Origin of the sequence: Paenibacillus sp. FSL R10-2771, from assembly GCF_038000205.1 — a bacterium.
Lineage (GTDB): Bacteria > Bacillota > Bacilli > Paenibacillales > Paenibacillaceae > Paenibacillus_AQ > Paenibacillus_AQ phytohabitans.
In genome coordinates, this window is sequence record NZ_JBBOBM010000001.1 from 3,402,617 (window position 1) to 3,460,287 (window position 57,671).

The window sequence follows — 57,671 nt, forward strand, 5'->3', positions numbered from 1 at the left end:
CAGCCTGCCAGCAGCATTACAAACATTACTGTCAGTGTCCCCATTCCAATCGTTTTTCTAAATTTTGCATTTAACTTGGTCACGTGTGATCCACCCTTCCTCTATAAATCATATATGTTTAGTATGGATTGTATTATGGATTACACATCTTCTTCTGTCAAACAAAAGTTCAATGGAGCAGCAGAATTGAATCTAATCCTTCCATTGCAGGAAATGAATTCGTAATCATCTGCTCTCCAACGCCGCCTGGAGGTCATAATCACTAATATCCATATCGGTCTCTCTGCCTAGTGCCAGCTTCGCCAGCTGGCTGCCGATAAACGGGCCCATTGTGAGTCCGGAAGCTCCCAGTCCATTGGCTGCGAGAAGCCCTTTCCATCCAGGGACAGCACCTAAGACCGGAAGGAAGCCTGGTGTAAACGGGCGGAATCCTACCCTCACTTCACCCAAAGTGCTGTTTGCCAGTTCAGGTGCCACCTCCAGCCCCTTATTCAGAATCTCCTGCATGCCGCCTGCGGTCACTCTGGTATTATATCCTTTTATATCATTCTCATGAGTTGCCCCGATTACAATATGCTGCTGGTCAAAAGCGAGCAGATATTGATCACTTGGCGGGATAACTACCGGCCATTCTCCAGTATTCTGATGACCGGAAACCTGCAAGTGCATGATTTGCCCTTTTTGGTAGCTGACTTTGAAATTAATGCCAAGCGGCTGGAGCAGCGGGTTCGCCCAGGCGCCTGCGCACACAATAACTTCATCCGCCGGGTAACACTCCGCACCTACAATAACCCCGGTCACCCGGCCTGGCTCATATTGAAGCGCCGCATCTCCGGCAATTCTGGTGGCACCCTGCTGCTGCGCAGCGTGAAGTAACGCATCCCTCAGGGCGCGTCCATCTACCCGGGCAGCCCCGCTGATATGAACAGAGGCATACCCTTCAGCAAGCAACGGGAACCGTTCACGGGTTTCTTCAGCCGTAAGCCGCGTAATCTCTCCGATTTCCGGTGCATCCGCCCTCCGCAGACGTGCCCGCTCTTCTATTTTGTCCAGCTTGCCCGCATCCGTATGAATACTAAGTGCACCTACCCGGGCATAGCCCGTATGGGTTTCGCCTGCATGCTCAAGTTCCGCGATCAGCTGAGGATAATATCTTGCACCAGCCTTTGCCAGCCGGTACCAGGTCTGATTGCGCCTCTGTGACAGCCAGGGACAGATGATGCCTGCGGCCGCATCCGTGGCTTGTCCTTGATCTTTACGGTCGACAATCAGCACCTCTGCCCCCATTTTTGTCAGCTGGTAGGCTGTAGAAGCCCCGAGAATCCCTGCTCCAATTACGATGACTTTCTTCATAAGATATGTACAGCCCTTTCACTTGAGGTTAGAATTCTTCGCAAGAAATTCAAGGATCGTATCGTTCACCAGCACCGGCTGTTCCCTTCCCATATGCGGCCGGTGGCCGGCACCCGGGACGATCAGGCATTGTGATCCTTTGATCAGCGAGACTAGCTGAATGATCTTATCCGCTGCAGCGTATGTATCGTGCTCTCCTGCAATGATTAGAACCGGACAGCCGATACTGCTTAACTGTGCTTCGCTCAGGTCCGGATATCTACGCCAGTCAGTAGCTGATTGCCGCATGAATTCCTGCCAATTCCCTAGATGTGCTTCTTCATGCCTCTCTTTCATCTGACAGATGATGCCCTGTTGCTCAAGCTCCAGCAGACGCTCCGGCTCAAAGTCTTCAGCACCAGCCGGATTGCAGAATCCGCCGGTTCCAATTGTAGTTAGTGTAGCAACTCTTGCCGGATCATTTACTGCGAGGTACAGTCCGACATTTGCACCCATGCTGTAGCCGGTCAGATGCGCTTTTTCAATACTCATGCTATCCATGAAGGCTGCGATATCATCCGCCAGCTGAGGCGTAGACCATTCGAGACTTTCACACCTGGTTCTGCCATGGCCTCGGAAATCAGGGAAATAACAGGTGTACTTATTTTGGAAATCCAGAATTTGACTAGAAAAGGCCAATAATCCGCGCGAATAACTACTATGCAGAAAAATAACTGGCTCTCCTGTACCCATTTTTTCATAAAACAATTCCAGATCTTTAACTTTCACATGAGGCATGAAACTAACCCTCCATCTGCAGGAATAATTATATTTCGTTAACTCTGACCCTTAACAGCTTAGCACAGGTTGCCTCATCAAGCATCAGGCGGGAGTAAACCCTGGCCCCAACCCATTTCACGCAAAAACAAAAAGAACAGTAATTCCCCGGTTAGAGGGGGATCACTGTTCTAAGTTTCAGATAGATAAAAGTGCTTCTGCGGTTAAATGTTGTCCAGTTCTCTAATCCGCTCCTCCAGCTTAGGGAACACGCGGAGCGCATTATTATAGAAGACATCCTCCCAGTGTGCTTCCGGGATCAGATGCTTCACGAATGTAATGTAGGCATCCAGCGGAACCAGCGGCCAGTCGGTACCGAAGACGAGCCGGTCATATTTCTCGGCGAACACAATCGCCCGGCGGAAATGATCGGTGTAGGTCTGCTCGGTCAGCAGACGGTCCACCTTAGCCTTGTCACCGACGATCCAGCCGGACAGGTCGGTATAGAGATTCGGATTCTTCTCCAAAAGCGCCGCTGTGTCCATAACCCAGGGATCGCCCAGATGGCAGAGCATAAAGGTAATATCCCGGTGCTTCAGGAACGTCTCTTCCATAGACAGCGGATGCGAATATTTCAACAGTCCCCGGTCAGAGTAAGTTAGCCCTCCATGAATAACGACCGGCAGTCCGTAAGCAGAGGCCAGCTTGTAGACCGGATCGTAGATCTCATCCCCCACATTGAAGTGATAATACCCAGCATAGAGCTTGATTCCAACGACATCCTTCTGTTGCAGCGATTGTTCCAGCGCCTCCAGCTGCCCGTCCAGATGGAGGGTCAGCGGATTAATTCCGGCACAGGTAAACAAATTGTCCGGAAGTGTCCCGCTAAGATCAAGCAGCATGGGATTAAGCGCTTCGGAATCCGGAAAAGCACCGGCGGCCGTCTCCGTTACGCCCATACCGACTCCGGCGACAACACCGGAACGGCGGAACTCCTCCAGGAGTCCTTTGCCGGTATAATCGATATGCGCTAAAGTCCGGGCTGTCTCGTGAAAGGTATCAATATTCGAATAATGTACATGTGCGTCAATGATTTTCATGGGTGCTTCCTTTCTTCAGCTCATTTGTTGAACCGGATTGTCAGCAGATCGGCGTAGGCCTGCTCAGGAATCTTCAGATCCGAGATAAGATAGAATTGTGGCTTGCTGAACCGCTCTTCCCCGTCTTGAAGATACAGCGGGTCTATGGCATAAGACAGTGCCGCATGAGTGTTGGCCATCAAGGCTGTAGAAGTAAGATCCGGTGCAGTAACTAGAGTCAGACGCTGTTTACGTTCTGTGGAGCCCACTTGAAGGATTCCGTTAGTACTTCTAACCCCCAGCTGGACTCTTCCTGCCTTATACACAAGCTCTTCACCGCTGCTGTTCTTCAGATACCCTCTGCTGTCCTTAAGATCGGCGGCCGCACGGTAATGGGACGAGGTTTCAAGCTCGAGCGGATATAACGGCGTGCCTGTATTCTGTTCAATGTGTACAGTAGAAGCAAGCACAGGCACACCCGGAAGCATCATGAAATACTGATGCAGGATAAGCCCTCTGTATTTATCATTCTGCTGAATGGTAACGCTCATGCGTATGCCCGACCAGCGGTTACCCTTGTTGTCCGTGAGCTCAGCGAACTCAGCGGTCCGCGGCTCTTCCATGAAGCTGCGTAATGACATGTCAGTGACCGAAGTTAAAATCCCACCCACCCAGGGATTCCACCAGGATTTAGCTATGGGCTGTGGAAAAGAGGAATCCAGCCACTCCTGGCCCTGATACTCCAGCGAGAATAATCCCGGGGCAAAATGGCTGCTGGCCTGTATCCGCAGAATTCCGTTGTCTACGGCAAGCACCTGGGACTGCTCAATCTCCAGAGTCTGACGGCGGAGAACCTGATCCGACACAGGAAGGACAAGGAAAGCTCTGGAGCTCTCATAAATATCCATATTCAGCTGCAGCGTAAGGAGATCGGGCTCAGAGCCTGATGAACGGGTCAGCGGAAGGCTGATTTCCGAGAGCTTGTGTTCACCTTGTACCGTAATCGATGTCTCCTCAATGCTGCCTGCACGAGAAGAAACAGTGATCTCGCCGTCCAAATAACTCTTCTTCTGCTCCAGAATGGAGAGTGTAAGCTGACCGCTGATGAACGGGTTACCCTGATTAAGCTTCACTTCCAGTTGTTGCGCAGAATTGAGATCGCGCGTGTTGCTGCACTGCAGTGCGAACGAACGGAAATCCTGCCAGGTATTCCAGGTCCCCAGCGCAATCCGCAGCGGACCTGTCTCCAGCTTGCCTCCAGCCGGAATCCGGCCCAGCGAATGCTCAACTGCATGCAGCCACGACTCCTGGATAAGCTCTAATTCTGCCGGCCAGCTGATTCCCCGCGAGATTGCCCCATGGGAAGCGAACATCCAGTTCTCTGTAAACTTCTGCACATCCCAGTAGTCCGGGCTGGAAGCTTCTGCGCCTAATTTCAAATCCAGATACTTGCCGTTATAAGGAATAACGCCTCCCCTAAGGCTGAACTCGAAGCTGTCCTTAAGGACCAATTCTTCCTCCTGATCCGTGTCCAGCGGATTATGAATCCTGAAATGCCGGGAGATGAGCCCATTGCTGTTCAGTTTCACCACCATGGTCAGCAGCATGCCCTTTCTTGCAGTCAGTTCATAGACGGCTTCAAGCACAATGGCTCCATCATCTGTATCATACTGCACTTCAACAGGCGATACCTTCTTGAACTCATTGGTATACGGCAGACCGAACTTCGGATAAGGCAGGCTAACGACATTCTTACGGCCATCATATAGCTTCAGCGTATTGCCGGATTTCTCCAGGACTGCCGAATATCTTCCGCTGCTGATGATCCATTCCTTCTCCGTTTTGCCGCCAAAGGCAGCATCTGCCCCAGGGAAGACCAGGCTCATTTCCTGCTGGAGAATTAATGAAGCGGCCTCCTCCGGACTGCTGCCCTCATTAAGGATCTTCACATTATGATGCCAAATGCCGTAGGCTTGCAGCCGCGCTTGTACAGTAACCGTTCTCCGGCCCTTTGCCGGAACTTCGACTTTAAGTGGAGACTGCCCGAAAGCGAGTATAGCATCATCAGGCAGGTCGAAGACGAACACCGTATCTGCGTTGTATTCATTTTCGACAATCACATCAATTTCAAGCTCTTCGCCTATATAAGCTATTTTGTCCGGCAGCTGCAGCTGTACTTTGACCGGGAATTTGGGTTCAACCCCGATTTTGAATACGGCGGGAAGGCCATTAATGAGCAGTTCGGCCTCAACAACCGGATGGGTCTGATAGATACTCTGTTCCTCTTCAGCCGGATGGATGAAGAAGCTGCCTTCGATCCGTGCCTCGGATTCAATCTCCTGCGTTCCGTTCAGCTCAAAGCTGATTTGCGGATTGCTTATACCCTTAATCTCCAGAGCCAAAGGCTTTCCGCTCTTATTCACAGCTTCATAGACAATGGGGTATCGGGCTCCAAAAGGCAGCTCATGCCGTTCAGGAATCGTTGCCTGTATCCGGTAATCCTCCGTCTCAATCAGGCGCAGGCCGCGGCCGCTCCGCTCATACTGCATTTTCAGCTGCAGCCCGTCTTTCAGCCATTCATATGTAAAATAGTCAAATCCGTTATCCCCCTGGCCGTCAGGCTGAACGTTGATTTCGCGGATGCTGTCGTTATACCAGTCGATCTTCCCGAAATAAGACTTCACCGCTCCGGTCTGCAGCACTGAAGGGATAAAATTCATCAGGTGGGTGGTGTCGTCGCGTTTCTCCCAGAAAAAACCGCTTTTCTTATAGGTAGGAACCGCCTTGACGTTCCCTGCCCAGGTGTACAAATCGAGCCGGGGCCAGCCAAGCCGGATGGTCTCCTCTACAGCTTGTCTCACCAGTCCCTTACCAACCTTACGTCCATGGAAATCCGGTCTGACGTTGAGCAGTGGAATATAAAGCGCGCCTGTATCCTCTTTGTAGTGGGAGAAGCTGCAATATCCGATAACCTCTCCGCCCGCAACGGCCAGAAATACCTTGAGCAGCGTGCTGTTCTCGTGTTCACGGAGTACACTTTCCTCTGTCCGGTAAGTATTGTCACCGCCCCAGCTCTCAAAGCTCCGATTCCACATCTCGGCAATGGACGCGGCATGTTTGGCAGGCACGTATTCTTCAATGACTATTTCCTGTGTTTCCGGCATTACGGTATTCCCTCCTCAGATCACTATAGCTTCTCACCTAATGCAATGCACACACGGCAGTAAGTGGATGTTTTTTACAGTATATAATAGAAGGTTTAACCATAGTAATATCTTCTTTGATTATAAAAGATTATTACCTACAGCTATCATCATACCCTGCCCGCTCCGGTCATTGCAAAGCTATGCAAAGCTACGCAAAGGATAACCTTGCCCCCACCAGATAGCCGATAGATACAAACAGGAGCGACCAGATAAATGCACCGGCAACGGTGACAACCAGATATTTTCTGAAAGACATTGCACTGATTCCGGAGATATAGCTGGTAACATGTCTAAGGCCCGGGACGAAATAAGCGATGAAGACCGTCCAGTTTCCGAACCGGAAGAACCATCGTTTCACACTCGCGAACCGCTTCGGCGTAAGCCCTATCCACTTCCCGTATTTGTCCACCACCGGCTGCCCGAGTCTTAGACCGATCGTATAGCTGATCAGCATACCTGTTATTGAGCCGATGAAGCACACCAGCACCGAAACTGAGAAATTCAGCACCATGGTAGAAGACAGATAGCCCACGAACAGCATCAGCAGCTCATCGGGAACGGGGAGTCCAAGAAGTCCCAGCGCGAGCAGTGCAAATATAGCTATATATCCGTATTGCGAGATCATCTCCATGATCCAGGGCATAAGGCATCACTTCCTGTTGACGAATTTTTTGAACGACGGGAATGGAATCCGGCTTACCATGAGCAGTGACAGCAGCCCCATTACGGCGATGACCAGCTCCGGCTTCATCCGTTCATCCACCAATGCAATCATTGATAAAATAACGCCTGCAGCCGTAATCGGCATCCCCGTGAACCCCTTTGAAGGCGCAGACAGATTAAATCTGGCCAGGCGCAGCGCCCCGCAGATCAGGAATGCAATCGCTGCAACAGGTCCAAGCCACTGCATATTCTCCAGCCTGTACAACAATATGAGGAAGGTTGGAGCAAGCCCAAAGGAAATAATATCTGCCAAAGAGTCCAGTTGTTTGCCGAAATCGCTGGTACAATTGAGCATTCTTGCCAGTAATCCGTCCATGACATCACATATTGCCGCAAGCAGTATCATGAGTAAGGCGAGATTGTAACGTTCTTGAATGGTGAAAAGCAAGGAAACTGATCCAAGTCCCAGGTTTCCCAGTGTGCACATTGAAGGCAGCCAGTTCCATTTCATGCTGTTTCACTCCTTTCTCAAATATAAGAATTCTTGACAGGTTGTAATAAGTCCGTTCAGCCTTCAAAGGTCACACTAAAACAGACGCCGTCCGTTGTGTTTATCACTGCATACCGGCAGCCGTGCATATCCAATATCTGCTTCGTAATCGACAGCCCGAGTCCGGTTCCCCCTGTCAGACGGCTGCGTGAAGCCTCCGCCCGGTAGAAGCGCTCCCAGATCTGCTCCAGCTGATCTTCGGGGATATTCTCACCCTTATTGTGTATGTTGAATGAAAGTGATTTCTCTTGACCCTCCACGGCAACGGTTATTGTACTGCCATGCTCCGCATGTCTGATCGCATTGGTCAGCAGGTTGCTGATTACCTGCTCAATCCAGGACGCATCGGCATAAAGCGGCCGCTCGTTCGCCGGAATAATTACCACATTCAGCTGCTTGTCACCGAGCGAATGTATCAGCTTGTCCGTCACTTTCTCGGTCATTTCACTCAGCATAAAGGAGCTTTTGCGGAGTTTGATGGTTCCGGACTCCAGTTTGGCTAAATCCAGCATATCTTTGACGAGAAACTCCATCTTGTCGGCTTCCTCGATAATGACCTTGATATAATGATCCTGTTTGCCGGCGCTTACCCCATCCTCCAGACCTTCAGCGAATCCCTTGATAATACTGAGCGGTGTCTTCAATTCGTGAGAGGCGCTCGCAAAAAAGTCCTGCTGCATCTGCTCCATTTTCTTCTTCTGCTCCATATCCTCAACCAGCTGCTGATTCGCCTCACGAAGCTCACCCAGTGCAGCATCCAGACTTTGCGACAAAGTGAACATGCTTTTGGACAAGCTGCCCAGCTCATCCTTTTGACGGATCGAAGAATGACCTGTGAAATCCAGCGACACCATCCGTTTGGCGATATTATTGAGCTTAATCAGCGGCCGGGTAACCATCTTGGAATAGAACAGCGACAGGACCAGTATCAGAACAAACCCGCCGATCCCCAGATATAAAAAGAACCAGCGCAGCGCCACATTCGAATCCTTAACATCCTGCAGGGAGGTGACCGTGAATAAGAGCTCTACTTCCCCGTTCGCCTGCTTGACCGGAAGAATGATGATAGAATTCCGGATACCGCTCCAGGGAGCGGTCCACTCCTCTTTCACTATGTTCAGATCACGGAGTTCTTCATTCTGATCAAGTGTCAGAGGAAACCAGTCCTCCAAGGCCTCGAAGAGGATGCCCTGCCGCGGATTCCAGACTTTCAGATCCGGTAATACAAGTTCAGTGATTATCCCGGAAATAGTACTCATCCCATCTTCGGGCTCCTCGCCGATCTGCGGACCGCCTTGCTTCGTAATCGTGAGCGGATAGATCAGATTCCCGGGGTCATTGTCTTCCTCAAGACGTTCGCCCAGGACGGTGACTTGATCATTTTCCTTCAGATTGGCTGCCCTAAGCGGATCCCCGTACTCGTTCATGAACAGGGACATCGGAATCACCTGAATCTTGCCCGCTTCATCCGTCAGCTTCATCCGGAACGGATCCTCGGACTTCATTCGGCCATCCAGCTTCAGAATGACCATTTGAGTCTTATTGCGCAGCATGAAGCGGACCAGTTCGCGGGAAGTACGGCTCCGCCCCCAGGATTCTTCCGTATAGCCCGTCCCGAAGCTCTTGAGATGCTTCTCCACCCTATTCTCCTTCTGACTCTGATAGAAGCTGTCAAAAAACAGCAGCTGGCTCAAGATCACCATCCCGTAAAAACATACGAAAAAGATCACGGTCATCACAAACAGCTTAAAGGTAATTCCGCGTCTTCTCATTCCTCCGCCTCGAACCTGTATCCTGTGCCGATGACCGTACGAATATAGCGGGATTCATAACCCAGCTTGCTGCGCAGTTTCTTGATATGGCTATCCACGACACGGGAGTCTCCTTCAAATTCAATTCCCCAGACCCGGCTGAGGATCGTATCCCGGGAAATCACAATCCCCTTGTTCCGGATCAGCAGCCATAAGAGATCATATTCCTTCGGGGTAAGCTCGACTTCTGCATCCTCTACTTCCAGACGGTGTGCCAGCGTGTTGAAGATCGCCGAACCAAACTTCACAATGCCCGAATCCGGCAGATGTATGCCTTGGGCCCGTTTCATCAGCGCATTTGCCCGGGCCACCAGTACTTTGGGACTGAATGGCTTGGTTACATAATCATCTGCACCTAATTCAAAGCCGTATATTTTGTCGTCATCTGCAGACTTGGCGGTCAGCAGGATAATGGGGATCGCTGATTGCTTGCGGATTTCCCGGCATACCTCAAATCCATTCATCTTGGGCATCATGATATCCAGAATCAGCAGATCCGGCAGAAGTGAATCGAACCAGAGGAGCGCATCCTGTCCGTTGTCGGCTTCGCGCACTTCCCAGCCGTTCTGGATGAAATAATCCGATACCAGTTCACGGATACGCAGCTCATCCTCGACGAGCAGCAATTTTTTCTTCAATGTAGTCCCCGCTTTCCGCCCGTTTATACCACTCAGCATAGTCGAGTGTTATGTCCTTTATGTGCCCTGATTCAAATTTCCCCAAAAAAAGAAGCAGCGCATTGCGCTGCCCTCCTGAAAAGCACCTATTCAAATGTACTGTTGTTGCCTTACCCTGCCTGAACCGCATGCTTGAACTGGCTGTTATACAGCTCATGGTATACACCTTTAAGGGCAAGCAGCTGCTCGTGACTGCCCTGCTCGGCGATCTGACCGCCCTGGATGACGAGAATCCGGTCCGCATCCTGGATCGTACTGAGCCTGTGGGCAATCACGAAGCTGGTCCGGCCCTTCATCAGGGTCCGCATCGCCTGCTGGATATGCATTTCAGTCCGGGTATCGACGCTGCTGGTCGCCTCATCGAGAATAAGGATAGCCGGATCGGCAAGGATGGCACGGGCAATCGTCAGCAGCTGGCGCTGGCCGTGGCTGAGTGTCGTTCCTTCCGTACCCAGCATCGTATCATATCCCTGCGGCAATCTTGCGATGAATCCGTTGACGTTAGCCAGGCTCGCAGCTTCTTCAACCTCGCGGTCGGTAGCGTCCAGACGGCCGAACCGGATATTCTCACGAATTGTTCCTGAGAATACATGCGCGTCCTGCAGTACCATACCTAACTGGCTGCGCAGCTCATTTTTGTTCAGCTCGCGGATATCTCTTCCGTCGATCAGCAGCTCCCCGCTGTTAATTTCGTAGAAGCGGGTCAGCAGGTTAACAATAGTGGTCTTCCCTGCCCCGGTCGGGCCGACGAGTGCGATCTTCTCGCCAGGCTTCGCTTTGAAGCTTACACCGCTCAGAATCGGAGCATCCGCGTGATAGCCGAAGACCACGTCACGGAAAATCACTTCCCCGCACACCCGGGGCAGCTCTTGCGGCTGCTCGCCGGTGTACTCCGAAGGCATATCCATCACTTCGAATACACGCTCCGCTCCGGCAATTGCCGACTGGATCAGATTGTACTGGTTCGCAAGCTCGGATATCGGCCGGCTGAACTGCTTGGCGTAGTTCAGCATACTGACAATAACCCCGACCGTAGCCAGGCCTTTAAATGCCATCCATCCGCCCACACTGGCAATCAGCGCGAAATCCAGATTGTTAATCAGGTTCATGACCGGACCGACCAGCCCGGATACAATCTGCGCCTTAATGCTGACCTTATTGAGTTCACTGCTCATTCCGCGGAATCTTGCCGTTTCCGCTTCTTCTCTGCGGTACTGCTTAATCACCTTCTGGCCGCTGATCGCTTCTTCAATGAAGCCGTTGAGTTCCCCCAGATGCTGTTGCTGGTTCTTGAAATAGATCCGGCTCAAGCCTGTAATCTTACGGCTGGCCAGCAGGACCAGCGGGATCGTCACCAATGCGATAACCGTCAGCGGAACGTTCAGCATCAGCATAATGACCAGTGAGCCGCTTAATGTGATGAGACTGTTCAGCAGCTGGGTAACACTTTGATTCAATGAGTTCGATACGTTGTCGATGTCATTGGTTGCCCGGCTCATCAGCTCGCCATTGGCACGCGTATCGAAGAAGCCTATAGGCAGCTCCTGATATTTAGCGAACAGATCACGCCGCAGCTCGAACACCGTTCTCTGTGACACGGAAGTCATTACATAGGCCTGTACCCAGGAGACGGCGCTGCCGAGCAGGTAAACACCGCCCAGCATGATGCAGAACCGGACGAGCAGCCCATAATCATGGGGAATGATTGCCGAGTCTATCGCTTTTCCGAGCAGGTATGGCCCGATTAGTGCTACTACGGCGTTAAGAATTGTAAATATATAGACCATAATGAGTCCCGTACGCTGACGGTTCAGGTAGGACCAGATACGCTTGATCGTAGCCATGCGGTTCTTCGCGCGAACCTTCGGCACCACAGCTCCGCGGCCGCCGGGTGGCCCCCCGCCGAACCCGCCTGGTCGAACAGGTGCCTGTGCCTGATTAGGATGATTGGACATAAGGCTCCTCCTCTCCCTTCAGCTGCGACTCCCGGATATCCCGGTAAATCCCGCTGTCTGCCATCAGTTCTTTATGGGTGCCCTGGGCAGCAATCCGGCCATTCTCCAGGATCAGGATCCGGTCCGCATCGATGATCGATGATACACGCTGGGCAATCATCACTATGGTGCAGTTCCGAAGTTGAGTCTTCAAAAGCAGACGAATCCTCGCATCCGTTACCGCATCCAGCGCACTGGTGCTGTCATCCATAATCAGAACGGCGGGCTGAATCAGCAGCGCACGAGCGATGGACAGCCGCTGCTTCTGTCCGCCGGACAGATTAACGCCGCGCTGCCCGAGCAGGGTATCATAGCCTTGCGGCAGCGTATTGATAAATCCATGTGCTTCGGCGGCTATAGCTGCCTGCTCTACCTCTGCATCTGTTGCTTCCGGACGGCCGTAGCGGATATTGTCCCTGATGCTGCCGCTGAACAGCAGCGACTGCTGCATTACGAAGCCGATCCGGCTCCGCAGATGATCAATGCCAATCTGCCGGATGTCTGTTCCGTCAATGGCAATAGCTCCGGACAACACCTCATAGAACCGTGGAATCAGGCTGACCAGCGTCGATTTGCCGGCACCGGTAGCCCCCAGAATAGCAACTGTCTCACCGGGGTTCGCAACAAAGCTGATATCCTCCAGCACAAGATTCTCATCTGCCCGGTTATAGGCGAACGAGACATGGTTGAATTCGATCCGGCCATGCGTAATTACATCACTATTCGCCGAAGAAGCTTCTGTAATCTCGCTTGTGGTTGCGAATACTTCATTCACCCGGTCTCCTGACACCTTAGCCCGTGATACGAACGCGAGCATATTGCTCAGCATCATCATGGACATCAGCAGCTGGGTTACATAGTTAATGAATGCGATCAGCTCACCCACCGGCAGCTTGCCGCTCCAGTTCTGCAGCCCGCCGAACCAGAGAACGGCAATAATACTTGCGTTCAGGATAAGCATCATCAGCGGCATGTTGAGCGCCATTAGGCGAATGGCTCTAATTCCGGTATTGGTATAGTCTGTGTTAGCGGCATCGAACCGCTTCTGCTCATGTCCCGCGCGGACAAAAGCTTTGATTACGCGGATGCCGGACAGGTTCTCCTGCAGCACATTGCTTACCCCATCCAGCTTCTCCTGCATTCTTGCAAACAAAGGAAAAGATAGACGGATCAGCACGTATAGCAGAATGAACAGCAGCGGCACCGCAGCCAGCAGGATTAGCGCCAGCGACGGGCTGATCCGGATCGCCATCACCAGACTGCCGATCAGCAGCAGTGGAGACCGTACAAACATCCGTAATATCATCTGCATGAAAGTCTGCAGCTGCACCACATCATTCGTTAAACGGGTGATCAGCGATCCGGTCTTCAGCCGGTCCAGATTCCGGTTAGAGAAGGTCTGGATATGCTCAAACAGCCTGATCCGCAGATCATTTCCGAAATTCTGTGAAGCGATACTTGAAAAAACAGTACAGCCTACACCGCCGACCATACCTATGATTGCAACCCCAAGCATGATCCCGCCTGTTGAAATAATATGCGGCAGATCATTCATCATCAGGCCCTTGTCCACGATGCTGGCCATCAGTGCCGGCTGCAGCAGGTCCATAACAACCTCAACTACCATTAACAGCGGGGCGAGCACGCACCAGAGTACGTACGGCTTCATGAACCCCCTGAGTTTCCACATTCAGGTCACCTTCATCTCATCAGTCGTCCGTTTACGGCAAGTAAGTGATTTTATCAGCAATTGGCGTTCTCTGCTTGGCAGCAGGGATTTCCGCCGGATAGCCTACAGCGAGTACAGCAGTCACATCATGCTCCTGCGGCACGCCTAGAATCTCACGGCCCCGGACCGAAGCGCCCAGGGACGACCAGAACACGCCTGCGCCTGCTTCATGGGCAGCCAGCATGAAATTCTGAATATAGCAGGAGACGGCCATAACGTTCTCATCGCGTTCCATCTGGCTGGCGGCTGGCTTGGAGAGAACGCCAATTAACAATGGAGCACCGCCGAAATCTGTCTTATGGTTCAGCGCGGCTCTTGTCTCGGGTCCAATAAACAGCAGCTCCCAAGGCTCGTTCATCCGGTGGTTCGGAGCATAGCTTGCCGCCTCCAGCCATGTGTTCAGATCCTTCTCGCTGATAGCGTCAGGTTTGAAAGCCTTAATTGTTCTGCGGGTCTGGATGGTATCAATGATTGTCATGGTTTATGTCCACTCCTTCAGTTGTATTCTCTTGTTCTGCCAGAATTTCACGCAGTTCGAACGCCTGGATGAATTCCTGGATGATTCCATCCGTTGCTTTCAGCTCACCGCTGATCACCTGCCTGATAGCTTCGAATTCCGGCTGGTCCAGCTGCTGCATTAAGGTAGAGCGTTTGACATGGAGCCGGTCCAGAAAAGCAATCGCCCGGCCGCGGCGAAAGGTTTGGGCGCTTTGGAAGTTCCTCTTGCCGTCGTCATGGGGATGTCCACAATTCTCTCTGTGCTCTTTGTGCCCTCTATGTTCATATTTACCTTCGCGCATGCTGCTCTCCTCCTTCTTATGTATACATTTGTATACGAATATTACTTGTATACAAATGTATACCCTTATTCAGGGAAGTGTCAAGATGCATAACAAAAACAACTCATAAAGGTCCGCAGCAGCGGTCTCTTCATGAGTTGTTTCTGGTTAGTGCAATTATACGGTATCCCTTACAAATTGGTTCGTCATTTCTGCTCCAGGGCATATTTCGTGAACGTTTGCTGCTTGAAATCATCCCAGGCTGGAGTGGACAGACCCGCTTGCTGTTTAAGCGGCTCAAACGCTTGATACAGTGCGGAAATCTCGCTGAAGGAGCCGTCCACCAGCTTCATGAAAGGCATTTTATGAACAAACTTCATTCCTTGGTAGAGCATTGTTGGATGCCGCTTAACCCCTTTGACAAGTGCTGCCGGATTCGTCTTAATGCCAAGCTTGTCAAGCACGCTGAACCCTTCATCGATCAACGCAACAGCTTGTTTCCAGCGGGCGTTATCCTTTGTTGCTTTTGCCAAGTCGCCGTTATGAAGATAACTGACCGAAGTGATAGCTACAATTGGAACAATATGGCTCAATAGCCAAGCGTTAATATCCTCCGGATAATCAAGCTTGTATTTCGTCTGCCGGAAAGCCTGCGCAAGCTCGGGCTTGAAGGGAACCTCCCCTTCCAGGCTGCCCAGTACCATTTGGACGCCCATACGGATGCTAATTACACGGCCGTTCTTCTCCCGGATCCCTCCGCTAAGCTGAAACCCGAATACTATATTCTGTGGAGTCCGGCTATTCTCCTTGAAGAACCGCTGCATCCCGTGAGTATCTCCGTTATTGCCGACCAGAACAATATTGGTGCTCAGGTTGTCCGCGAGAATCGGCAGCACCGCCGGGAAGTCATTGTACTTCATCACTACGAAGATCAGATCATAGATATCATCCGTCCGCAGTTCAGAAATGACCTTCACCTGGTCTACAGTCGTTTTACGCTGAAAATAATGCCGGATCACCAGTCCGTCCTGCCGCAGCTGAGCCGCTCTCTTCGCCCGGGCGAGCACCGTTACGTCATTACCGCCCCGAACTAGCACATGTGCCAAATAACTGCCGAGTACACCTGCTCCAATAACTAATATCCGCATATTAATCCCCTCTCATCTTCAAACATTTGTTCTTTTCTGAACATCTGTTCATTAGATTATCAGCAGAGGTGATGTTGCGCAATTGCCAATGCGGGCATGTCTGTACATTTATGAACAATGGGCAGGTGATTGTCTATTAATAAGCTTGAGCCCAGGCCCGGCGGATCTTCTTCATTCTACAATCGGGGTGTGAACCGCGACGATCAGCATATCCATATGCCGGGCATGCCGGAGCAGGTAATGGACGAAGCTTTCTTTAAACAATGCACGCCATAGAGGCCTGCGAGACTGGCCGATGATCAGCTGGGTCGTCTGCATTTCATTCATCCGCTGCAGGAGATGCTTATGCAGATGCTTGCGGCTGACGGCCTCGGTAATATCCATGACGCCGCCCAGCCGCTCCGTCAGATGCTTCAGCGTATCAAGCCGCTTCTGCTCTTCTATTGTCCGTATGCGGGTACAATGAACATAATGCACATGCCACTCAGCCTTCAGGCGGTGCGCTATGCGGAAGCCGCGGCGGATTAACCGTTCGGCCTGCGGGCCGGTGTCCACACAGACGAAGATCACTTCCCGTCTGCTCCAGGGACCCCGGAGGGAGGGCTCGCGGTCCCACGCTTCCAGGCGTTCATCCACATCATCGGCAATTTCGCGCAGAGCCAGCTCACGCAGCGCGATCAGATTGCCGATCTTGAAGAAAGACTCCAGCGCCTGATTGACCTTCTCGGCAGCGTATATCTTCCCTTCCCGCATCCGCTGCTGCAGCATCTGCGGGGTAACGTCGATGAGCTCCACCTCACTCGCCATACGCAGGATCGCATCCGGCACAGTCTCGCGGACACGCACTCCCGTTAACTGTTCCACGGCATCATTCAAGCTCTCCAGATGCTGCACATTGACTGTGGTAATGACGGAGATCCCATTCTCCAGCAGTCTGATTACATCCTCATAACGTTTCTTGGTCTGGCTTCCGGGAACATTGGTATGGGCAAGCTCATCCACCAGCACCACCTCGGGATGCCGGGCAAGGATCGCCTCCGTATCCATCTCCGTAAGTTCAGCAGACTGGTAGTGGATCTGTGCTCTGGGGATCGTCGTTAATCCGCCCACCTGCCCCTTCGTTTCCAGCCTGCCATGAGTTTCCAGCAGACCGACTACAACATCAATCCCTCTGTTCAGCAGCAGATTGCCTTCCTGCAGCATTTTGTAGGTTTTGCCCACGCCTGGGGCTGCGCCGATATAGACCTTAAAGGTACCACGGCGGATCTTCTCAATCCGCTGCTCCAGCTCCTGGCTGGTTAAGCGGTGGAAGGGCTCCTCTGTTCCCTTAGGGGCCGAGCGGACCGGCAGAATCCGCTCCCCGTCCCGTTCAGCGCGGTCTGCCATCAGGAACACATCGATGTTCCTCGTCCGCCGCAGGACACGGCTGGCGATGGAGCCATGCCACTTCTCCTGCCAGCGGCTTTTCTGCGAATGGCCCATGACTATCCGTGTGACATTATTCTGAATCGCATAACGCACGAGCAGCGAAGGAAGCAGCCTTAAGCGGAGCAACTCTAACTCTTCAAACCTGGCATTGATCCGTTCCGTCAGCTTGAGAATGGAACGCTTGAAGACCTGCTGATCCTTGGTCAGCGGGCGGCCGCGCACGAGAAATGTAACAATAATCAGGTCACCGTTCAGCCGTTTGGCAATTTGCTGCCCCCTCCGGATATAGAGTGACCCATTCCAGTGATACTGCGCAGAGACAAGAATCCGCTCCGTTGCACCGGAAGGTCCGATCAGCCCCTCGGCTTCCCGGTGTTTCTCCAGAGAATCATTGACCCCTTCTGCCATCAGCCGCAGAGACAGCTCGCGGAGCACGCCAAGATTCCCCCGGCGGGAGAGGGCGGGATGTGCCCCTTCTCCAAGCACCCCTTCCTCCATCCGCTTCAGAATCGTTTCCGGAGAGACATCGATCAGCCGTACCTCATCCGCGAATTCCAGTGTGTTCAGCGGTACGGTATCTTCCGCACGGATACCGGTCATCTCATAGATTCTCTCACCCATTCCTGCAAGCTCATAGACATTAATGGTAGTAATCACGCTGATCCCCTGATCCATCAGATAACGGATGTCCTCCAGCCGTGTCGGGAACCGGGCGCCTTCACGGTTGCGGTGCGCCAGGCCATCGACCAGCAGCACCTCGGGATTACGCTCCAGCAATGCTTCCAGCGGAAGATCCTTCTCTTCCTTCCCGTCCTTCCACCAGTGGATGCTGGGAACCCGTTCCAAATCGCCAAGCTGCTGAACGGTTTCCGCCCGGCCCATGGTTGATACCGCACTGATCACCACATCAATGCCCTGATGCTTCAGGAGCTTGCCTTCCTCCAGCATATGGTAGGTTTTGCCCGATCCGCTGACCGAGCCGATAATAATCTTCAGCCGCCCCCGCTGCAGCTGATAGATGGAATAGAGGATTTCCTCCGGTGACTTGCGTTTATATGGTGCCATAAGTTAACCTCCTTTCTTGCGGCACTAACCGGAAATGACCCTGTCCGTATAGCTTACGGGCAGGGTTCAGACCGGTATTACTTCGCTTTGAGTTCCGTTAATGCCAGATTCAGCTTCAGTACATTGACACGCTTTTCACCGAACAGTCCCAGATCCCGGTCTTCGGTATACTCAGACACCAAGGCTGTAAGTGTCTCTGGAGGAATTCCGCTCAGATTGCTGATTCTGGGAATCTGCACAATCGCTGCAACCGGTGAAATATGAGGATCGAGACCTGAACCGGAGTTCGTGACCAGATCAATTGGCAGCTCACTAACGGGTACACCGGGATTATCCAGCTTCCACTGGGTAATTGAATCGCTTGTGCGCTGCAGCATATCAGGATTTGATGGTCCATAGTTGTTCGAACCCGAGGCTTCAGCCTTATACTCAATGCTGGATACACGGCCCTGGAACAACGCCTGATCCGTGAAATTTTGCCCGATCAGTGTGGAACCGACCACCTGCCCCGCTGAATTCTTCAGCAGGCTCCCGTTGGCCTGCGAAGGCATTAACACTTGGGCGAGAGCGGTAGACGCCAGCGGATATATGATTCCGCAGAGTACAATGAATACTGCGCTTAGCCGTATAATTGTGAAGATATAGGCAGCTTTTGAAGGAGACAGCTGCTCTTCGGCAGTCTCTTTATTGAAATTGGCCATGATGGTATTGCCTCCTTAAGAATTCAATCGTGTCCTAGTTCACTAAATCCATATCCTTACGATCATATCAATCAGCTTGATCCCTGCGAACGGAACAACGACGCCGCCAAGACCGTAGATGACAATATTCCGCGCCAGCAGCTTCGTAGAGCTCATCGGCTTATAGGAGACACCGCGCATAGCTAGCGGAATCAGCAGCGGGATAATGATGGCGTTGAAGATCAGCGCCGAGATAATGGCAGAGCTTGGAGAGCCGAGTCCCATCACATTGAGGGCTTCCATCTCCGGAATCGCCAATGTGAACATCGCCGGGATAATCGCGAAATACTTGGCAATGTCGTTAGCGATACTGAAGGTAGTCAACGCCCCGCGGGTCATCAGCAGCTGCTTCCCGATTGCTACAACCTCAATGATCTTGGAGGGATCAGAATCCAGATCGACCATGTTCGCGGCTTCCTTGGCAGCGGTCGTGCCGCTGTTCATCGCAAGCCCCACATCGGCTTGTGCCAGTGCAGGCGCATCGTTGGTTCCGTCACCGGTCATGGCTACCAGCTTGCCTTCATTCTGCTCGCGGCGGATAACCGCAATCTTGTCCTCCGGTGTACTCTCGGCAATGAAGTCATCGACTCCGGCTTCACGGGCAATGGTAGCCGCCGTCAGCGGATTATCGCCTGTGCACATGATGGTCTTGATCCCCATGCTGCGCAGTTCATCGAAGCGTTCCTTCATGCCGGGTTTAACCGTGTCCTTCAGATAGATCAGCCCGTAGATCCGGTTATCTACTGCAACCGCAAGCGGTGTGCCGCCTAACCGGGCAATCGCATCCGAGTTGCTGTCCAGATCGGCCGGTACTGCACCGCCCTGGGACAGCACCCATTTCTTCACGGAATCCACGGCTCCCTTACGCACCAGGCGTCCGTCGCGCAGATCGATACCGCTCATCCGGGTCTCAGCCTTGAACTCGACGAATGCTCCGCCTTCGGCAAGACTGCCGTCATAGCTGAGCTCCAGCTTCTTGGCCAGCTCCAGTACGGAGCGCCCTTCCGGCGTCTCATCCTTCAGCGAGCTGACCGCCGCCCAGGCGGCCAGCTCAGTGCCTGACTCACCGCCTGCCGTGACGAATTCGCTCGCCATCCGGTTGCCGAAGGTGATCGTCCCGGTTTTATCAAGGATCATTGTGTTGATATCCCCGGCGGCTTCCACCGCTTTACCTGACATTGCCAGCACATTGAACTGGGTAACACGGTCCATCCCGGCAATCCCGATGGCTGACAGCAGTCCGCCGATCGTAGTCGGGATCAGGCAGACCAGGAGAGCAATCATCACGGGGATCTCCAGCTGAACGCCGATGTAATCAGCGATTGGACGCAGCGTAACCACAACGATCAGGAATATAATCGTCAAGCTGATCAGCAGCGTGTTCAGGGCAATTTCATTCGGTGTTTTCTGTCGTTTCGCCCCTTCAACCAGCGAGATCATCCGGTCCAGGAAGGATTCGCCCGGATCACTCGTAATCCGCACCTTGATCTGATCGCTGACTACGCGGGTACCGCCTGTAACTGAGCCGAAGTCCCCACCGGCTTCCTTGATGACAGGTGCCGATTCTCCGGTAATAGCTGATTCATCTACAGAGGCCAAACCTTCAATCACCTCACCGTCACCGGGAATCATTTCCCCCTGACTGACGAGAACAACGTCGCCTTTGCGCAGCTCGGAAGCCGGAACCTGCTTGATCGCTGATCCGGCCAGCTTATTGGCTGTAATGTCCTGCTTCGTTTTTTTGAGCGAATCGGCTTGCGCTTTGCCGCGCCCCTCAGCCAGTGCTTCGGCGAAGTTAGCGAACAGCACCGTGAACAGCAGGATGAAGAATACCGAAATATTGAAACCTACCGAATGCTCCGCATTGAAGTAGCCTGGTGCCAGCACCATAAGCAGTACGATTACCGTGCCAACCTCAACTACGAACATGACCGGATTCTTCATTAACGTAACCGGATTAAGCTTCACTACACTGTCCTTAGCCGCACTTAGTAGGATAGGACCTGTCAGCAGTTTTTTTCTTTGTACAGTACTCATTCTCTTCTCTCCCTCTCCCTACCGTAAAGTCAAATATTCTGCAATTGGACCGAGGACAATGACCGGCAAGAAGGTCAGCGCGCCGATAATCAGCACCGTACCAATCAGTATTCCGGTGAACAGTCCGTTATCCGTACGGAAGGTGCCAATCGTCTCCGGCACCGGCTTCTTGCGCAGCAGGGAGCCGGCGACTGCCAGCATGGCGATAATCGAAACATAGCGTCCCAGCAGCATGACGATACCGGTCGTTATATTCCAGAAGGAAGTATTATCCGCCAATCCTTCAAAGCCCGAGCCGTTATTGGCGGCAGAGGAGACATATTCATACAGGACCTGGGTCATTCCGTGGAATCCGGGGTTGCTGATGCTGCCTTGACCAAGGTCGGTCAGAAAAGCAGCGGCGGTCGGCACCAGAATAATCAGCGGATGAATCAGAATGGCTATGGCAATCAGCTTCATTTCCCTCGCTTCAATCTTCCGTCCGAGGAATTCCGGCGTCCGGCCGACCATCAGCCCGCATAGGAAGACTCCGAGTATTGCATACATCAGCATATTGACCAGCCCGACACCTTTACCGCCAAACACGTTATTCAGCATCATCAGCGTTAGAGGCGTAATGCTGCCGAGCGGCGTCAGCGTATCATGCATATTATTCACACTGCCGGTTGTGGCGGCTGTAGTAACTGTTGTGAACAGAGCGGACTGTGCAATCCCGAACCGCACCTCTTTCCCTTCCATACTGCCTTGCGAGGCATCAATGCCCATCGCGTTAACCGCCGGATTACCCGCACTTTCAGCAGCATAATTCAGTCCCAGCAGCACGACGAACAACGTCATCATCGCACCGAAAATCATCCAGCCCTGGCGTTTGTTCCTGGCAAACTTCCCGTACATGTACGGCAGGGAAGCGGGAAGCAGCCACATGGAGAGAATCTCCAGCACATTGCTCAGCGGGCTGGGATTCTCAAAAGGATGCGCCGAGTTCGCTCCGAAAAAGCCCCCGCCGTTCGTTCCGATATGCTTAATGGATTCCAGTGAGGCAACCGGCCCGATCGCAATCTGCTGGCTCTGCCCCTCGAGCGTCGTAACCTCAAGTGCAGGTTTCAGTGTCTGCGGCACATGAAGCGCAACGAGCGCCAGTGTTACAAGCAGCGCGAGAGGAATGAAGATCCGGATATGCGCTTTGACGAAGTCTTCGAAGAAGTTCCCCACCGAGCTGCGTCCTGTAATCCCTCTGACAAAAGCGACAGCTACCGAGAATCCGCTGGCCGCCGAAGTGAACATCAGCATCGTCATTACAGCCATCTGTGAGAAGTAGGACACGCCTGTCTCCCCGCTGTAATGCTGAAGATTCGTATTGGTGATGAAGCTAATCACCGTATTGAAGGTGAGCGTCTCTTCCATGTTGCCAATCCCGCCCGGGTTGAGCGGAAGCCCCTTCTGCAGCCGCAGAAGGATGTAACTGAATGTTACCAGGGCAATATTCGTTACAATAAAGCTGACTGCATATTTCTTCCAGGACATCCCACCCCGTTGTTTCAGCCCTATCAGACGGTAAATGCCTCTCTCCGTCCCGCCGAAGATCCGGTCTGTCCGGTTCGGTTCTCCCGAGAATACATGATATAGATAAGTTCCTGCCGGTTTCACCAGCAGCACCAGAATTAGAATGACTGCTACAATTTGCACAATACCCACGGATGACCCTCCTCAATATACAAACTAACCTTCATTTCTTTCTTGCCTACTCTCTCTCCATACTGTATCAATAGATTAAAAATCAACGTTATAAGGTAAAGTGACGGAGGGGATATTTGGAACTGTAGGAGCGAATGCGTACGCCTTTGTCAGCGGATTTCCACCGCGATCAGCGGTATAAATCAAGAAATCTGATGACAACAGCGGCCGGAAGTCCAAATATTCACGCAGTCACGACTAACCTTTTTGACACTGATTTTTAGATCTTTTTATACAGCCCCCTTTTTAAAATTTCTCCGGATGAATCAAAGCATAAACCAGATACAGAAACAGGAGTAACGTTGCCGCAAGGACTACCGCCATCACTCATTCCCCCCTTGTTCATCCACCACATGACCGCACCATTGCACAAATGCGTAGAACAAAGCGAATACCGCTGCCAAGGCCACCGTCATATACACATCCATCATTGTCTTTGCCACTCCTCATCCGAATTTATAAGAATCTCTCTCTTGTAACTTCCGGTCTAGCGTAACATTTCTCCCGTTAGTTCAGGGTTAGGGTTTCAGCAGGCGTATTAAGATGACATTAAGAGCGGTAAATATCCTCTCCCAACACCTGATTGACCGCCTGGATAAAAGCCTGATGGCCCCCGTCCGGTTCCATTCTGCGGGGCAGCGCCCGGGCAAGAATCTGTTCCGTCCCCTTCGGATCGAACTCGAAGCTGTCTGTGAGAATCGCCCGAACCTCCTCTGGAGACGCTCCATTAGCGAACCGGTCAGCTGCTTTATATACATCACAGTTCTCATAGCAGCCTTCCTGCTGCAGGCCGATCCAGTCGTATCTCTTTTTGATCAGCACCAGTAATGTTGTTATGACCGTGAGCAGACCGATATTTCTAAACATCAGATCCATGAATATTGCCTTCTTTCTTCTGTGTTTCACTTCCGGTTCAGCTTACCACTCCCGCCATTAGTTCAGGATTAGGGTTTGCTTCAGCGAATTAAGATTTCGTTAAAATGCCGGTAGCGCAGCCGCTCCAGTTAGCCGCCTCCATAGCTGGAACGACAAATAACCATGTCCGTTAAGGACATGGTTAAGGATGTTATTTGGAACCGGAGCTATGCGGATTCCGCCAGCCGGTTCAGATCACCTTGCTGTCGTCTCCCGCCTGAAGCATCCGGTAACCGACACCAATATGTGTCTGGATAATCTTCGGCTGGGAGGGTGTACTCTCGATCTTCTTCCGGAGCGTAGCCATAAATACACGCAGTGCCGGAATATCATACGTATGGCTGCCCCAGATTTCATGCAGGATGTAATTATGGGTCAATACCTTACCCACATTCTTGGCCAGCAGGCACAGCAGCTTATATTCAATCGGTGTCAGATGGATTTCGTCATCCTCCAGCCAGACACAGCCTGCCGAGTAATCGATCCGTAAATTCCCGTTGGTAAAAACAGACGAATCCTTCATCAGCTTCTCGCTGTCCCCCCGGATCCGGCGCAGACTGACCCGTAGCCTGGCCAGCAGCTCCTCCACGCTAAACGGCTTGGTCAGATAATCATCTGCCCCCGCATCGAGCGCTTCAATCTTGTCCCGGTCTTCACTGCGCGCACTGACTACAATAATCGGAATATTGGACCAGGCCCGGACCTTCCGGATAATATCGACACCGTCCATATCGGGCAGTCCCAAATCCAGAATCATGATATCCGGCTGACTGGACACGGCCTCCAGAATCGAAGCTTCCCCTGTCTCCGCCGTATGATATTTATAGCCTTGGGTCTCCAGTGTTGTCGTAATCAGCTTGCGGATAGGTTTGTCATCCTCTACCACAAGTATCAAGGGTTTATTCATGGACATTCACCTCTTCTGCCTGCAGGGTGAAGCTGAATACCGTCCCCTGCGGTGCGTGATCTCGTAATTCAATATTGCCGCCATGGGCGTGGATAATCGACTTGCAGAGTGCCAGCCCTAGGCCTAATCCGCGCCTGCCGTCGCCGCGCACGTTGTCTGCCGTGTAGAACATCTCGAACACCTTGGCTTTGGCTTCAGCTGAAATGCCGGGGCCATCATCAGCAACCTCCACCACTACCCAGCCCGCCTCGCGTCTGGCGGATACCGTTATATGTGACCCGGACTGAGTATATTTGATCGCGTTATCCACCAGATTGATGATGACCTGAATAATCAGCCGTGAATCCATTCTGGCCATGAGCAGCTCATCCTCCAGCCGGATCTCAATGTGATGCTCATCCTTATTGCGGTTTACATGCAGCAGCGCTTCGGCCATCACTTCCTCCAGCAGCTCCGCCTGAAAATTCAGGTGAAGAGCACCGTTATCGATCCGGGTAATGGACAGCAGATTCTCCACCAGATTGATCAGCCACATCGAATCATCGTAGATATCGTTATACAGTTCCTTCTTCTGCTCTTCATTCAGGACCATCGAGTTGCCGATCAGTATGCCCGCATTACCGGAAATACTCGTAAGCGGTGTGCGCAGATCATGTGAAATGCCCCGCAGCAGATTGGTACGCAGCTGTTCCTGCTGGATTTGCAGAGAGATTTCCTTCTGCTTTTCATTCAGCTTATCTTTCTCCAGGGCAAGGGCACATTCACCCAGCATGGCAATCATCAGGCTTTTCTCAAAAACCTCCAGCGGTTCCTCCTGCTCCATTACGATGCCCGCCACCGCAAAGACCGTATCCCCTCCGCGCACCGCATGATACAGACAATGAGCTGCCGAGAACGTATCTGTAGAAGCTCCTGCCCGTTTATTATTCTGCAGCACCCATTCCGCAACCTTGCGTTCATCATCGAAGATATAGCTCTGGGGATCAACTGCAGCTTCCTCCTTGGCAAAAATCAGCGGTTCGGCAAGCTCCCCCTCCACTACCTCATAGACAATTATGCTCCGGTCCAGCAGCTTGACCATTTGCAGTGCCGTTTCGTTGATGATCGCCGGGGTATCCTTGGCCTGCTGCAGCTTCCGGCTTGTCTCCAGCAGAACCTCAGTCCGGTAAGCCTTTTGCGCGGATTCCCTGGCTTGTTCCTTCACCCGCAAGGTCAGTGTGCTCGTAATAAACGAAGCTGAGAACATGACCAGAAAAGTCACCGGGTAACCGGAATCATAGGCCTGCAGAGAGAAAAAAGGAGCAGTAAAGAAATAATTAAAGACAAGCACACTCAAAATCGAAGTAACCGCGCTGTACAGCCGCCCCTTTGTGACCATCGCATCCAGCAGAACACCCAGGATATACACGGTGATAATATTGGCTTCACTGAAGCCGAGATACTTGAACCATAACCCGATCAATGTACAGACCAGCAGGATGCCTATAGTTTTGCCGGTATCAGCCAGCGTCAGAAGCGGAGATTTGGCATATTGCGGGAACTTTTTGTACATGGAAGGCCCATTATCCGGAATAATATAAATATCGATATTCGGAGCGGACGCCGTCAGCTTGTCGACAATGTTAGATTTGGCCGGCCAGCGGGTTTTGTGCTGCGAACGTCCCAGAACGATCTTGGAGACCCGGCTTGTTTTGGCGTATTCGGCAATTTGTCCGGGAACATCCTCCCCGTATACTGTCGCAACCTGTGCCCCGAGCTGCTCTGCCAGCCTCAGATTCTCACGCAGCTCTGCCTTGTTCTTGGCGGTTAATTCTTTCGTCCTCGACGTTTCCACATACAGTGCCGTGAACGTTCCATGCAGGGCGTCGGCCATTCTGGCCGCAGTGCGGATCACCTTCTTGCTGGAGATTGCCGAGGACAGGCAGACCAGTATATGATCCTTCGTATAAAAGGTAGCACTGGCCGCCTTCTCCCCGAGCTGTACGGCAATCCTGTTCAGCTGGTCAGCTGTATAACGCAGAGCAATTTCCCGCAGGGCAAGCAGTTTTTCCGGGATGAACAAACCGGCATGCCTCTGCTGCAGCTGTTCATCCGGGTATATCCGGCCTTTCTTTAAACGGTCGATCAGATCGCCGGGTCCGACATCAACAAACTCCACCAGATCCGCACGGTCAAATACGCTGTCCGGAATACGCTCCAGCACAGGAATACCCGTTATGGAGGTCACGACATCGGTCAGACTCTCTATATGTTCAACATTTACCGTGGTGTATACGTTAATTCCAGCCCGCAGCAGCTCCTCCACATCCTGATATCTTCTTTTGTGGCGGCCGCCCGGAGCATTGATGTGGGCTAGATCATCAACCAGGATCAGCTCTGGCCTTCTGCGGATTGCGAGGTCAATGTCAAACTCCCGGACCCTTTCCCCGTGAATAGATATCTCCAGAGGTGGAAGAAGCTCAAGCCCCGACAGCAGCTCCGCCGTATCTGCTCTGTTATGAGATTCGATAAAGCCCGCGGCCACCTGAATACCTTCCTTTTGTTCTTCATGGGCGGCATAGAGCATAGCACAGGTCTTGCCTGCCCCGGGTGCGTATCCGAAGAATATTTTCAGCCTGCCCCGCTGCTTCTCAGCCGTTGTGTATCCTGCCATTCGAATGGTTCCTTCCTATATGGGCATCATGCCGTGCGTTCGTACTCTTAATGATAGCGTCAGTATAGCATGTGCACAATCAGCATAACATTACGGAATTGGCTGTGGCATTAAGATTGCATTAAGATGAGGGGATGGATGGCAGCATTTAGGAGGTGATCCGCAGGCGGTGCCGAATATTGTAGAGTAGCAAATTTCAACATACCGATTCTAAGGAGATCTGAGATGACAAACGAACAGCAATCCGGACAAGGGACGATGGAGATGATTTTGGCTGGTGCAGTGAAGCTTCCCGGGGTACAAGTAGACCGGAGTGAATTCCTTGCACAGCAGTTTGCCAAATATGATACTTATGGAAATATGAGTACTATTCTGGAGCGAGGACCACTTGAGGCCGGAATCAGCCTATCGGTCATTGACAAACTAGCCAAGACGCTAATTGAAAAGCGTACTATCTTAAGTACAGCAGCTTCCACAGCAGCCGGCCTTCCGGGAGGATTAGCCATGGCGGCGACCATTCCGGCAGACACCCTGCAGTTTTTTGGCGTAGCCATGCGCTTGTCCCAGGAATTAGCCTACCTGTATGGGGGCGCGGATCTGTGGCAAGGCAACACCCCGGACTCGGAGCAGGTTAGCCGTGAGCTTACATTATATCTGGGAGTTATGTTCGGAGTGGCTGGCTCTGCTCCGATGCTGCGAATTCTGAACGCACCTAATTCCCGGCAGCTGCTGAATGAGCAGACCCGGCAAGACTTGGCCCAAACGATGTATTACCCGCTGCTGAAGAAAATCTCCTCTTATATCGGGATTAAAATCACCAAGAAAACCTTTGCCCAAGGCGCATCCAAGTTCATACCTGTTCTGGGCGGACTTCTCTCCGGCGGGATGACCTATTTCTCCATGAAGCCTATGGGGCTCCGCCTGCGGGAAGCTTTGTATGATGCTTGCGATCATTATTCGGAAGCTCAACTGGCGCAGGACAGGGATAAGGTGCAGCGTGCGGTTGCAGATTCGGAGATTAATGTAATTGAAGGTGAATTTTTTGACTTAGGGTTTGATTCGAAGCCAGAGCCGGCAACAACTGCTGCTGCAAGACCGGAGAAATTTAGTGCCGCGGATGAACTGCTGAAATTCAAGCAGCTGCTGGATATGGGCGCAATTACCCAAGAGGAATTCGACCGGAAGAAATCCGAGCTGCTGAACAGCTGATTTCTCGCATGAATCTTGAAGAGCTAGGACCTCTGCTGTGGCAGGAGGCTTAGCTCTTTTTTGTGAGTAAAATTCATGATGCTCTGATCTAAGAAGAAACAGAAGTTAGTAAATATAACATGCATGTTCTTGTTTAATAACAGCCTCTGTTTCGAGAATTGGCGACAAGACTGCACTGCCAGCCCAATATAAAAAGCTAAAAAACTAAACGTATCAAGCGGTACTTTATCCTTTTAAAGTAGATTCGCGAACAAGCGGACGCGCAGCAACGCATGTTTTTGCCGGATTTCCGAACTCCCTTTATAATCATAACATTGATTCAATATAGAGATGGAGTGAGTAAACCTGACATGAATACAATTCAACTGGAGTTCACTGAGCAAAGAAATATCAGGGCCAGCCAGAGATTACAACAAGGAATACTGCAAATCCTCAAGGTGCTGCTGGGCACACTTATCGTGAGCATTGGTGTACTTATCCTCAAGCATTCCGAGATCATCACCGGTGGAACCGTCGGTTTGTCGCTCAGTTTATCCTATTGGTTGGGTACTTCTTTCTCCGTTACGTATCTTCTGGTCAACATCCCCTTTTACGTGCTGTCCCTGTTCAAAATGGGCTGGAAATTCACCGTATCCACGCTGTTCGCTGTCTCTTCATTAAGCCTGATGTCGGCTGCAGCTGCCCGCTTGCCTGAATTCGTACTTCCGGGCTGGTTCGGAGCAGCAATCGGCGGCTCTGTCATGGGTCTCGGGATGTCCTACTTGTTCCTGAACGGCTCATCGCTGGGGGGGAGCAATATCCTGGCTCTAATTTTCCATAAAAAGTTCGGCTGGAATCCGGGGAAAGTTATGTTCGTGCTTGACGGTCTGATCATCACCGGGTCGTTCTACTCCATCGGGCTGTTCAAGGGACTCTACTCCGTTCTTTCGATTGTCATCCTGTCCTTCATGATTCATTTGTTCAAAAGCCGCTTCGCTGCTCCGGCCAAAGCCCCGGCCCAAACCCGTATCCTACCGGCGGCGGAAGCTTCTTAATCGTGTTATTGAAGCAGTCTCAGCCAAGTCAGCGATCCCGAGCACTGATTTATGCTTGTTACCGCTGTGCTTGATCAAGTGCATCTTCTATCGCTTTGAGATAAGCTTTGCTCGTAAGCGTAGCGCCGCTGATACTGTCTACCTGCAGCGATTGAGCCTGGATCACTCTGCCGAACAGCTCTTCCGTAGAAGCCGCAGGCTGATTCTCCGCGTGCTCCAGTAGCTTAATCGCTGTTACTTTCTGCGCTGCAATAGTTACCTGAACCTTATTCGCCCTCCATTTATACATCCCGCCTGCGTATTCACCAACATAATTGCCTGCATGCAGCTGTTTGAAATCCACTTCACCGATTTGAACATTCCGGGCTTCACGCCGCTCTTTCTCCGTGAACAGCCAGCCTGCAGCAAGTCCAACCAATACAATTATAATTACAGAAATGCACATTATGAGCAGGTTGCGTTTCCACTTTGGTTTCACTTACATCACCTCTTATGAATGAATATAACAGTATTCATTCATTATTTTGCATTCTTGGCCATTCTTCTTCCGATCCGATCAAATAGGCGTCCGGCCAGTCTTTTGAAGAGTCCCAGAGGAACTTTATAATAATAAGCCGACTCAAACCAGCCGTTAGCCTTGTAATGCCGATAATCTTTGGACTTGTCATCCAGCATGTTATGAATACTGGTCCGGGACAAGCGGAACAGCATCAGTCTGAACAACGTGGGGGCCCGAGGTGACGAACGCATAAGCCCTTTGTAGAATCTGGCGGCGGCCTTGCGGATTTCCTGTGAATTTTTCTCCCGGGCAGCTTGTGTTATCGGCTCCATCGTATGAAGCACACAGCCACGGGTTACCTGGAAGCCCAGATTCTCCCCCATACTGCTAAGATATTTGACGATACCCTTGCCGCCGTGAATGCCCTGGTTGACGACAGCTGTATAAGTCTTGCCGAAGAACTGTGGCCGATGGAATACATAAGCCAGCCGGTCCAGCAGATTCTTCATCGAGGCCGATACATGGAATGCATAATTCGGAGTGGCCATAATAACGCCGTCGGAGTACTCCATCTTCCCGATCAGCACATCCCGGTCATCTTTGAGCGGACAAAATTCTTCGCCTTTACTGAAGCATACCTTGCAGCCCCGGCAGAATTCAAGCCTGTAATCCTTCAGAAAAATGTACTCAAACTCAATCTCCCCGTATGTCCTTAGCCGAGCTTCAAATTCGCAGACTGCCTTGTACGTGGCATGCTTTTGCTGATTACCAATGATTGCGGTGACTTTCTTCATGACTGTCCCTCCAGAGTAGTGATGAGATCATACTTTCATTTCAGAATTGCGCTTATGAATGAATATATTTATATTCATTCATTTTATATAATAACATAGATATGCCCCATTGTCTGGCCGGATACAGCGTGATCTTGAACGATTTGTGAAGACCTGCTACTTTTTTTATGCTTTCCCGTCTGGCATGTTAAAAAGGCCACAAGCGTTATGCTTATGACCTCATCATCCCCGTATAGTACTCAACCGGGATTAGTCCATACTAAATTGTCATCGTATTCGTCAACCGTCCCAGCTTCTCGATCTCTACGGTTACTGTATCCCCGGCTTGCAGATATACCTGCTGCTCCGGCGGATACCCCAGCATAACGCCTTCCGGAGTACCTGTCATAATCATATCTCCCGGCTCCAGTGTGAAATGCTGTGAAATATAGCTGATAATCTCATCACACTTAAAGATCATATCGGCTGTATTGGATGACTGGCGAAGCTCGCCGTTAACAGTACACGAAATCGCAAGCTGGTTCGGGTCCCCCACTTCATCCGCAGTTACGAGATAAGGGCCGACCGGAGCGAATTTATCACAGGTTTTGCCCAGGAGCCACTGCTGGGTCCGCATCTGCAGATCGCGGGCGGAGAGGTCATTGCCGCAGCAATATCCATAAACATACTTATAGGCTTCCTCCCTGGAGACATTCCGGGCCGTCCGGCCCATCACGATTACAAGCTCGGCCTCATAGTCCACTGTCTGCGAGGCAGCAGGCAGCGGTACCGGCTCCAGATGAGCTGCCAGCGCATTATTGAATTTGCTGAAGAGAATTGGCGTCTGCAGTATAGGAGCATTCGTTTCTTCTGCGTGCTTGCGGTAATTGAGTCCGACACAGATAATTTTACCGGGCCTGGGAACACAGGGGGCAAGCTGCAGCGTGGATTCGTCGAGCAGAACTACGGCATCTGATTCTGGCACAGTTCCGCTTACTGCCTGCCCGGCAAGTCCGTTAAGATGAGATAGCATTTCCAGCCCTCCGGCAATCACGTTCTGCAGTGTTACGGAGCTTGTTCCTTTCAGGTAACCTGATGCTGTCAAAGCATGTTCAACATCCAGTATGCCGGCTTCCGTGTGTACTCCAACGCGGGTAACGCCTTCTTGAATATAGGATAGTAGTTTCATATCTAGACCGCCCCGTATAGTCTTGTAATAAAAGCATGAACAATACCGAGCACATCATCAGACCAGAAGTCCGGGCCGCCATGATCGGCTCCCTCTATTTTGAAGAACTCAACATCCTTGCCCTTTTGTTTCAGGTCGTTGTACAGCAGCACACTTTGCTCAAAAGGAACCAGGCGATCCTTATTGCCATGGATAATCAGTATAGGTGGAATGTCCACTTCCTGCGAAATATGATTCATAATAATGGTTGGTTCCGCCTGCACCGGATTCTCCAGGACATTCAGACCTCCGATCAGCAGGCCTTCGGGAGAATCTGCTCCGGCATGGTCCATCGTTGAGTGCGCCTCATTCATCCGGGTAATATCTGCAGGACCGTAGTAGTCGATGATTCCCTTCACTTCGCAGGATAATCCGTCGTACACATCCGTATCGAGCGTCTTGTCATGCGGAGTTATCCCCGTCATCACTGCCGTATGACCGCCGGAGGAGTCTCCCCAAATTACGATTTGCTCTGGATCAATTCTAAACTGCCCGGCATTCTTCCGCAGATACCGTATAGCTGTCTTGGCATCCTGGATCTGCGCGGGGAACGGCGCCAGGTCTGACGGGCGGTATTCCACGATTGCAACAGCATAGCCTTGTCTGGATATCCAGGACAGCGGTGCGAGATTCGCATCCAGATGCTGCTGTCTCCATGCCGAACCTTGCACGAACACCAGCAGCGGCCAGGTAGCATCCGGACGTTCATGCTGGGAGGGTAATATCAGATGCATATGCAGGGGCCGACCGTCCCTCTCGCAATAGGTATGATTGTGCAGCACCGTGCAATAGACCGCGTCAGGATTCATAGACATTACTTTCATCCCCGCCGCTGTCGCTTCCGATGCAGGGAATGCTTTGTAGCTGAGCTCTCTGGGTTCAATCCGCATCATCATTTGCCTCCTGTGAAATCAGTTGAGTAAATTTTACCACTTCTATTCATACCTTGTCTTGCCGATGCGTTCAGGTGCAAAAAAGGAGCTGCGGTAAGATACCGAGCTCCTGTATAGATTCTCCTGTATAAATTCACATCCAAAACCCTCTTGTAAATGCTATAGAGCCGTCATAGTCGACGTATACATTTTGGATATTGGGATTACTCAAAAGATCAGTAACACAATAGAATAGCGGGATAACCGCCATTTGCTCGATAAGCAGCTTTTCTGCTTTGGCGTAAATTTCCATACGTTTGCCAGTGTCTGTTGTCTGCTGGGCTTGATGCATATAACGATCATACACTGTATTGCTCCACCCTGTATCATTAGAGACACTTTGTGAACTGAAAAGCTCCATCATCGAAGCCGGATCATTGAAGTCAGCGGTCCAGCCCGCTCTTGCCATGGTATAATTCTGAGTCTGGCGGTTATTCACCAACTCCGGAAAGCTTTGAATTTCAATATTTACTTCAATCCCTAAATTCTTATGCCAGCCATCAATGACTTTTCTGGCGATAACGCCATGGTTGCTGCCATCATTCACAATAATAGTGAATACTGGAAGTTTGTCGAGCCCCGATTCCCTCAATCCCTCCTTCAACAGTATCTTCGCCGCCGCAGTATCTTCTCTAAAATAGGCCCGGCCGGACATCTCTGAGCGGAAATTCAGCTTCGCTCCGTGAATACTTTGCGGCACAAATCCATACGCCGGATTGCCGTAACGCAGACTTTCACGGTCAATCGCCATCGCCAATGCTTTGCGGATCTTCAAGTTGTTAAAAGGAGCCTTACTCAGATTGAATTGATAAAAATAGGTTGAAGCATAAGGGGCCTCATCTAAAGACCTTTCGGTTGCTCTATCTAATGAAGCATAATCTACAGATTCCTCTCCTCCGCCTCCAACCCAGTCAACCTCTTTATTCATGTAAGCGATTGTCGGATTCTCCGGCAGCAGCAGACGTACCTCTGAAAGTTTAATATCCTTGGCTGCATAATAATCAGGGTTTTTAACTAAGGAAATTTCATTATCCGTCCATGCTTTTAGCTTAAATGGACCATTAGTTATCATTGATTTGATGTCTGTTGCCCATTTGCTGTTGCCCTTTGCGGTCTTAGCGTAAACCGGCAGATAAGTACTTTCCGCAAGCAACTGAATGAAATAGGAAGTTTTCTCCTTCAAGGTCACTTGAAGTGTGTTGCTGCTCAATGCTTTAACACCGAGAGAAGAAGCATCCTTCAGGATTCCCTGATGATATTTCTCAGCATTAATAATGACGTACATATTAAACGCGAAAATATTATCTGTTTCCGGAGCGAGCGCCCGCTTCCAGGCATACTCGAAGTCCGAGGCCAGCACTTGCTGCCCATTGCTCCATTTCGCATCAGCACGTAATGTAAATGTATACGTTCTGCCATCACTGGAGAGTGTCCAGGATTTAGCCGTTCCAGGCACAGCAATACCGGCCTCGTTCAAACGGACCAGACCTTCAAACAACCCTTTGACAGCCGTATTTGTACTTTTATCTGCCGATGACGCCGGGTCAAGTACCTCTGGAAGACTTCCCAGACCAATACGCAATACCTTATTAGCTTGTGCAGCATATGAACTGCCCGTCTCTCCCGTGAGCGTTACACTCATCATTAAACCTACTGCCAAAAAGATATAAAGCAACCTTTTCATCAACGTTTCCCCTTTGTAAAGCCATTATGTATTAGTAATAGGATAGCATGGAGGGCAGATATTACGCTGTCGTAATTTATCGAAGATCATGGATTATATTCAATAAAAAAAAGAGGAGCCCGCTTGAGCCCCTCCCCTTACTATCCCTGTCTACTGTATCAGCAGCCCAAAGCCGGTCTGGATATAATACAGGCTTGGATAAGCAATATTGCTGGTCGTCAGGTTATTGAATGTAGCCGAGCCATTGCCGGTATACGTGTAGATCGCAGCTCCCTTATGGGCGCCGGAGAAGCGTGAGGTCGTTACTCCATCGAGCCCTGTGCCGTTAATGTTGATGTTGTTGAATACGATATTGGAGAATCCGCCTCCGTATCCGAACTGGATCGCATCGCGCTGGGTGTTGATGATATCGATGTTAGTGAACGTTACGTTCTTGATCGGGTCACTCGAAGCTTCGAGGTCAATCGCGCCGCGTTCCCCGTCATACAAGTCACGGCTGGTGCCGCTGTTGATAATCGTGGTATCCGAGAAAAGAATGCCCGTGTTGTTGTTGAAATGCGCACCCGGGAAGGTCGTGTTCAGTCGGATGCCGGAACCGCCTACCGTGTCGATAATGTAGTTATGATCCGCCTTGTGGCCGCTGCCTCCGAAGAAGGCAATACCGCCGGCACGCCAGTTATTCTCGATTGTATTGTACGAGAAGGTATTATTCACCCCATCCGGAGCACCGAAAGTGTTGCTCGGCCACACGGCCAGACCATCGTCTCCGTTATTGCGCACATTGGTGTTGCGGACGGTCGAGTTGCTGGTACCCTGGGAGTAGTTGATGCCGTCAGCCAGATTGTTGCGGATGCGGCTGTTCTCCACAAGCAGATTGTTCGCGAAGATTGCCGGGGTCCGTGCATAATCCCCCACCCACATGCCGCATTCAAAATGCTCTACCCAGACATCATGGATGATAGAGTTATTGCCGAAGTTATCCATGAAGCCTTTGTAGATGGCATTCTGGTTGTAACGTGATCTCAGGTTCGAATTCATATAGACATTGCTGAAATCAAGCTTACCCAGGATGCGGAGCGAGATCCCGCCGCCCGCAGCATTAGGATTGGTGAACTGCAGGTTGGTATGCCAGTAACCAGCACCAGTAACCGTAAAGTTATTGATCATATTGCTGACAGAGCCAATCACCCACATGCTGCTTAGATTGAAGGTTCCGGCTGGAATATAGAGTGATTTGCCGCCTGCGACTGCTGCTGTAACCGCGCTGTTGAAGGCTGCAAGATCATCCTGTCCATCACCCGCAACTGCACCGTATTCGGTTACCGATACCGAGTTGGCCGGTCGGGCAATTGCTGTCGGGACAGGCTCGATTTCCAGGAAGTCTACCCCGTATTCCAGACTGTCCCCGTTATTCTTCTGAATACGGATCGTATCGCCCGGCTGAAGCGGTGTATCCATCTTCCAGTGTACTTCATCGAAGCGGAACAACGGACGTCCGGCACTTGGTGCATCACCGGGCTGGTCGCCGGAGAAATATTGCCAGGAGTAATAGGATGTAAGCGGGATTGTTTTGGCTTTGGTGCCGTTTACGTATACATCCAGCGCTCCGGTAAGACCCATACCGTCAGCCGAATCCGGCATGGTGAATCTCATCGTGACCCCGGCGCCGCCTTGACCTGAACGGACGGTCCACTGGGCATAAGAGCCATTCGAAGGAAGCGCTACGTAACTCTGACCCGATGCTTCTGAAGCAATCAGCGTCTGATCGAAGTTTGGAGCAGATTTCAGTGCAGCAGATCCGCCACGGGTCGCATCCTGCGTATCATAGCGGGCATAGGGCACGCTTGCTCCGCGCAGGGCATATACAACCAGATTAACGGTATTCACATTATTAGCCTGCTTGGTCGTAACTTCATTCGCATCTGCAGCAATTGTTGTGGTGACGGTGTAATTGCCGTTGACAGCGCTCCATGTCCCCGGGATGGAGACATTCACAGAAGCACCGGCAGCAATCGCCCCGCTGTAGGATCCGGTGAAGGTCTGCACGGTGGATCCAGCTGAATTCTTCAATACTACAGTGATTCCATGCGCACCTCCTGCGGAAGCAATCGTCCCCTGATTCTTGAGATTGACTGCAAAGGATACGCTATTACCAGCTACCGGATTGCCCGGTGTCCAGGATGTCGGACCTACAAGGTCAGAGCTTGATACAGGAGCAACAACAAGTGATGAAGGACTGCTGTAGCTGTTGTTGCTGTCATTCTGTTCAATGATCTGATTAGTCTCATCTACCTTGGCACTGAGCGGATAGGTCGCAGCTGTTCGGGTACCGGCATTCAATGACACGGTTGCCGAAGCACCCGCTGCAAGAGCTGCTACCGGGGCCGAGCCTGCCAGCTCATTGTTCAGATAGAAATTGACTGTCGTGGCCGCTGCTGCGGCACTGCCGCTATTCTTCACGATGGCATTCAATGTAATCTCATTCGTCTCAACGGGAGAAGCCGGAGTCCATGACATGCCTGTAATCGTCAGGTCAGGGTTCGGTGCAGGTGTTCCATAGACCTGGAACTCGGCAATCTGTCCCGCAGGGGCACCTGAATTGGAAGCAATATTGATCTGGACACGCTTGACGGTTGCCGTAACGGGAATGGTCACCGTATTTCCGCTGGCTGGGTTGAACGTATACGCCTGAGCGGAGACCAGATTGCTGAAGGTTGTCGTGCTCTGATTATGTCCTAGTACTTGAATATTCTGAGTCCGTGTCCCCCATTCCGTGGCCGGGTTCAGCTTCAGTACAATCGAAGTGATGTTATGATTGGCGCCGAGATCAAGCGTGAGCGAACTTGGATTGCCGCTTCCTTCCCAGTAAGTAGCCGTATTGTTGTCGTTGGCATTACCGGCAACGAAATTCTGTGTGCTGGAGGATGCGCTGATCGCCTTACCAATGGCGATGTTCCCTCCAGGGGACGCCGTTGGCGTTGGAACCGGTGTGGCGGTCGGCGTTGGAGATGCCGTCGGAACTGGAGTTGCGGTAGGCGCAGGTGTAGTTGTGGAAGTAGGCGCCACCGTAGCCGTAGGTACCGGTGTTGGTGATGGAGCCGTTGTTGGAGCTATTGTAGGTGAAGGTGTCGGCGTGGCGGTCACTGCTGCCGCTACTACAATCTGATCCAGATTGACGTTACCCGTATCACCGGCATCATATTTGTAGGCGATGGTATTACTGCCGGAGTTCAGCGTCAGGAGCTCGGCCTTCGTGCTCCAGGTATCCCAGTTCGCCAGATTCGGCAAGGTGGACTGGCGGATTTTGACTCCGTTCACATAGATGCTGAGGGTCTTATCGCTTCCGCTCGCATTGGCGTACTTCAGCGTAACATTCCGCGAACCCGCTGCGGCCACGTTCACCGTGAAGGTAGTTGCCGGTCCTTGGGTCAGATAACCGTCAACAAAACCCGTACCGGAGTAACCCGCATGATCTGTGTTCACTTTCGCCCCGCCGGAGAGTGCAGCGGATTCTGCTTCATAGGTACCGGCTGGAACCGGTGTTGCAGCAGGAGTGACTGCAGGCGTGGCCGTTGGGCTGCTGGAGCCGTAAATTTCAAGCTCAGAGAACTGTGCTGCCGGCCATCCGGTGTTCGCGGTTACGAGCAGGCGCACATAACGCGTACTGGCTGCTGCAAAGTTAACCGTGACACTGTTGCCCCCAGCCGATGGATTAAATACATAGGCTGCCGAAGCCACGATATCTGTAAATGTGGAACCGTTCGTACTCCCTTGTACAGCCAGCGTCTGCGTGCGTGTCTCCCAGCCTGCAGGAATCTTCAGCACAAGCTGGTCAATACTGGTAAGCGCACCCAGGTCAACCTGAATCCACTGGGGAAAAGCATCATTTGTGCTTTCCCAATAGGTGCTCTGGTTGCTGTCCTTAACATTGTCAGGCGTATACGTTTGCGATTGGCCGCTGGAAGTAATGGTTTTGTTAAGTGTCAGATTCTGTCCACCGGCAGCTGATGAATGTGTCAGCGGTCCGGCGGCCATAAACAGAGTTGAGATTAGCAGCGTTACTACAAGCGACCATACGACATACTTGTTGCGCATTATAATCCTCCTTAATCTGATGTTAGAACGGCACATAGAATTTTCTGAAGTACTAGAATGATAGCGATTACAAAAAATTAAATCCTTACCAATCCATCATTTGCTTCCAACGTGCAGGTGCCACTCTACTGATATTGCCTCTACTCAACCGGCTTGCGATAGTTCTGCCCAGCCCCCTCTCACTGCAATACACACTCATTATAGTTTTAACGCAGTGCAATCTATAATAGCTAATTCTACGGAAAAGATAGGCGATTCAATGATCGTGATGATTTGCAGCAGCGGGTCAGCCCGAAACATCCTGAATAGACAAAAAAGCACCTCCGCCAGGGAAGTGCTTCGTACTTCACTTAGTATTTCGCATCGGATTTCTGCTCTCACAGGGCACCTTGGTCTGGCATAATCCGCAGCCAGCTCCTGATGTAGCCTCCCCGCCGCTTTGGGCCGCCCACTCCCGTGAACCCTGGCCATACACAAATTTCATGCAGGCGATTTTGTCATGGCCGTTTGTGCTGATCGCCTGCACCGGGCAGCGGGTAATGCAGACGCCACAGTTCCCTTTGCTGCATAACAAACAATTTCCCGTATGAGTAGCCGCGGATCTTGGATTAGACGGGAACTGCAAATCCGTTACTACCGACAGCAGCCGTATGGCAATTCCCTTCTCCGAAATGAATCCATCATTAAGACTGAAGGTGCCCAGCCCGGCAGCATAAGCAACATGACGTTCTGACCAATTGGAGATTGGGCCTGTTTCTGAACTGGAGATCCCGTACCAATCCGTATCCAGCGGCGCAGCCGCAAGGCGGCCAAGTTTTTTTAAATAATCTGTCAGATAAAGGCGGGCCGCCTTCAAGAAATACTCATCCCCGAACGTACGCAGCAGGGCCCACTCCCGTGAAGCTCTTTCCTTTTGCTGGCGGTTGGCCTTCCTGATGGATTCATGAATGGGCAGCACTATACTGATCACCGAACCTCCATTGTAGGTCCCTGAACCGAATGAACGCTCTATTACCTCTTTTGGCGTTGCATGGCCGGGACCAATAATGCTTTTATACTCCTCAAACAAAGGATCGTCAGCTGAAGCAAATTGAATGATAGGCTCATCATAATAAGGTCCCTGAAGTACATCTGACCAGTTTAATGGGCTCTCCTTAACAAAGGCTTTCATCACTTCAATAATGAGCTGCTTCTGTTCCTCTTCCGCTCTTTCATTAATTGCAGCACTGTCTGGGTGCATGGTCTTCCCTCCTCTTGAGTGTACTCTTTCTGTCCGGAAGTTATCGTGTACATACACGAAATGGCGATAAGCAACTGCTGTTGCCTCATTACTGCGCAAAGATTGATGAACCAAGAGTCGAGGTTATGCTCAGGCCATCAGTTTCTCCACTTTGGATAAAAGGGTAGTAAGTACTTTCATATCTTCATCGCCCAATGCCTCCTGCAAAAAACTCTGTGCCTGCTCCCATTGGTTCCCGGCAGCTATATATTTCACTTTCCCGCTCTCCGACAGGATCAGCAGGCGGTTCCGGCTTCCCTGCGCAGAAATATCCTCCACATAGCCAATCTGTTCCAGTGCCTTGAGATTGCGGACAATAGTGGTCCGGTCCAGTCTCATCTCAAGCGCCAGGTCGCTGACACTTGCCGGTCCTAGGGAGTAAATATGCTTCAGTAAAGAAAACTGGCTGATATTTAAACCGCTTGAAGACAGAAATCCGTCATATATTCCTGTGACTGCTGAGGAAGCCCTCCGCAGATTAATACAGCTGCAGACACTAGAACCGCGGATAATGGGTGAAGAAGGGTCTCCGGTTGTTGTCATAGATTATTCTCCTCCTGTTGTATTTATCGTGTACATACACTATTTCAAAATGGAGAGCTTTTGTCAGAGTCATTTATCACAAGGACGCGTAATTTGAAAAATGAAAATAATCCCCCTGAATCTTCAAGGGGGATTGTGGATGCAATGGTTTGGATTTCTAAGTCAATTCTTTGATATACCAGGCATCACAGGCATAATGCTCTGAGCCGGCAAGCGGAGCATCCAGCAGCCCGAAACCATGTTTGAGATAGAAACGGCCTGCGGCCTGCATGGTCTGCAGCGTCTCCAGATAACATCTGCTGTAATGCTGCCTGGCGAATTCCAGTGCCGTCCCTAATAAATCTGCAGCAGCTCCTTGGCCGCGGATGGCGGATGACAGATACATTTTCTGCAGCTCACAGATCCCGTTCTCCTCATCAAAAGGTGCAATTCCGCAGCCGCCAAGCACCTCCCCATCTTCTTCAACAATCCAGTAAGCCCTGTTCGCAGCACTATTGTAATAGGTGTATAGGTCATGCATGCTGTCATCAGCCCAGGCGAGACCGTCACGGTTGCCCCCGAATTCAATCAGACATTCCCGGATAATCCCTTCAATAGCCGCATTATCTCTGCGCTCTATGTATCTGATATTCATCATTCTGTTAAGCCTCCCGCCATTCTTCCGGGCTATGTCCCGTTATCCTATTCACTTTATCATAACAGCAGACTTCCTACTCCACAAAATCGCAAAAAGCCGCAAACACATCCCTTCATACCTGTAGAATAGGATGTATTTGCAGCTCAATATCTAAAAGATTATACTTTGATTACTTTTTGACATCCTCCATGCTGGCTCCGAAATTAATAGGATAGACCCATCCATCCAGGACAAGTGCCGGAACGGATTTCACTCCTGCCAGCTCAGCTTCTCCAATCCGGGAGGCGTCCGTGCTGAAATTCACGACTTCAATTTCAGTTTTGGCCGGGTCCAGATAGTTCAGAATCATCTGCTCCGCATCTACACATACCGGACAGCCCGCATGATAAAACACCGCTTTTGCCCTTGTAATTTCTCTTTTCTAAGTTTTGTTGTTTCTGACAACTCTTATTTTAGAGAATGGCAGGTGCTTTTTCTATTCAGAATAGGCTATCATTATCATAGTTTCAGCCAATGCAAATTAAACAAAGGAATGAAGTGAATCCTCATGGAAATGAAGCAGCTGGAGTATTTCTTGGCCGTGTGTGAAGAAATGCATTTTACCCGCGCAACGGACAAGGTCCGGATATCGCAGCCTTCGCTTAGCCAGCAGATCCGGAATCTGGAGTATGAGGTCGGCACCCCGCTGTTCGACCGGATCGGAAAGAAGATCGCGTTGACCGAAGCGGGAAAAATACTCAAGCATCACAGCCAAAATATCTTCTACGAATTAAATCAATCCAAAAATGCGATCGACGAGCTGCTTATGAAGCCTGGCAGGACGGCATCCCTATGAAGCAGCTTGCGGAGCTTCCCCTCGTTCTCCTGCCGGACAACTTCTTCATCCGGCAGCTGTTGAATGACTACAGTGAATCATTAGGATTCACAATTAAGCCTTTTCTGGAGATGACCACGATAGAGGCACTTGTCCATATGGCGGAGAGCGGCATGGGCTGCACGGTTCTGCCCCGCAGCTTAATGGAGCATCTGCAGAAAGATTCAGTACGGGTGCTTCCGATTATTAATCCTTCGCCGACACGCCGGATAGGCGTTGTGTTTCGCAAAGAAAAATACATGTGTGCAGCGACCAAGCGCTTCATCCGCGAGCTGCAAGAGAATGCTGCACATTTCAAGGAGAGCGTCTAATGAACAAACTTGTATTTTTCCTCGGTCCGGGCGGGGCCGGCAAAACAACACTCGCCAAAACCATAGCAGCCCGGCGCCCGGCCTCTGTATTCGATATGGATATTCTGCTGCGTCCGGCAGCTACCGCGATCATGACTATGCATGGACTGGACCCCGATGACAGGGATTCGGATGAATATAAAAGCTTATGCCGGGACCTGGGGTACCGGATTACAATGGACGCTGCACTGGACAATATCGGCCTTCAAAGCGATATATTCGTCGTAGGTCCCTTCACCAAGGAGGCGGCCGACCCGGAATGGATCGGGCGTGAACTGTCGCGAATCGGACGTACACTGGCGGAGGTCGAGGTCAAAGTTGTCATGGTCAGTCTTCCAGATGCGGCAGCGTTCCGTGAACGGCTTGAGGGCAGACAGTCCCCTCTGGACGCCTGGAAGTTCGCACACTGGGATGAGTTCAGCGCTTCCCTGGGCAGCCGCACCGTGGCATGGCCGCTTCCGGCTTCGCAGGTGGCACAGATCGATAATTCCCATCCGGACAGGAACGTTGCTGCTGCGGCTGTGGAAGCTTTTATTTACGGGGAGGCATCTTCCTCCGCATTCCTTATCGAAAAGAACCTCCCGCCTATAATAATAGACTGAGACGTTCCTTTGTAATTCGAATATTTATTATTGTTTTATCGCATGAATATAATGAATCGTCTCAAAAGCGGTCAAAGCATCACTCCGGTTGCTGAAGAATCTGTCATTGATCTCCGCCGGGGACAAGTGCTCATAAATCAGCAGGCCTGCTTGCTCCAGCAGCTGCTCCATTTCATGATAAGCGAAACAGGATTTCATCGGCTCACCGCTGACGGCAGCCATCTGTAGCATCTTTTCCACCCGGCCGGACACTCCCTTCTCTTCAAAAAGCCGCTCATCCGCATAATCCAGCACGATAGAGCTACCTGCCGGGAGACCGGCGAATACTTCAGTAATCAGTCTGGCATTCTCCTCTTTCGTGAGGTAATAGGACACACCCAGCAGGCTGAAGAAGGTCTTGGCTTGTGAATCAAATCCTTGCCCAACCAGATTGGAAGAAGAGAATTCCCTGGTGAAGTCCATGGGTACAAAGTGAAGATTGACCGGAACTTCCAACCCGGCGTCACTGAGCCTCTGCTGCTTGAACTCCTGTGTAGCCGGATAGTCCACTTCAAATATCTCCAGCAGGTCTTTCAATTCAGGATGACGGTAGCCAAAGGTATCAAGTCCGGCTCCAAGGATGACATACTGCTTCAGTCCTAAGGTTAGCTCATACAGCAATAGGGCTTCACAGTAAGCAGCACGCGCGAGCGGTGTCGGAGACAGCTGTACATGTGTAATCCATTTCAGAATGGCGTCCGGATCATCCTTATGTTGATTTGCAATGTCTGTGTTGAAAAAAGAGATGCCCTGCACCATATTCTTGCGGATGTCTGAAAACTCCTGCGGTGAAATCAAGTCTTGGGCCAAATAATCATCGAAAATCTTGGGTGTGTCATATTTACTGTGATAGGCTCGGCCAAACGCTGCTACTTTGGAAGTCAAACTGGACTCATTCTGCTTCAAACGTGTATCCTCCCATATAAAAATAAGATTCCCCCGGCCGGGAGAATCTTATTATATACACAAACTATTAATATGTAAATTATAGCATAATTAATATATTTTGTCAATGATAAAATTCTCCAAGAAAAGCACCAGCTTCCCTGAAACTGGAGATCACCCCGCTGCCGACAGCTGCACAGAGCGCTGCTCCTACAGCAGCCTCTTCAGTTTGCGCACCGGCTGTGAGCGGCACTCCGAATGCTGCTTCAGCCTTGGCACACAGCACAGGATTACTCCGCAATGCATTACCGGAACCTATGAGGCGGGTGAACCCCTTCGCCCCCTGCTGCTCCAGATCCTTCAGGAAGCCGTATAATTCATCAATCATCCCCTGGAGAAAAGCATGGGCCAGTCCGGCAGGTGTGAAGTTATCTAGTGTGATTCCCTCGATGCTACCGCGATTGCCCGGCTCAGCTCTTGTACCCAGAAACTGTGTATTCACCTTTAGGCCAGTGTTCTTTCCACCAGATGGCTCTTCCGTAAGCAATTGAGCCAGCAGAGAATAGATATCTGCAGGTGCTTCTCCTGTGTAAGCTGTGATCAGCTGCCGGATGAAGCCTTCCAGCAGAGCATAGGATCTGCCGCCGCTAAGCGCAGCCCCTACCATGAGTACTCCACCGCCCGGATAAGGGCGCACCTCCATTGCTGAAGGAGCAGGGGTGTATTCAGGAAGCCAGGCCGATAGCTGGCTGCCCGTGCCGATGTTCAGCAGCAATGAACCGGCGGGCTGCGGCACGCTGCCCAGGAAGCTGGCCTGATTGTCCCCGAGTGAGGTGTACACAGGTATTCCCTGCGGTGTAGCACCGATTGCAGTCCCTGAAGGGACGACCGGCGGCAATATCGCCACATCGATTCCGGCCTGAATGAGTGCTATTTGATCAAAATCGCCCGTCTGTAAACTGAAGCCACCAATGCCGGCTGCCTGTGTTGCATCAATTAAAGGTACCGCGCTGTTTGCCAGCCTCATCGCGATGTAATCCGCAATCGTGCAGAATCGGACCGCATTCCCAGGCACCAGCTGATGCTGCAAATTATAATAATGAGTGGCCAGTCCGTAGCCTGGAGCTATATGATATCCGGCAAGTACGCTTAGTTTCTGCGCATAAGTGTAACTGCTGTCCTCCACACAAGGCTGGCCGCCTCTCCCATCCTGCCAGGTATAGAGCGGGCCCAGAGGATTGCCGCTCTGGTCTATATATAGAATCCCGTGCATCTGCCCGGTCAGGCCGATTCCTGCTGCTTCCGGCTCCCTTGACAGCAGGAGACCAAGGATACGTTCAGCCTGCTGCAGAATAATCCCCGGCTCCTGCAGACGTTCCCATTCATGATTCCGGCTGGATGGTTTACTTGTTTGTTCCTCAGTAATCGTATGCAGGACGGTTCGTGTCTCCAAATCGTAGAGCAATCCGGAAATTGAGGTGGTTCCGATATCCAGTCCGATCATGATCATGTACTTCATCCTCTTTCCGTTCATATAGCCTATATGGTAAGCCTTCACGAAGTATAGCGTCAACCCGGCGCATAAAACCCCATGGATCAAATGATACTAGACCAGACAAAGTATAAATTCAAGCGGGAGGCGTACATGTGAGACTTCAGAACAAAGTGGCAATAGTAACCGGCGCGGCATCCGGTATGGGCAAAGCGATTGCGGCTCTCTATGCCAAAGAAGGTGCTAAGGTAGTAGTGGCGGATATTCACTTGGAGGCTGCGGAGACGGTGGCCGGGGAGATTAAGTCCGGCGGCGGTGAAGCCCTCGCGGTGAAAGCAAATGTTGCTGATGAATCTGATATCCAGAACCTGATCGACACTACAGTAAAAACCTACGGAACCGTAGATATCCTGGTGAACAACGCGGGGATTATGGATAACTTTGAACCGGCAGGTGACATTGAGGATGACAGCTGGAACCGCATCTTTGCCGTCAATACTACATCCGTAATGCGTGCTACACGTAAAGTACTCCCTATCTTCTTGGCTAAACAGCAAGGGGTGATCATTAACGTAGCATCCGCAGGCGGACTTTTTGGTGCCCGGGCAGGTGCAGCTTACACAGCCTCCAAGCATGCGGTTGTCGGATTCACCAAGAATACCGGATTCATGTATGCTCCTCAGGGCATCCGCTGCAATGCGATTGCTCCGGGCGGGGTGGAGACCAATATCGGATCTACCATGACGCATATTAATGAATTCGGTATGGGACGTACGCAGCCGGGATTGGCTCTTAACCCGCGCACAGGCAAACCGGAGGAAATCGCGCAGCTTGCCCTGTTCCTCGGCTCAGACGAAGCAAGCTTTATTAATGGAGCGGTGGTAACGGCTGATGGCGGATGGACTGCTTATTAAAAGTCTGCGCTGCTTCAAAAGAAAGGCCATCTCCCGTTATTCACGGTTGATGGCCTTTGTTACATACCGTTGTTAGTTGCGTGCATCCTGCACCCTGATATTACTGCCGAACAAGGTAGAATCGCTTGTCAGTTTGTAGGCTGGGTAGCCTTCCTCTGCTTCCAGTCGCATCACATCATCGAATAGGGATTCCTGCTGCCGGTCACACAGAAAGGTGAAGGGTTCGGTTTGAAATACGATATCCGTCGGGGAAGGCCCGTTTACAATCCTGATGACCAGCACGCCATTGCAGCCGCAATCCTCTGTATCATAGAACATTTTGAATTGCCCGGGCTGGCCGGCAAGGCTCTGCGCAAGCCGTTCTTCGGTGAGCGGGTTTAGTTGTATTTGCATCAGATATTTCTCTCCTTTGTAGGGCAAAATGCCTGCGAATTCGATCAGGTGTCCAGTATAGTGTGTATTTTGCCCGGACTCCTGTGACAGCAGTCACTTTGGGTATGACATTAATATAACATATCATCAGGCGTTGACGTGCCTAAGCCTGTGCTTGGGACATATCAACGCCTGATTAGGGATATACTATATCCTAGCCTATCTGTGAGCGCACTGTCTTTTCCAGGCTGAGCAGCTCCTCTCTTACCTTAACCACTTCGCCAATAATGATGATGGCCGGATTGCTGATTCTCATCGCCGCTGCCAGTTTGCCGATACTGCCGAGCGTTCCGGTCACTGTCCGTTCGCGCACTGTTGTCCCGTTCTCAATCAGGGCAATAGGTGTCAGCGGATCTTTGCCATGCTTAAGCAGCTGATCACAAATCTCGCCCAGTTTGCTGACTCCCATATAGATGACAAGGGTGTCCACACTATGGGCAAGTGCATCCCATCGTACCGGAGAGTCCTGATCATGGCAGCGGCTGCCCGTCACGATAGCGAATGAAGCCGCCAATCCGCGATGGGTCAGCGGGATTCCCGCGGAAGCGGCTGCGCCGATCGCCGAGGTGATCCCGGGAATCACTTCGTATGGGATTCCCGCTGCAGCGGCTTCCAGCGCTTCCTCTCCGCCGCGTCCGAAGACAAACGGGTCTCCGCCTTTCAGGCGTACCACGTGACATCCGGCTGCAGCATAGTTGATCATCAGCTGCTGGGTGGATTCCTGCGGCATCGAGTGAAGTCCGGGCGCTTTGCCGCAGTAGATGCGCAGAACATCGCTTTTGGCATAGCCCAGCAGCTCTTCATTCACCAGGCGGTCATACAGAATCACATCTGCACTCTGAATACGCCGCAGTGCCTTGACTGTAATCAGCTCGGGATCACCGGGGCCTGCACCGACAATGGATATGCTGCCCCGCTTCATAGGCTTTTCTCCAGGGCGGCTGTGGCTGAGATCACTGTATCGCGTCCCGGCGTCAATCCGGCTTCAGAAGCGGCTCCGGGTTTGAAGCTTTTTTGCGACAGATAGAGAAGAATGCCTGTGAACAGCAGGCCTCCGGCGAAATTGCCGATCAGAACGGGAATGCCGTTCCAGATCCACCAGTCCGCGAAGCTGACATTCGCGCCAAGCATCATTCCGGCAGGAATAACGAAGAAGTTGACAACCGTATGCTCGAAGCCTTGCCCGAAGAAGGTCAGGATCGGCAGCCACATGGCAAAGATTTTGCCGGATGTGGACTTCGAGGTCATAGCCATTACCGCACCCAGCGTAACCATCCAGTTGCAGAGCATCGCTTTAATGAAGACTAGTGTCATCCCCTCAGCCCCCATGCTCTTGTAAGCTGTAGTCTTAGCCTCACTGGTCGTAATTAATGTCTGGATCAGCGGATTCGACATATCCGTCCCCATCTTCGTAATTGTGAGTCCATACAGAGCTGCGTATACTGCGCATCCGATCAGATGCCCGATAATAACCCAGAAGAAATTACCCAGCATCCGTTTTATTGTTGTCCGCTTCTCCAGCACAGCCAGCGGGACCAGGGCAAAGCTGCCGGTGACCAGCTCTAGCCCAAGCAGAATGATCATCACAAAACCTACAGGAAACAAAAGTGCGCCAACCATCGGGATCTTGGTCTGGGCGGTGGCGGTAAAGGCCAGCGTTGTGGCACAGGCCAGTATGGCACCGCCGAGGCTGCCGCGGACAATCAGCTGCATAATGCCCAGTTCCGCTTTGGTCTTGCCGGCTTCAATCATTGCGGTCAATACTTCACTTGGTTTGACATAGTCCATTAGGAATCCCCCTTATATGCTCGGATGAATTATATCGTTAGGTACAAGCTGCCGCTGGTGTGATCAACCTCCACCTCATAGGTTGTCACATGCCCTGTATCCGGTGCCTGCACGTCACCGCTATGGAGATCGATCCGCCAGTCATGGAGCGGACAATGCACCTTGGAACCGCAGACCATCCCTTCGGATAAGACTCCGCCTTTATGCGGGCATTTATTCTCCACTGCCAGCACCTCACCGCTGCTTAACCGGAACAAGGCAATCTCGGTATTTCCCACCCTTAACTTGCGCGAGCCCTTGATGTCAATATCGTTCAAGTTACCAATGAGCATCTTGGTCATTGTCATTTGTAAGCCCCCTTAGACTGTCTCCGGCAAGGAGATCGGTTCGAAATTTTTGCGCAGCTCCGGTGTATTCACAATTTGCTTCCATGGATCGGTGGTGAGACTAAGTGTCTTCTGAATTCTCTCCTGCAGCGCCAACCGTGCCTCGCGGGACTCTAGCGCCTGCTTGATGCTGTCAAGGCCGACACGTTCCACCCACTGGGCAGTCCGTTCATTCCACCCGGCATTCTCACGGTAATATTGCAGAAACGCACTGGCCCACTCCATCACCTCATCATCGGTCTTCACCACGCAGAGCAGTTCCGTGGCCCGGACATGAACGCCGCCGTTACCGCCGATATGCAGCTCCCAGCCGCCGTCAATGGCTACGACTCCGAAGTCCTTAATTGTCGCTTCCGCACAGTTGCGCGGACATCCGGATACAGCCAGCTTCACTTTGCCCGGTGTGTTCAGCCGTTCAAAAGCCTGTTCCAGCCGGATACCCATTCCAAGGGCATCCTGTGTGCCGAACCGGCAATAGGTGGAGCCGACACAGGTTTTCACTGTCCGCAGTGTCTTGCCGTAGGCATGGCCGGAGGGCATATCCAGCTCTTCCCACATCTTCGGCAGGTCCTCCTTCTTCACCCCAAGCAGATCGAGCCGTTGTCCGCCGGTGAACTTGACCAGCGGCACCTCGAACTTCACCGCAACCTGGGCAATCTTGATCAGTTCAGCTGGAGAGGTAACACCGCCGTAGATTCTCGGTACCACGGAATACGTACCGTCCTTTTGGATATTGGCATGGTAGCGCTCATTGGTGAATCTCGATTCATTCTCATCAATATATTCTTCAGGATAGAGCATCCCCAGATAGTAGTTCAGGGATGGACGGCATTTGGCGCACCCTTCTTCATTGCCCCACTCCAGGACATTCATGACTTCCTTGACGGTCATCAGCTTCATCCGCTTGATTTCGGCGACGATCTCATCCCGCCCGAGCGTGGTGCAGCCGCAGATTCCTTCTTTGACCGTTACGGCAGCCTCGCCGGCATATAGCTGCAGCAGTCCTTCCACCAGCGGCTTACAACCGCCGCAGGAAGCCGAGGCTTTGGTGCGGGCTTTGATCTGCCCTACACTGGTACAGCCGCCGGAGGTAATCGCCTCGGCAATCGCCCCTTTCGAGACTCCATTGCAGCCGCAGATGATCTCATCATCTGCCATTCCTTCAAGCGGGTTCCCTTTGGGTGCCAGCGCATCAGCAGATATTCCAAGCAGCAGCTCTTTCTCTCTCCCCTTAATATTCTCGCCCTTCTTAATCATCGAGAACAGCTGCGCCCCGTCACCTGTATCTCCGAACAGCACGGCTCCAATCAGTTTATCACCGTGAATGACCAGCTTTTTATACACACCATCGGTCTCATCCTGGAACCGCAGCGCCTTGGTGCCGGGCTGTTCGGTGAATTGTCCAGCCGAGAATACATCAACGCCGGATACTTTCAGCTTGGTAGAGGTAACCGAACCAGCGTAGCCTTCTGTTGGTACACCTGCCAGCCTTTTAGCCAGGACAGCGCCTTGTTCATATAGCGGGGCGACAAGCCCGTAGGCAATACCCCGGTGTTCCGCACACTCCCCGACGGCATAGATGCCGGGCAGACTGCTCTCCATATAATCGTTCACAATAATTCCGCGGTTGACTTCAATCCCGCTGCTGCGGGCAAGCTCTACATTCGGCTTGATGCCGACTGCCATCACAATCAGATCCGCGTCTTCAATGCTGCCATCTGCGAACAAAAGGCCTTTGACCCGCTTTTTGCCAAGAACCGCTTCGGACTGCTTCTTCAGCAGGAACTTCATTCCCTGGGCTTCCAGTTCCTTGCGCAGCATTACAGAGGCGGACTCGTCCAGCTGGCGCTCCATAATATATTCATGGATGTGGACTACCGATACCTCCATCCCCAGATGCAGCAGCCCTCTTGCCGCCTCCAGTCCGAGCAGACCGCCGCCGATCACCAGCGCTTTGCCATATTTTTGCGATACCTCCTGCATGATTTGTGTATCCTTGATATCCCGGAAGGCAATGACGCCCTCCTTCTCGGCACCTGGGATCGGCAGCATGAAGGGGTTGGAGCCGGTTGCCAGAATCAGCTCATCATAACTTGTAGTAATTCCTTTATCCGTATGGACTTTGCGCTCTACAGGATCAATGGAGGTTACGGTGTGTCCCGTATACAGCTGAATATTGAAGCTCCGGTACCACTCCAGATCGTTGATTACGATCTCATCAAGGCTTGCACCGCCTGCAAGAACAGAAGACAACATGATCCGGTTATAATTCGGATGCGGCTCCGAACCAAAGATTGTAATGTCATAAGCCTCCGGCGCTAATTTGAGCAGATGCTCAATCGCCCGTACCCCTGCCATTCCGTTACCGACTAATATCAGTTTTTTGCGAATTGCTGACATGTCTCTCTCTCCTCTCCAGGTAAACAACAGAAATAGCCCGCTTCACTCCGCCCGGAAACATACTTCTTCCGTTGCGATTTAAGTGAAAGCAGGCGCCATTGCCGCTTCAACCGAATACATCGTTGTATTCGCAGAATTGATGAATTTGTTAAAACGACTATACTACAGCCATCCTAATTACGTCAATAATTATGACATATAAAATTTTATTATTTTAATTCATCGACAAAATTACCTGAACTGTGTTATATAATATTACATCATCTTTATTCCGACTGTACTTATTCTACACTGGTGTGCAGACTTATCCCCTTATTATATGTAAAAGGAGCGTCGTCAACTATGCATTCCCTGTTAGTTATAGATCCGGGCAGAACAGAGAATTCCGCAGAAGAACGCTCCTCCCCAACTCCTGACAGTATCCTCAGTTCCTGTGGTTATGTGATCGGGACGGCTGCTTCGGAAGATCAGGTCTTTCCGCTGATCGGTGACACGGATGCCTTCATTCTCCATCTCCCCGTTACTGAGATCAGCTATTGGAGAAGTATTCTGGTTCAGCACAAGGTTGCCCCGGTACTCTGGTGGTGTACCCCGCGGACCGCAACGTTATCCGTCTCTGCCTGTGGAGATGATATTATGGTGGACGGAATATTGTCTCCGGCGATGCAGCCCCAGGAGATCCACTGGATTCTTCACTTCAGCTCCAGGCAATGCTTCGAGCGCCAGCAATGGCTCAAGGAACGGGAACAGCTGTTATCCCGGCTTGAGGAGCGTAAATGGATCGACATGGCCAAAGGTATTCTCTCCAAAGCCAGGAACATCAGCGAATCCGAAGCTTACGACCTGCTGCGGAAGCAGGCCATGAACGAACGGAAACGGATGGTCGATGTCGCTACTTCCATCGTCAAGGTGTACCAGATGCTGCAGGATCAAACTTAAGGAGACTTCCATATGATTAATATTCTGAAAGAAGTTGCCCGCGGCAAACGCGGTGCCAAGGATTTAAGCTACGGGGAAGCGGAATATGCGGCGGAAGCCATTCTTGGACAGACTGCTTCTCCGGTGCAGATTGGCGCTTTCCTGATCGCCGAACGCATGAAGCTGGAGAGCCTGGAAGAGCTGGAAGCCTTCGTTGCGGTCTGCCGCAAATATGCCTCAAGGGAACCTGTCCAACAGGGGATCGATTGTGCCGGACCCTATGACGGCAGGGTGCATTCCTTCATCGCCACGTTCCCTACTGCCTTTCTGCTGTCTGCCGCCGGTCTGCCGGTTACCCTGCATGGCTCCGCAGGCTTGCCTCCGAAGTGGGGAATTACGCTGCAGGATATCATTCATGCATCCGGAATTGATATTGCAGGTCTGAGCCGCAGTGCGGCCATTGAGGCGGCGGAGGCCAGCGGTGTGCTGTTTGCGAAATCGGAGCAGTGGTGCCCGCCGCTGGGTGCTCTGCGCGGCCTGCGTGAAGACATTGGGCTGCGCACGATTTTCAACACAGCCGAGAAGCTGATTGATTATTCCTGTTCACCTTATATCGTCTTCGGCATTTTTCATAATACGGTATTCGACCGGATCTCCCGGCTGATTGTGAAGCTCGGATATCAGCGGGGACTGGTTGTTCAAGGCGTGGAAGGCTCGGAGGATCTGTATATCGACCGGCCGAACCGCGTATACCGCATTCAGGATGGAGCGGCGGAGCTGGATATCATTGATCCGGAGTCGCTCGGACTGGAAGTGCCCGTTCCGGAGGTCGATTGGACAGCCGAAAGACAGCTGCGTACCGCCGAGGAAGTGCTGCAGGGCGGCGGACATCTGGCGTTCTACAATCAGACACTGCTGAATGGTGCAGCCAGGCTCCATGCCGCCGGCAGGGTCAACTCTATTGAGGAAGGCGTCTATACCTGCAAGCATCTGCTGGACAACGGCCAGGCGTGGAACACGTATGCGAAATGGAAAAGCGCCATGCAAGGCAGCACAGCAGCCTCTCTCGGGCAGGTGTAGCCTGCTTTGCAGGCGTATATAGGGGCGGCAGACCGTATTGCGGTCTGCTATTTGCGCGCGCTTAAGCGCCGGGCTGCAGCATGGTGTTGCTTTGCTTTGCGGGAGTACCGGCAATCAGGCACTTTTTCTGCGGGAGCATACCGGGGTTCTACACGACTCATTCGCTAATGTCGAGGACTGAGATTCCGTTATTTCAGCAATTATGGCGAAATCGCATGACACGCGGACTCAGATTCCGTTAAGTGTCCGAAACACGCTTATTTTATGTCCGAATGTACAGGATAACGGAATCTCAGTCCGCGTACGCACCAATAGAAGCTTTTTACATGAAATAGAGGAATATCAGTCCGCTTCTTCACTTATTCGAACATCACCATCGCCAGCTTCAGTTCCAGCACCTCCAACACACCAGCATTACCAGTTCCACCAGCACCACCAACTCCACCAGCTCCACCAGTACCTTCAGTCCCACCAGTACCCGTTCTTAGCAAGCCCTCCACTTATCCGCATCTCTCCTGAAACGGCGGCTTACCCGTCCCTATAAAGACAGTATTTTTTCAGCTAGTGTGAAGCAAATATATTCTTATCTGTCGAAAAAAAAGCACGCAGTCCGTATTTAAACGGTGCGCGCCTTACATTTAATTTAATCCGTATGCAGCGCACTGCGGCGCTCGATGGCTCCGGCGGAGTCTTTAGAATCGCTTTTGCCGCCTAATTTGAACACCAGAATGCCTCCAACGATAATGAGCACACCGATCAGCTGGTTGAACGAGAATGGAACCTTCTCCAGCCCCAGCCAGCCCAGGGAATCCCAGAGTAAGGCGAAGCCGAGCTGAGCAGTCAGGACAATGGAGATGGCATAAGTTGCGCCTAGAATTCGGGTGGCCTGGACCAGACAGATGACGACACCCACACCGATCATACCGCTGAACCAGTACCAGGGCTGCATATGCTGCAGCGTGAACATGTTCTTCCCTTCCATAATCAGCCCCATAATCAGTGAAGCTGCGAATCCCATGCCCAGCACCAGTGTGGTGGTTGTCCAGGAGCCTGTATGCTCATTGACCTTGGCATTGAAAATATTCTGTAGACTAACCAGTGCACCCGCGATCAGCGCGAGTAGTATTCCTGCTAACATATCTGTTGCTCCCTTATATGCTGATTTGTATTGCCTTATTGCCTGGTTTTATTCGTAAATATTGCGGCTGGCCAGAGCTGAGAGCCCTTCCCTGTCCTTGACGATAATTGCCCCTGAGCTGCGCTCGGTCAGCCCTTCCTGGCAGAACTTCCGGATCACTCTGTTCAAATGCCTGTAGCTGGTGCCGATGAAATTCGCGGTATCCACCAGATTAATCGTATTCAGCTGGCCGGTAAATTGCGGATCCGATTCGTCGTAGGAGATGGACAGCAGGTAGCTGGCCAGCCGCACATCCACCGGATGCATCAGATTAAGACTGAGGAAGCTGGACTTCCGGTAGAACTTCTGAGTGATGATCTCCAGCATAAAATGCAGCAGCGGCGGATGATCCTTCGCATATTTATTCAGCCAGCGGTACGGCACCGCAATCATGTGAACCGGTGATACCGCCTCTACCGTATTGAGCATTTCCGTACCCTGAATATATTCAACATCGCCGATAAGCTCCAGCGGTGTTTTGAATGAGATGATTAGTGTTCTGCCCTCTGCCGAGGTCGTGTAAATCTTAAGCTTCCCTTTGACCAGCACATAGAGTGTGCTTGAAGGGTCTCCTTTGGAGCAGATATGCTCTCCCGGATCGTAGCTTAGCAGCGACAAGAGCTGTTTAAGCGGCTCTGTGAAAATATGATCGAGCTGGTGCTTCTGCAGATATGCTTGCAGCCGCCCGGAATCTTGAATTTCCTTCATCGCACAGGTTCACCTCCGCTTGACCTAATCATCAGAACTTCAGCACAACCACACCCAGGATCATCATCCCGATCCCGATAAACTGCGGCAGCTTCATCTTCTGCCTGGCTACCCCGAACCAGCCCTTGATGTCGATAACAAAAGTCAGGCACAGCTGGGCAATCAGCAAAGCAGAGATGGTTAAGGTGACACCGATGCTCTGAATCGCCGTAACCTCACTGAAAATAACGAATGCGGCAAATCCGCCGCCGATCAGATACAACGGATTAACCTTACGGAAGCCGTGTTTCTTCCCGTCCCGTACGATCAGCGCAATGACCAGCGCCATCAGGAACCCGGTGAACTGCGTGATCGTCGCTGCCTGCCACGTACCAATATCCTGGCTGATTCTTGCATTCGCTACCCCTTGCAGCGTAATGCAGGCCCCGCCTATAAATGCGAAAATTATCCCCTTCATCTGTCTCTCTCCTCTATATACTGTCTGCTTTAATTAAAAGCCAGTTTGCCGGATTCGGGAAGGACATATGTCCTGAATTGTAAAAGTGTCTGCGAACGGCTGCCCGAAAGCATCCGGTAAAGAGATAAAAAGCCCATTCCAAACCGGATTTCCGGCTCGAAACGGGCTTATAACTGTATGGTTTAGAAGAGCAGCTTCATTTCCCGCAGCTTGTCCATAATCATCACACTGACAGCTGACACGCGCGCTTTGTCTTCATAGGTTAACCAGGCCAATTCCTCGATTTCGGAAGCCGGGCTCAGTTCACCCGTGAACTCTGCGGTCAGGCAGGTCATCCGGACGGAAACGCCTTCTGCTTTGCCATGCGCGGGAGCTTCAAAGCTTCCGAATTCTGCAATGGTCTCCGGTATGATCTGAACAGATAATTCCTCTTCGATCTCCCGGATCAATGTCTGTGCATCGCTCTCACCAGACTCCCGTTTGCCTCCGGGGAAATAATAGGTGTCCTTTCCTTTGGAACGAGCGCCAAGCACCTTGCCATCCACGATATATATCCAGGCAACTTTATCTATGATTTCAGCCATTGTTCATCTGCTCCTTCATCGTACTTTAATATGCATATGCTGCTCCGCTTCATCCCAGGGGACCGGATACGCCTGGCCTTTGGCGCAGAAGATCGAGGTCGAGGAGTAAGCCGGATCGGCATTTTTATTATAATTCCGCTGCTGAATTACTGTTTCGGTCTGATGGCACGGCTGATAACCGGCGACTCTAAGCGACAGCGAACCCTTGCCCTGGGTCATGGAAGCCAGTCTCACCCCATAATTCATGAAGCTTGCCACTGGAACCGTACCGGTAATGACAGCCTTGGACTCTGTAATCTCAGGAGGGTTGAAGCTGCCGCTGGCCTGCTGGATATCACTCATTACTTTGCCCACGTAGTCTGAATCTATCCGGAGCTTCAGGTCATAGACCGGCTCCAGCAGCAGATTCACGGCCTGCTCCAGCCCTTGGCGTAAGGCCCGGTAAGCTGCTTCACGGAAATCTCCGCCGCTCGTATGCTTATTATGTGCTCTGCCGCTAAGCAGGGTGATCTTCAGGTCGGTCAGCGGTGAACCGGTCAGCAGGCCGTGATGGCCGCTCTCCAGCAAATGCTGCTCAATCTGATGCTGATAGCCCACGGCCAGATCATCCGGGTGACAGCTGTTGATGAAGGTAATACCGCTGCCGCGATCCCCTGCCTCCAGCTTCAGATGAACCTCAGCGTAGTGGCCAAGCGGTTCGAAATGTCCGTAGCCATAGACGGTGCCAGTGATCGTCTCCTTGTAGAGAATCTCCGGCGGCCCAAAAGCAATCCGGATCCGGAACCGTTCAGCCATGATCTGCTCCAGAATCTCCAGCTGAATTCCGCCCATCACATGAATATGCAGCTCCTGCAGCTCTTCATCCCAGCTAACATTGAGCGAAGGATCTTCCGCGCCCAGCTGTCCAAAGGCATTCATCAGTTCTTTCAGGTGTACCGGCGGCTCAAAAAGGACTTTGGATTTCAGCGTAGGAATCAGGCCGCTTTCCTGTGAGTCCGTCAGTTCACCAACGCCCTCACCGGGCAGGGCCTCAGTAAGCCCCACAACCGCGAACAGTTCCCCTGCGGCAGCCCAATCGGCGGAAATATATTTGGTGCCATTATATTTGCGGATTCCGGTAACCCGCGCCGATACACGTTCCGGTCCATGTCCGTACATTAAGCTGTCCCTGTTCTTCAGCACTCCTTGAAGTGCTTTGATGTAGGTGATACGCGTGCCTTTTTCGTCGTGGCGGATCTTGTAGACTCTCCCCGCAAAAGGCTGCTCATGATCGTACTCCGTGAAGGTTAACGCGTTCAGAACCTCCAGGAACCCGTCCACCCCTTGATCAAGCAATGCGGAGCCCTGCATACAAGGAAAGATGTCGCCCCGTTTCAACATGTCAGGCAGTGCACTGCGGCAGACGTTGTCAGGCAGAGCTCCTTCCAGATACAATTCCAGCAGCGCGT

51 protein-coding genes and 1 pseudogene (2 of these 52 running past the window's edge) are annotated in these 57,671 nt (G+C 51.6%); 7 read left to right on the top strand and 45 right to left on the bottom strand.

Annotated elements, in window-relative coordinates; all coding sequences use genetic code 11:
- The 22 genes from NSU14_RS14580 to NSU14_RS14680 all read right to left on the bottom strand — a co-directional run.
- Window positions 1-44 carry the beginning of an ABC transporter substrate-binding protein gene (locus NSU14_RS14580; RefSeq protein ID WP_340945777.1) on the bottom strand. 1,537 nt of this gene lie to the left of the window's left edge, so 44 of the gene's 1,581 nt are visible here — the first part of the coding sequence; it begins with the start codon at window positions 42-44; its stop codon lies beyond the left edge, outside the window.
- Between the two features lie 181 nt (window positions 45-225).
- Entirely contained in the window at window positions 226-1,353 is a 1,128-nt protein-coding gene (locus tag NSU14_RS14585; protein WP_340945779.1) for an NAD(P)/FAD-dependent oxidoreductase, read from the bottom strand.
- A gap of 18 nt (window positions 1,354-1,371) precedes the next feature.
- Window positions 1,372-2,031: an alpha/beta fold hydrolase gene (locus tag NSU14_RS14590; RefSeq protein ID WP_445670089.1), complete on the bottom strand. Its 660-nt coding sequence runs from the start codon at window positions 2,029-2,031 to the stop codon at window positions 1,372-1,374.
- 302 nt (window positions 2,032-2,333) lie between these two features.
- Complete coding sequence (locus NSU14_RS14595; RefSeq protein ID WP_042137220.1) at window positions 2,334-3,209, bottom strand: amidohydrolase family protein; 876 nt, start codon at window positions 3,207-3,209, stop codon at window positions 2,334-2,336.
- Window positions 3,210-3,229: 20 nt separating this feature from the next.
- The gene (locus NSU14_RS14600) at window positions 3,230-6,352 is read right to left on the bottom strand and encodes a GNAT family N-acetyltransferase (protein ID WP_340945786.1); all 3,123 of its coding nucleotides are present in this window, start codon (window positions 6,350-6,352) and stop codon (window positions 3,230-3,232) included.
- A 190-nt stretch (window positions 6,353-6,542) separates the two neighbouring features.
- Window positions 6,543-7,037 (bottom strand): DedA family protein, encoded by a 495-nt coding sequence (locus NSU14_RS14605; protein WP_039291658.1) that lies wholly within the window; start codon window positions 7,035-7,037, stop codon window positions 6,543-6,545.
- Between the two features lie 6 nt (window positions 7,038-7,043).
- On the bottom strand, window positions 7,044-7,568 hold the full coding sequence (gene pssA, locus NSU14_RS14610; protein WP_042137216.1) for a CDP-diacylglycerol--serine O-phosphatidyltransferase: 525 nt from the start codon (window positions 7,566-7,568) through the stop codon (window positions 7,044-7,046).
- A 56-nt stretch (window positions 7,569-7,624) separates the two neighbouring features.
- Window positions 7,625-9,379 (bottom strand): sensor histidine kinase, encoded by a 1,755-nt coding sequence (locus NSU14_RS14615; RefSeq protein ID WP_340945792.1) that lies wholly within the window; start codon window positions 9,377-9,379, stop codon window positions 7,625-7,627.
- Window positions 9,376-10,056, bottom strand: a complete 681-nt coding sequence (locus NSU14_RS14620; protein WP_340945795.1) for a response regulator transcription factor — start codon at window positions 10,054-10,056, stop codon at window positions 9,376-9,378. The genes NSU14_RS14615 and NSU14_RS14620 overlap by 4 nt, the downstream gene beginning before the upstream one ends.
- 149 nt (window positions 10,057-10,205) lie before the next feature.
- Window positions 10,206-12,050, bottom strand: coding sequence for an ABC transporter ATP-binding protein (locus NSU14_RS14625; RefSeq protein ID WP_340945797.1), 1,845 nt, complete (start codon window positions 12,048-12,050; stop codon window positions 10,206-10,208).
- Window positions 12,034-13,779, bottom strand: a complete 1,746-nt coding sequence (locus tag NSU14_RS14630) for an ABC transporter ATP-binding protein (RefSeq protein ID WP_340945800.1) — start codon at window positions 13,777-13,779, stop codon at window positions 12,034-12,036. The genes NSU14_RS14625 and NSU14_RS14630 overlap by 17 nt, the downstream gene beginning before the upstream one ends.
- A gap of 31 nt (window positions 13,780-13,810) precedes the next feature.
- The gene (locus NSU14_RS14635) at window positions 13,811-14,296 is read right to left on the bottom strand and encodes a nitroreductase family protein (protein ID WP_340945803.1); all 486 of its coding nucleotides are present in this window, start codon (window positions 14,294-14,296) and stop codon (window positions 13,811-13,813) included.
- Window positions 14,283-14,618: a hypothetical protein gene (locus NSU14_RS14640; protein ID WP_340945806.1), complete on the bottom strand. Its 336-nt coding sequence runs from the start codon at window positions 14,616-14,618 to the stop codon at window positions 14,283-14,285. Before NSU14_RS14640 ends, NSU14_RS14635 begins: the two co-directional genes overlap by 14 nt.
- Before the next feature lie 185 nt (window positions 14,619-14,803).
- Window positions 14,804-15,745 carry a ketopantoate reductase family protein gene (locus tag NSU14_RS14645; protein ID WP_340945808.1) on the bottom strand — a complete coding sequence of 314 codons (942 nt, stop codon included), beginning with the start codon at window positions 15,743-15,745 and terminating at the stop codon, window positions 14,804-14,806.
- A gap of 171 nt (window positions 15,746-15,916) precedes the next feature.
- The gene (locus NSU14_RS14650) at window positions 15,917-18,238 is read right to left on the bottom strand and encodes a universal stress protein (RefSeq protein ID WP_042137202.1); all 2,322 of its coding nucleotides are present in this window, start codon (window positions 18,236-18,238) and stop codon (window positions 15,917-15,919) included.
- 77 nt (window positions 18,239-18,315) lie between these two features.
- Window positions 18,316-18,939 (bottom strand): potassium-transporting ATPase subunit KdpC, encoded by a 624-nt coding sequence (kdpC, locus tag NSU14_RS14655; protein WP_042137200.1) that lies wholly within the window; start codon window positions 18,937-18,939, stop codon window positions 18,316-18,318.
- A 42-nt stretch (window positions 18,940-18,981) separates the two neighbouring features.
- Window positions 18,982-21,015, bottom strand: coding sequence for a potassium-transporting ATPase subunit KdpB (gene kdpB / locus NSU14_RS14660; RefSeq protein ID WP_076245955.1), 2,034 nt, complete (start codon window positions 21,013-21,015; stop codon window positions 18,982-18,984).
- An 18-nt stretch (window positions 21,016-21,033) separates the two neighbouring features.
- Window positions 21,034-22,710 carry a potassium-transporting ATPase subunit KdpA gene (gene kdpA / locus NSU14_RS14665; protein ID WP_336100154.1) on the bottom strand — a complete coding sequence of 559 codons (1,677 nt, stop codon included), beginning with the start codon at window positions 22,708-22,710 and terminating at the stop codon, window positions 21,034-21,036.
- Window positions 22,711-22,995: 285 nt separating this feature from the next.
- Window positions 22,996-23,073, bottom strand: coding sequence for a K(+)-transporting ATPase subunit F (gene kdpF / locus NSU14_RS35985; protein WP_144026137.1), 78 nt, complete (start codon window positions 23,071-23,073; stop codon window positions 22,996-22,998).
- 225 nt (window positions 23,074-23,298) lie between these two features.
- Complete coding sequence (locus NSU14_RS14670) at window positions 23,299-23,625, bottom strand: hypothetical protein (RefSeq protein WP_076245951.1); 327 nt, start codon at window positions 23,623-23,625, stop codon at window positions 23,299-23,301.
- 229 nt (window positions 23,626-23,854) lie between these two features.
- The gene (locus tag NSU14_RS14675; protein WP_042137193.1) at window positions 23,855-24,571 is read right to left on the bottom strand and encodes a response regulator; all 717 of its coding nucleotides are present in this window, start codon (window positions 24,569-24,571) and stop codon (window positions 23,855-23,857) included.
- Window positions 24,564-27,224, bottom strand: coding sequence for a sensor histidine kinase KdpD (locus NSU14_RS14680; RefSeq protein ID WP_340945817.1), 2,661 nt, complete (start codon window positions 27,222-27,224; stop codon window positions 24,564-24,566). The genes NSU14_RS14675 and NSU14_RS14680 overlap by 8 nt, the downstream gene beginning before the upstream one ends.
- Window positions 27,225-27,449: 225 nt before the next feature.
- Here NSU14_RS14680 and NSU14_RS14685 point away from each other — a divergent pair, with 225 nt between their 5' ends.
- Window positions 27,450-28,433 (top strand): SHOCT domain-containing protein, encoded by a 984-nt coding sequence (locus NSU14_RS14685; RefSeq protein WP_340945820.1) that lies wholly within the window; start codon window positions 27,450-27,452, stop codon window positions 28,431-28,433.
- A gap of 350 nt (window positions 28,434-28,783) precedes the next feature.
- Window positions 28,784-29,467 (top strand): YitT family protein, encoded by a 684-nt coding sequence (locus NSU14_RS14690; protein WP_231575380.1) that lies wholly within the window; start codon window positions 28,784-28,786, stop codon window positions 29,465-29,467.
- A 58-nt stretch (window positions 29,468-29,525) separates the two neighbouring features.
- On the opposite strand, the gene NSU14_RS14695 is transcribed toward NSU14_RS14690, so the two are convergent.
- The 10 genes from NSU14_RS14695 to NSU14_RS14740 all read right to left on the bottom strand — a co-directional run bounded on the left by NSU14_RS14695 (window position 29,526) and on the right by NSU14_RS14740 (window position 41,531).
- A complete protein-coding gene (locus tag NSU14_RS14695; protein WP_340945823.1) occupies window positions 29,526-29,945 on the bottom strand; it encodes an FMN-binding protein in 420 nt (139 codons plus the stop codon).
- Between the two features lie 41 nt (window positions 29,946-29,986).
- Window positions 29,987-30,760, bottom strand: coding sequence for a flavodoxin family protein (locus tag NSU14_RS14700; RefSeq protein WP_340945826.1), 774 nt, complete (start codon window positions 30,758-30,760; stop codon window positions 29,987-29,989).
- A gap of 259 nt (window positions 30,761-31,019) precedes the next feature.
- The gene (locus tag NSU14_RS14705) at window positions 31,020-31,928 is read right to left on the bottom strand and encodes a fumarylacetoacetate hydrolase family protein (RefSeq protein WP_340945829.1); all 909 of its coding nucleotides are present in this window, start codon (window positions 31,926-31,928) and stop codon (window positions 31,020-31,022) included.
- Between the two features lie 2 nt (window positions 31,929-31,930).
- Window positions 31,931-32,863, bottom strand: a complete 933-nt coding sequence (locus NSU14_RS14710; protein ID WP_340945831.1) for an alpha/beta hydrolase — start codon at window positions 32,861-32,863, stop codon at window positions 31,931-31,933.
- A gap of 130 nt (window positions 32,864-32,993) precedes the next feature.
- Window positions 32,994-34,583, bottom strand: coding sequence for a peptide ABC transporter substrate-binding protein (locus tag NSU14_RS14715; RefSeq protein WP_340945834.1), 1,590 nt, complete (start codon window positions 34,581-34,583; stop codon window positions 32,994-32,996).
- A 150-nt stretch (window positions 34,584-34,733) separates the two neighbouring features.
- Window positions 34,734-38,678, bottom strand: a complete 3,945-nt coding sequence (locus NSU14_RS14720; RefSeq protein ID WP_340945836.1) for a discoidin domain-containing protein — start codon at window positions 38,676-38,678, stop codon at window positions 34,734-34,736.
- Window positions 38,679-39,024: 346 nt separating this feature from the next.
- On the bottom strand, window positions 39,025-39,918 hold the full coding sequence (locus NSU14_RS14725; RefSeq protein WP_340945838.1) for a (Fe-S)-binding protein: 894 nt from the start codon (window positions 39,916-39,918) through the stop codon (window positions 39,025-39,027).
- Window positions 39,919-40,047: 129 nt separating this feature from the next.
- Window positions 40,048-40,500: a MarR family winged helix-turn-helix transcriptional regulator gene (locus NSU14_RS14730; protein ID WP_340945840.1), complete on the bottom strand. Its 453-nt coding sequence runs from the start codon at window positions 40,498-40,500 to the stop codon at window positions 40,048-40,050.
- 157 nt (window positions 40,501-40,657) lie between these two features.
- Window positions 40,658-41,137: a GNAT family N-acetyltransferase gene (locus NSU14_RS14735; protein WP_340945842.1), complete on the bottom strand. Its 480-nt coding sequence runs from the start codon at window positions 41,135-41,137 to the stop codon at window positions 40,658-40,660.
- Window positions 41,138-41,306: 169 nt separating this feature from the next.
- The gene (locus tag NSU14_RS14740) at window positions 41,307-41,531 is read right to left on the bottom strand and encodes a thioredoxin family protein (RefSeq protein WP_340945846.1); all 225 of its coding nucleotides are present in this window, start codon (window positions 41,529-41,531) and stop codon (window positions 41,307-41,309) included.
- 153 nt (window positions 41,532-41,684) lie between these two features.
- Between NSU14_RS14740 and NSU14_RS14745 the strand changes: the two are divergent.
- Window positions 41,685-42,322, top strand: a pseudogene (locus tag NSU14_RS14745) (LysR family transcriptional regulator).
- Window positions 42,322-42,963 carry an AAA family ATPase gene (locus NSU14_RS14750; RefSeq protein ID WP_042137166.1) on the top strand — a complete coding sequence of 214 codons (642 nt, stop codon included), beginning with the start codon at window positions 42,322-42,324 and terminating at the stop codon, window positions 42,961-42,963. The pseudogene NSU14_RS14745 and the gene NSU14_RS14750 overlap by 1 nt, the downstream one beginning before the upstream one ends.
- A gap of 27 nt (window positions 42,964-42,990) precedes the next feature.
- Here the strand turns inward: NSU14_RS14750 and NSU14_RS14755 are convergent, their stop codons facing one another.
- Together NSU14_RS14755 and NSU14_RS14760 are read right to left on the bottom strand one after the other, a co-directional pair.
- Window positions 42,991-43,908, bottom strand: coding sequence for a class I SAM-dependent methyltransferase (locus NSU14_RS14755; protein ID WP_340945851.1), 918 nt, complete (start codon window positions 43,906-43,908; stop codon window positions 42,991-42,993).
- 103 nt (window positions 43,909-44,011) lie between these two features.
- Window positions 44,012-45,397 carry a sedoheptulokinase gene (locus NSU14_RS14760; RefSeq protein WP_042137162.1) on the bottom strand — a complete coding sequence of 462 codons (1,386 nt, stop codon included), beginning with the start codon at window positions 45,395-45,397 and terminating at the stop codon, window positions 44,012-44,014.
- 137 nt (window positions 45,398-45,534) lie between these two features.
- Between NSU14_RS14760 and NSU14_RS14765 the strand changes: the two genes are divergently transcribed.
- Window positions 45,535-46,293: an SDR family oxidoreductase gene (locus NSU14_RS14765; RefSeq protein ID WP_039291601.1), complete on the top strand. Its 759-nt coding sequence runs from the start codon at window positions 45,535-45,537 to the stop codon at window positions 46,291-46,293.
- A 72-nt stretch (window positions 46,294-46,365) separates the two neighbouring features.
- Here the strand turns inward: NSU14_RS14765 and NSU14_RS14770 are convergent, their stop codons facing one another.
- From NSU14_RS14770 to nirB, 5 genes are all read right to left on the bottom strand, one after another.
- The gene (locus tag NSU14_RS14770; RefSeq protein WP_340945854.1) at window positions 46,366-46,686 is read right to left on the bottom strand and encodes an iron-sulfur cluster biosynthesis family protein; all 321 of its coding nucleotides are present in this window, start codon (window positions 46,684-46,686) and stop codon (window positions 46,366-46,368) included.
- A 193-nt stretch (window positions 46,687-46,879) separates the two neighbouring features.
- Window positions 46,880-47,647, bottom strand: coding sequence for a uroporphyrinogen-III C-methyltransferase (gene cobA / locus NSU14_RS14775; protein ID WP_340945856.1), 768 nt, complete (start codon window positions 47,645-47,647; stop codon window positions 46,880-46,882).
- Window positions 47,644-48,513 carry a formate/nitrite transporter family protein gene (locus tag NSU14_RS14780; protein WP_340945859.1) on the bottom strand — a complete coding sequence of 290 codons (870 nt, stop codon included), beginning with the start codon at window positions 48,511-48,513 and terminating at the stop codon, window positions 47,644-47,646. The genes cobA and NSU14_RS14780 overlap by 4 nt, the downstream gene beginning before the upstream one ends.
- Window positions 48,514-48,542: 29 nt before the next feature.
- Window positions 48,543-48,854 carry a nitrite reductase small subunit NirD gene (gene nirD, locus NSU14_RS14785; RefSeq protein ID WP_039291804.1) on the bottom strand — a complete coding sequence of 104 codons (312 nt, stop codon included), beginning with the start codon at window positions 48,852-48,854 and terminating at the stop codon, window positions 48,543-48,545.
- An 18-nt stretch (window positions 48,855-48,872) separates the two neighbouring features.
- Entirely contained in the window at window positions 48,873-51,299 is a 2,427-nt protein-coding gene (nirB, locus tag NSU14_RS14790; protein WP_340945861.1) for a nitrite reductase large subunit NirB, read from the bottom strand.
- Between the two features lie 342 nt (window positions 51,300-51,641).
- On the opposite strand from nirB, the gene NSU14_RS14795 reads away from it, so the two are divergent.
- Window positions 51,642-52,238, top strand: a complete 597-nt coding sequence (locus tag NSU14_RS14795; protein WP_039291592.1) for an ANTAR domain-containing response regulator — start codon at window positions 51,642-51,644, stop codon at window positions 52,236-52,238.
- 12 nt (window positions 52,239-52,250) lie between these two features.
- A complete protein-coding gene (locus tag NSU14_RS14800) occupies window positions 52,251-53,297 on the top strand; it encodes an anthranilate phosphoribosyltransferase (RefSeq protein ID WP_076248296.1) in 1,047 nt (348 codons plus the stop codon).
- A 359-nt stretch (window positions 53,298-53,656) separates the two neighbouring features.
- Here the strand turns inward: NSU14_RS14800 and NSU14_RS14805 are convergent, their stop codons facing one another.
- From NSU14_RS14805 to NSU14_RS14830, 6 genes are all read right to left on the bottom strand, one after another.
- Window positions 53,657-53,797: a hypothetical protein gene (locus NSU14_RS14805; RefSeq protein WP_197074369.1), complete on the bottom strand. Its 141-nt coding sequence runs from the start codon at window positions 53,795-53,797 to the stop codon at window positions 53,657-53,659.
- Window positions 53,798-53,940: 143 nt separating this feature from the next.
- Window positions 53,941-54,435: a DMT family transporter gene (locus NSU14_RS14810; protein WP_042137149.1), complete on the bottom strand. Its 495-nt coding sequence runs from the start codon at window positions 54,433-54,435 to the stop codon at window positions 53,941-53,943.
- Window positions 54,436-54,483: 48 nt separating this feature from the next.
- Entirely contained in the window at window positions 54,484-55,182 is a 699-nt protein-coding gene (locus NSU14_RS14815) for a Crp/Fnr family transcriptional regulator (protein ID WP_042137147.1), read from the bottom strand.
- 31 nt (window positions 55,183-55,213) lie between these two features.
- Window positions 55,214-55,639 (bottom strand): DMT family transporter, encoded by a 426-nt coding sequence (locus NSU14_RS14820; RefSeq protein ID WP_042137145.1) that lies wholly within the window; start codon window positions 55,637-55,639, stop codon window positions 55,214-55,216.
- A gap of 182 nt (window positions 55,640-55,821) precedes the next feature.
- The gene (locus tag NSU14_RS14825) at window positions 55,822-56,223 is read right to left on the bottom strand and encodes an NUDIX hydrolase (protein WP_340945868.1); all 402 of its coding nucleotides are present in this window, start codon (window positions 56,221-56,223) and stop codon (window positions 55,822-55,824) included.
- A gap of 15 nt (window positions 56,224-56,238) precedes the next feature.
- On the bottom strand, window positions 56,239-57,671 hold the 3' portion of the coding sequence (locus NSU14_RS14830; RefSeq protein WP_340945870.1) for a translation factor GTPase family protein. Its footprint extends 526 nt past the window's final position; only the last 1,433 of its 1,959 coding nucleotides appear in the window; its start codon lies beyond the right edge, outside the window; its stop codon occupies window positions 56,239-56,241.

Excerpts from the sequence above, each read along its gene's own strand:
- NSU14_RS14820 (WP_042137145.1), bottom strand. The coding sequence starts at position 55,639 with ATGAAGGGGATAATTTTCGCATTTATAGGCGGGGCCTGCATTACGCTG.
- NSU14_RS14720 (WP_340945836.1), bottom strand. The coding sequence starts at position 38,678 with ATGCGCAACAAGTATGTCGTATGGTCGCTTGTAGTAACGCTGCTAATC.
- NSU14_RS14715 (WP_340945834.1), bottom strand. The coding sequence starts at position 34,583 with ATGAAAAGGTTGCTTTATATCTTTTTGGCAGTAGGTTTAATGATGAGT.
- NSU14_RS14630 (WP_340945800.1), bottom strand. The coding sequence starts at position 13,779 with ATGTGGAAACTCAGGGGGTTCATGAAGCCGTACGTACTCTGGTGCGTG.
- NSU14_RS14700 (WP_340945826.1), bottom strand. The coding sequence starts at position 30,760 with ATGAAGAAAGTCACCGCAATCATTGGTAATCAGCAAAAGCATGCCACG.
- NSU14_RS14800 (WP_076248296.1), top strand. The coding sequence starts at position 52,251 with ATGATTAATATTCTGAAAGAAGTTGCCCGCGGCAAACGCGGTGCCAAG.
- NSU14_RS14725 (WP_340945838.1), bottom strand. The coding sequence starts at position 39,918 with ATGCACCCAGACAGTGCTGCAATTAATGAAAGAGCGGAAGAGGAACAG.
- NSU14_RS14645 (WP_340945808.1), bottom strand. The coding sequence starts at position 15,745 with ATGCGGATATTAGTTATTGGAGCAGGTGTACTCGGCAGTTATTTGGCA.
- NSU14_RS14815 (WP_042137147.1), bottom strand. The coding sequence starts at position 55,182 with ATGAAGGAAATTCAAGATTCCGGGCGGCTGCAAGCATATCTGCAGAAG.
- NSU14_RS14825 (WP_340945868.1), bottom strand. The coding sequence starts at position 56,223 with ATGGCTGAAATCATAGATAAAGTTGCCTGGATATATATCGTGGATGGC.
- kdpB (WP_076245955.1), bottom strand. The coding sequence starts at position 21,015 with ATGAGTACTGTACAAAGAAAAAAACTGCTGACAGGTCCTATCCTACTA.
- nirD (WP_039291804.1), bottom strand. The coding sequence starts at position 48,854 with ATGACCAAGATGCTCATTGGTAACTTGAACGATATTGACATCAAGGGC.
- NSU14_RS14605 (WP_039291658.1), bottom strand. The coding sequence starts at position 7,037 with ATGCCCTGGATCATGGAGATGATCTCGCAATACGGATATATAGCTATA.
- NSU14_RS14625 (WP_340945797.1), bottom strand. The coding sequence starts at position 12,050 with ATGTCCAATCATCCTAATCAGGCACAGGCACCTGTTCGACCAGGCGGG.
- kdpF (WP_144026137.1), bottom strand. The coding sequence starts at position 23,073 with ATGGCGGTAGTCCTTGCGGCAACGTTACTCCTGTTTCTGTATCTGGTT.
- NSU14_RS14600 (WP_340945786.1), bottom strand. The coding sequence starts at position 6,352 with ATGCCGGAAACACAGGAAATAGTCATTGAAGAATACGTGCCTGCCAAA.
- NSU14_RS14810 (WP_042137149.1), bottom strand. The coding sequence starts at position 54,435 with ATGTTAGCAGGAATACTACTCGCGCTGATCGCGGGTGCACTGGTTAGT.
- nirB (WP_340945861.1), bottom strand. The coding sequence starts at position 51,299 with ATGTCAGCAATTCGCAAAAAACTGATATTAGTCGGTAACGGAATGGCA.
- NSU14_RS14595 (WP_042137220.1), bottom strand. The coding sequence starts at position 3,209 with ATGAAAATCATTGACGCACATGTACATTATTCGAATATTGATACCTTT.
- pssA (WP_042137216.1), bottom strand. The coding sequence starts at position 7,568 with ATGAAATGGAACTGGCTGCCTTCAATGTGCACACTGGGAAACCTGGGA.
- NSU14_RS14795 (WP_039291592.1), top strand. The coding sequence starts at position 51,642 with ATGCATTCCCTGTTAGTTATAGATCCGGGCAGAACAGAGAATTCCGCA.
- NSU14_RS14780 (WP_340945859.1), bottom strand. The coding sequence starts at position 48,513 with ATGGACTATGTCAAACCAAGTGAAGTATTGACCGCAATGATTGAAGCC.
- NSU14_RS14640 (WP_340945806.1), bottom strand. The coding sequence starts at position 14,618 with ATGCGCGAAGGTAAATATGAACATAGAGGGCACAAAGAGCACAGAGAG.
- NSU14_RS14635 (WP_340945803.1), bottom strand. The coding sequence starts at position 14,296 with ATGACAATCATTGATACCATCCAGACCCGCAGAACAATTAAGGCTTTC.
- NSU14_RS14675 (WP_042137193.1), bottom strand. The coding sequence starts at position 24,571 with ATGAATAAACCCTTGATACTTGTGGTAGAGGATGACAAACCTATCCGC.
- NSU14_RS14650 (WP_042137202.1), bottom strand. The coding sequence starts at position 18,238 with ATGGCACCATATAAACGCAAGTCACCGGAGGAAATCCTCTATTCCATC.
- NSU14_RS14685 (WP_340945820.1), top strand. The coding sequence starts at position 27,450 with ATGACAAACGAACAGCAATCCGGACAAGGGACGATGGAGATGATTTTG.
- NSU14_RS14705 (WP_340945829.1), bottom strand. The coding sequence starts at position 31,928 with ATGAAACTACTATCCTATATTCAAGAAGGCGTTACCCGCGTTGGAGTA.
- NSU14_RS14585 (WP_340945779.1), bottom strand. The coding sequence starts at position 1,353 with ATGAAGAAAGTCATCGTAATTGGAGCAGGGATTCTCGGGGCTTCTACA.
- kdpC (WP_042137200.1), bottom strand. The coding sequence starts at position 18,939 with ATGGCCAATTTCAATAAAGAGACTGCCGAAGAGCAGCTGTCTCCTTCA.
- NSU14_RS14710 (WP_340945831.1), bottom strand. The coding sequence starts at position 32,863 with ATGATGATGCGGATTGAACCCAGAGAGCTCAGCTACAAAGCATTCCCT.
- NSU14_RS14770 (WP_340945854.1), bottom strand. The coding sequence starts at position 46,686 with ATGCAAATACAACTAAACCCGCTCACCGAAGAACGGCTTGCGCAGAGC.
- NSU14_RS14670 (WP_076245951.1), bottom strand. The coding sequence starts at position 23,625 with ATGGATCTGATGTTTAGAAATATCGGTCTGCTCACGGTCATAACAACA.
- NSU14_RS14680 (WP_340945817.1), bottom strand. The coding sequence starts at position 27,224 with ATGGCAGGATACACAACGGCTGAGAAGCAGCGGGGCAGGCTGAAAATA.
- NSU14_RS14760 (WP_042137162.1), bottom strand. The coding sequence starts at position 45,397 with ATGATCATGATCGGACTGGATATCGGAACCACCTCAATTTCCGGATTG.
- NSU14_RS14735 (WP_340945842.1), bottom strand. The coding sequence starts at position 41,137 with ATGATGAATATCAGATACATAGAGCGCAGAGATAATGCGGCTATTGAA.
- NSU14_RS14615 (WP_340945792.1), bottom strand. The coding sequence starts at position 9,379 with ATGAGAAGACGCGGAATTACCTTTAAGCTGTTTGTGATGACCGTGATC.
- NSU14_RS14750 (WP_042137166.1), top strand. The coding sequence starts at position 42,322 with ATGAACAAACTTGTATTTTTCCTCGGTCCGGGCGGGGCCGGCAAAACA.
- NSU14_RS14690 (WP_231575380.1), top strand. The coding sequence starts at position 28,784 with ATGAATACAATTCAACTGGAGTTCACTGAGCAAAGAAATATCAGGGCC.
- cobA (WP_340945856.1), bottom strand. The coding sequence starts at position 47,647 with ATGAAGCGGGGCAGCATATCCATTGTCGGTGCAGGCCCCGGTGATCCC.
- NSU14_RS14730 (WP_340945840.1), bottom strand. The coding sequence starts at position 40,500 with ATGACAACAACCGGAGACCCTTCTTCACCCATTATCCGCGGTTCTAGT.